Origin of the sequence: Pseudomonas sp. Z1-12 (assembly GCF_051132015.1) — a bacterium.
GTDB lineage: Bacteria > Pseudomonadota > Gammaproteobacteria > Pseudomonadales > Pseudomonadaceae > Aquipseudomonas > Aquipseudomonas zanjanensis.
In genome coordinates this window covers 5,850,539-5,906,031 of record NZ_CP071647.1, presented here as the reverse complement: position 1 = coordinate 5,906,031, position 55,493 = coordinate 5,850,539, and the positions used below count along the sequence as shown (strand labels likewise).

General features: G+C 62.8%; 54 protein-coding genes and 1 pseudogene (2 of these 55 running past the window's edge). 26 read left to right on the top strand and 29 right to left on the bottom strand.

Going from position 1 to position 55,493, the window contains the following annotated elements; translation table 11 throughout:
- The 5 genes from lnt to miaB all read right to left on the bottom strand — a co-directional run.
- On the bottom strand, positions 1-136 hold the start of the coding sequence (lnt, locus tag J3P85_RS25805; RefSeq protein WP_434704019.1) for an apolipoprotein N-acyltransferase. 1,388 nt of this gene lie to the left of the window's left edge; 136 of the gene's 1,524 nt are visible here — the first part of the coding sequence; it begins with the start codon at positions 134-136; the stop codon falls past the left edge of the window.
- 27 nt (positions 137-163) lie between these two features.
- A complete protein-coding gene (locus J3P85_RS25800) occupies positions 164-1,003 on the bottom strand; it encodes an HlyC/CorC family transporter (protein WP_186706560.1) in 840 nt (279 codons plus the stop codon).
- Positions 1,004-1,043: 40 nt separating this feature from the next.
- Positions 1,044-1,502, bottom strand: coding sequence for an rRNA maturation RNase YbeY (gene ybeY / locus J3P85_RS25795; protein WP_434704018.1), 459 nt, complete (start codon positions 1,500-1,502; stop codon positions 1,044-1,046).
- Positions 1,495-2,505, bottom strand: a complete 1,011-nt coding sequence (locus J3P85_RS25790; RefSeq protein WP_186706558.1) for a PhoH family protein — start codon at positions 2,503-2,505, stop codon at positions 1,495-1,497. Before J3P85_RS25790 ends, ybeY begins: the two co-directional genes overlap by 8 nt.
- Positions 2,506-2,720: 215 nt before the next feature.
- Positions 2,721-4,049, bottom strand: a complete 1,329-nt coding sequence (gene miaB, locus J3P85_RS25785) for a tRNA (N6-isopentenyl adenosine(37)-C2)-methylthiotransferase MiaB (RefSeq protein ID WP_186706557.1) — start codon at positions 4,047-4,049, stop codon at positions 2,721-2,723.
- Between the two features lie 133 nt (positions 4,050-4,182).
- Between miaB and J3P85_RS25780 the strand changes: the two genes are divergently transcribed.
- Positions 4,183-4,512, top strand: a complete 330-nt coding sequence (locus J3P85_RS25780; protein WP_003185742.1) for a DUF1820 family protein — start codon at positions 4,183-4,185, stop codon at positions 4,510-4,512.
- A gap of 141 nt (positions 4,513-4,653) precedes the next feature.
- Here the strand turns inward: J3P85_RS25780 and J3P85_RS25775 are convergent, their stop codons facing one another.
- The 4 genes from J3P85_RS25775 to J3P85_RS25760 form a co-directional block, all read right to left on the bottom strand.
- Positions 4,654-5,208, bottom strand: coding sequence for a tetratricopeptide repeat protein (locus J3P85_RS25775; RefSeq protein ID WP_411385709.1), 555 nt, complete (start codon positions 5,206-5,208; stop codon positions 4,654-4,656).
- A gap of 217 nt (positions 5,209-5,425) precedes the next feature.
- Complete coding sequence (hemL, locus tag J3P85_RS25770; RefSeq protein ID WP_186706555.1) at positions 5,426-6,709, bottom strand: glutamate-1-semialdehyde 2,1-aminomutase; 1,284 nt, start codon at positions 6,707-6,709, stop codon at positions 5,426-5,428.
- 28 nt (positions 6,710-6,737) lie between these two features.
- Positions 6,738-7,364: a thiamine phosphate synthase gene (gene thiE / locus J3P85_RS25765; protein WP_434704017.1), complete on the bottom strand. Its 627-nt coding sequence runs from the start codon at positions 7,362-7,364 to the stop codon at positions 6,738-6,740.
- Between the two features lie 17 nt (positions 7,365-7,381).
- On the bottom strand, positions 7,382-8,179 hold the full coding sequence (locus J3P85_RS25760; RefSeq protein ID WP_024616125.1) for a hydroxymethylpyrimidine/phosphomethylpyrimidine kinase: 798 nt from the start codon (positions 8,177-8,179) through the stop codon (positions 7,382-7,384).
- Between the two features lie 421 nt (positions 8,180-8,600).
- Here J3P85_RS25760 and J3P85_RS25755 point away from each other — a divergent pair, with 421 nt between their 5' ends.
- The 4 genes from J3P85_RS25755 to J3P85_RS25740 all read left to right on the top strand — a co-directional run bounded on the left by J3P85_RS25755 (position 8,601) and on the right by J3P85_RS25740 (position 15,277).
- Positions 8,601-10,985, top strand: coding sequence for a hybrid sensor histidine kinase/response regulator (locus J3P85_RS25755; protein ID WP_434704016.1), 2,385 nt, complete (start codon positions 8,601-8,603; stop codon positions 10,983-10,985).
- A gap of 70 nt (positions 10,986-11,055) precedes the next feature.
- The gene (locus tag J3P85_RS25750; RefSeq protein ID WP_434704015.1) at positions 11,056-12,705 is read left to right on the top strand and encodes an acyl-CoA dehydrogenase family protein; all 1,650 of its coding nucleotides are present in this window, start codon (positions 11,056-11,058) and stop codon (positions 12,703-12,705) included.
- Positions 12,706-13,058: 353 nt separating this feature from the next.
- A complete protein-coding gene (amn, locus tag J3P85_RS25745; RefSeq protein WP_186706611.1) occupies positions 13,059-14,558 on the top strand; it encodes an AMP nucleosidase in 1,500 nt (499 codons plus the stop codon).
- Positions 14,559-14,710: 152 nt separating this feature from the next.
- On the top strand, positions 14,711-15,277 hold the full coding sequence (locus J3P85_RS25740) for a pseudouridine synthase (protein ID WP_434706425.1): 567 nt from the start codon (positions 14,711-14,713) through the stop codon (positions 15,275-15,277).
- On the opposite strand, the gene J3P85_RS25735 is transcribed toward J3P85_RS25740, so the two are convergent.
- Positions 15,272-15,481 (bottom strand): DUF2788 domain-containing protein, encoded by a 210-nt coding sequence (locus J3P85_RS25735; RefSeq protein WP_003228500.1) that lies wholly within the window; start codon positions 15,479-15,481, stop codon positions 15,272-15,274. The two genes, J3P85_RS25740 and J3P85_RS25735, sit on opposite strands and share 6 nt — an antisense overlap.
- 292 nt (positions 15,482-15,773) lie before the next feature.
- A complete protein-coding gene (locus tag J3P85_RS25730; RefSeq protein ID WP_003185723.1) occupies positions 15,774-16,253 on the bottom strand; it encodes an Lrp/AsnC family transcriptional regulator in 480 nt (159 codons plus the stop codon).
- Positions 16,254-16,667: 414 nt separating this feature from the next.
- Here J3P85_RS25730 and J3P85_RS25725 point away from each other — a divergent pair, with 414 nt between their 5' ends.
- Positions 16,668-17,663 (top strand): DUF6515 family protein, encoded by a 996-nt coding sequence (locus tag J3P85_RS25725; protein ID WP_434704014.1) that lies wholly within the window; start codon positions 16,668-16,670, stop codon positions 17,661-17,663.
- Between the two features lie 138 nt (positions 17,664-17,801).
- On the opposite strand, the gene J3P85_RS25720 is transcribed toward J3P85_RS25725, so the two are convergent.
- Positions 17,802-18,695, bottom strand: coding sequence for a cation diffusion facilitator family transporter (locus J3P85_RS25720; RefSeq protein ID WP_434704013.1), 894 nt, complete (start codon positions 18,693-18,695; stop codon positions 17,802-17,804).
- A gap of 28 nt (positions 18,696-18,723) precedes the next feature.
- The gene (locus tag J3P85_RS25715) at positions 18,724-19,143 is read right to left on the bottom strand and encodes a hypothetical protein (RefSeq protein WP_053125612.1); all 420 of its coding nucleotides are present in this window, start codon (positions 19,141-19,143) and stop codon (positions 18,724-18,726) included.
- Between the two features lie 95 nt (positions 19,144-19,238).
- On the opposite strand from J3P85_RS25715, the gene hrpB reads away from it, so the two are divergent.
- Positions 19,239-21,755 carry an ATP-dependent helicase HrpB gene (hrpB, locus tag J3P85_RS25710; protein ID WP_434704012.1) on the top strand — a complete coding sequence of 839 codons (2,517 nt, stop codon included), beginning with the start codon at positions 19,239-19,241 and terminating at the stop codon, positions 21,753-21,755.
- A gap of 137 nt (positions 21,756-21,892) precedes the next feature.
- Here the strand turns inward: hrpB and J3P85_RS25705 are convergent, their stop codons facing one another.
- Both J3P85_RS25705 and J3P85_RS25700 read right to left on the bottom strand, forming a co-directional pair.
- Positions 21,893-22,972, bottom strand: a complete 1,080-nt coding sequence (locus J3P85_RS25705) for an endonuclease/exonuclease/phosphatase family protein (protein ID WP_434704011.1) — start codon at positions 22,970-22,972, stop codon at positions 21,893-21,895.
- Positions 22,969-23,628, bottom strand: a complete 660-nt coding sequence (locus J3P85_RS25700; RefSeq protein WP_434704010.1) for a YciC family protein — start codon at positions 23,626-23,628, stop codon at positions 22,969-22,971. The genes J3P85_RS25705 and J3P85_RS25700 overlap by 4 nt, the downstream gene beginning before the upstream one ends.
- 176 nt (positions 23,629-23,804) lie before the next feature.
- Between J3P85_RS25700 and J3P85_RS25695 the strand changes: the two genes are divergently transcribed.
- The 3 genes from J3P85_RS25695 to J3P85_RS25685 all read left to right on the top strand — a co-directional run bounded on the left by J3P85_RS25695 (position 23,805) and on the right by J3P85_RS25685 (position 25,795).
- Positions 23,805-24,554: a DUF2076 domain-containing protein gene (locus J3P85_RS25695; protein ID WP_434704009.1), complete on the top strand. Its 750-nt coding sequence runs from the start codon at positions 23,805-23,807 to the stop codon at positions 24,552-24,554.
- A gap of 128 nt (positions 24,555-24,682) precedes the next feature.
- Positions 24,683-25,162 carry an NYN domain-containing protein gene (locus J3P85_RS25690; protein ID WP_053125603.1) on the top strand — a complete coding sequence of 160 codons (480 nt, stop codon included), beginning with the start codon at positions 24,683-24,685 and terminating at the stop codon, positions 25,160-25,162.
- 21 nt (positions 25,163-25,183) lie between these two features.
- Complete coding sequence (locus tag J3P85_RS25685) at positions 25,184-25,795, top strand: 3'-5' exonuclease (RefSeq protein ID WP_250963293.1); 612 nt, start codon at positions 25,184-25,186, stop codon at positions 25,793-25,795.
- Positions 25,796-25,918: 123 nt separating this feature from the next.
- Here J3P85_RS25685 and J3P85_RS25680 read toward each other — a convergent pair whose 3' ends face one another.
- Entirely contained in the window at positions 25,919-26,371 is a 453-nt protein-coding gene (locus J3P85_RS25680) for an Lrp/AsnC family transcriptional regulator (RefSeq protein ID WP_053125600.1), read from the bottom strand.
- Positions 26,372-26,532: 161 nt separating this feature from the next.
- Here J3P85_RS25680 and yedA point away from each other — a divergent pair, with 161 nt between their 5' ends.
- The gene (gene yedA, locus J3P85_RS25675) at positions 26,533-27,435 is read left to right on the top strand and encodes a drug/metabolite exporter YedA (RefSeq protein ID WP_411385700.1); all 903 of its coding nucleotides are present in this window, start codon (positions 26,533-26,535) and stop codon (positions 27,433-27,435) included.
- A gap of 58 nt (positions 27,436-27,493) precedes the next feature.
- Entirely contained in the window at positions 27,494-28,831 is a 1,338-nt protein-coding gene (locus J3P85_RS25670) for a DEAD/DEAH box helicase (RefSeq protein WP_434574181.1), read from the top strand.
- A 112-nt stretch (positions 28,832-28,943) separates the two neighbouring features.
- Here the strand turns inward: J3P85_RS25670 and J3P85_RS25665 are convergent, their stop codons facing one another.
- Entirely contained in the window at positions 28,944-30,185 is a 1,242-nt protein-coding gene (locus J3P85_RS25665; RefSeq protein ID WP_434704007.1) for a TIGR03862 family flavoprotein, read from the bottom strand.
- A 279-nt stretch (positions 30,186-30,464) separates the two neighbouring features.
- Positions 30,465-31,385 carry a histone deacetylase family protein gene (locus J3P85_RS25660; RefSeq protein WP_434704005.1) on the bottom strand — a complete coding sequence of 307 codons (921 nt, stop codon included), beginning with the start codon at positions 31,383-31,385 and terminating at the stop codon, positions 30,465-30,467.
- Between the two features lie 73 nt (positions 31,386-31,458).
- Between J3P85_RS25660 and J3P85_RS25655 the strand changes: the two genes are divergently transcribed.
- The 3 genes from J3P85_RS25655 (at position 31,459) to J3P85_RS25645 (ending at position 33,591) form a co-directional block, all read left to right on the top strand.
- Complete coding sequence (locus tag J3P85_RS25655) at positions 31,459-32,028, top strand: GNAT family N-acetyltransferase (protein WP_207967007.1); 570 nt, start codon at positions 31,459-31,461, stop codon at positions 32,026-32,028.
- Positions 32,029-32,131: 103 nt separating this feature from the next.
- On the top strand, positions 32,132-33,001 hold the full coding sequence (tesB, locus tag J3P85_RS25650; protein WP_039594097.1) for an acyl-CoA thioesterase II: 870 nt from the start codon (positions 32,132-32,134) through the stop codon (positions 32,999-33,001).
- Entirely contained in the window at positions 32,998-33,591 is a 594-nt protein-coding gene (locus J3P85_RS25645) for an HAD family hydrolase (protein ID WP_434704002.1), read from the top strand. The genes tesB and J3P85_RS25645 overlap by 4 nt, the downstream gene beginning before the upstream one ends.
- A gap of 125 nt (positions 33,592-33,716) precedes the next feature.
- Here the strand turns inward: J3P85_RS25645 and J3P85_RS25640 are convergent, their stop codons facing one another.
- Both J3P85_RS25640 and ypfJ read right to left on the bottom strand, forming a co-directional pair.
- A complete protein-coding gene (locus tag J3P85_RS25640) occupies positions 33,717-34,664 on the bottom strand; it encodes an alpha/beta hydrolase (protein WP_434704000.1) in 948 nt (315 codons plus the stop codon).
- Entirely contained in the window at positions 34,665-35,549 is an 885-nt protein-coding gene (gene ypfJ / locus J3P85_RS25635) for a KPN_02809 family neutral zinc metallopeptidase (RefSeq protein ID WP_411385696.1), read from the bottom strand.
- Positions 35,550-35,801: 252 nt separating this feature from the next.
- Here ypfJ and J3P85_RS25630 point away from each other — a divergent pair, with 252 nt between their 5' ends.
- Entirely contained in the window at positions 35,802-36,680 is an 879-nt protein-coding gene (locus J3P85_RS25630) for a DMT family transporter (RefSeq protein WP_186730609.1), read from the top strand.
- Positions 36,681-36,877: 197 nt separating this feature from the next.
- Here J3P85_RS25630 and J3P85_RS25625 read toward each other — a convergent pair whose 3' ends face one another.
- Together J3P85_RS25625 and J3P85_RS25620 are read right to left on the bottom strand one after the other, a co-directional pair.
- Positions 36,878-38,215, bottom strand: a complete 1,338-nt coding sequence (locus tag J3P85_RS25625) for an MFS transporter (protein WP_186706534.1) — start codon at positions 38,213-38,215, stop codon at positions 36,878-36,880.
- Positions 38,212-38,340: a hypothetical protein gene (locus J3P85_RS25620; RefSeq protein ID WP_434703997.1), complete on the bottom strand. Its 129-nt coding sequence runs from the start codon at positions 38,338-38,340 to the stop codon at positions 38,212-38,214. The genes J3P85_RS25625 and J3P85_RS25620 overlap by 4 nt, the downstream gene beginning before the upstream one ends.
- Positions 38,341-38,484: 144 nt before the next feature.
- Here J3P85_RS25620 and quiC point away from each other — a divergent pair, with 144 nt between their 5' ends.
- The gene (quiC, locus tag J3P85_RS25615) at positions 38,485-40,386 is read left to right on the top strand and encodes a 3-dehydroshikimate dehydratase QuiC (protein WP_434703995.1); all 1,902 of its coding nucleotides are present in this window, start codon (positions 38,485-38,487) and stop codon (positions 40,384-40,386) included.
- A 102-nt stretch (positions 40,387-40,488) separates the two neighbouring features.
- The gene (locus J3P85_RS25610) at positions 40,489-41,166 is read left to right on the top strand and encodes a TetR/AcrR family transcriptional regulator (RefSeq protein ID WP_186706532.1); all 678 of its coding nucleotides are present in this window, start codon (positions 40,489-40,491) and stop codon (positions 41,164-41,166) included.
- A gap of 149 nt (positions 41,167-41,315) precedes the next feature.
- On the opposite strand, the gene J3P85_RS25605 is transcribed toward J3P85_RS25610, so the two are convergent.
- The 4 genes from J3P85_RS25605 to J3P85_RS25590 all read right to left on the bottom strand — a co-directional run bounded on the left by J3P85_RS25605 (position 41,316) and on the right by J3P85_RS25590 (position 45,230).
- Positions 41,316-42,167, bottom strand: coding sequence for a shikimate dehydrogenase (locus J3P85_RS25605; protein WP_434703993.1), 852 nt, complete (start codon positions 42,165-42,167; stop codon positions 41,316-41,318).
- A gap of 5 nt (positions 42,168-42,172) precedes the next feature.
- On the bottom strand, positions 42,173-42,613 hold the full coding sequence (aroQ, locus tag J3P85_RS25600; protein WP_186706530.1) for a type II 3-dehydroquinate dehydratase: 441 nt from the start codon (positions 42,611-42,613) through the stop codon (positions 42,173-42,175).
- A 245-nt stretch (positions 42,614-42,858) separates the two neighbouring features.
- Positions 42,859-43,938, bottom strand: a complete 1,080-nt coding sequence (trmA, locus tag J3P85_RS25595) for a tRNA (uridine(54)-C5)-methyltransferase TrmA (protein ID WP_186706529.1) — start codon at positions 43,936-43,938, stop codon at positions 42,859-42,861.
- On the bottom strand, positions 43,935-45,230 hold the full coding sequence (locus J3P85_RS25590) for an NCS2 family permease (RefSeq protein ID WP_186706528.1): 1,296 nt from the start codon (positions 45,228-45,230) through the stop codon (positions 43,935-43,937). The genes trmA and J3P85_RS25590 overlap by 4 nt, the downstream gene beginning before the upstream one ends.
- Positions 45,231-45,434: 204 nt before the next feature.
- On the opposite strand from J3P85_RS25590, the gene J3P85_RS25585 reads away from it, so the two are divergent.
- On the top strand, positions 45,435-45,890 hold the full coding sequence (locus J3P85_RS25585; protein WP_434703990.1) for a DUF4879 domain-containing protein: 456 nt from the start codon (positions 45,435-45,437) through the stop codon (positions 45,888-45,890).
- Between the two features lie 162 nt (positions 45,891-46,052).
- Complete coding sequence (locus J3P85_RS25580; protein WP_434703988.1) at positions 46,053-46,619, top strand: DJ-1 family glyoxalase III; 567 nt, start codon at positions 46,053-46,055, stop codon at positions 46,617-46,619.
- 6 nt (positions 46,620-46,625) lie between these two features.
- Here J3P85_RS25580 and J3P85_RS25575 read toward each other — a convergent pair whose 3' ends face one another.
- Together J3P85_RS25575 and J3P85_RS25570 are read right to left on the bottom strand one after the other, a co-directional pair.
- The gene (locus tag J3P85_RS25575) at positions 46,626-46,913 is read right to left on the bottom strand and encodes a HigA family addiction module antitoxin (RefSeq protein WP_186730615.1); all 288 of its coding nucleotides are present in this window, start codon (positions 46,911-46,913) and stop codon (positions 46,626-46,628) included.
- A gap of 15 nt (positions 46,914-46,928) precedes the next feature.
- Positions 46,929-47,207 (bottom strand): type II toxin-antitoxin system RelE/ParE family toxin, encoded by a 279-nt coding sequence (locus J3P85_RS25570; RefSeq protein ID WP_411385688.1) that lies wholly within the window; start codon positions 47,205-47,207, stop codon positions 46,929-46,931.
- Between the two features lie 192 nt (positions 47,208-47,399).
- Between J3P85_RS25570 and J3P85_RS25565 the strand changes: the two genes are divergently transcribed.
- From J3P85_RS25565 to J3P85_RS25555, 3 genes and pseudogenes are all read left to right on the top strand, one after another.
- Positions 47,400-47,927: a (2Fe-2S)-binding protein gene (locus J3P85_RS25565; protein ID WP_186706524.1), complete on the top strand. Its 528-nt coding sequence runs from the start codon at positions 47,400-47,402 to the stop codon at positions 47,925-47,927.
- Complete coding sequence (locus tag J3P85_RS25560; protein ID WP_434703985.1) at positions 47,924-48,925, top strand: FAD binding domain-containing protein; 1,002 nt, start codon at positions 47,924-47,926, stop codon at positions 48,923-48,925. The genes J3P85_RS25565 and J3P85_RS25560 overlap by 4 nt, the downstream gene beginning before the upstream one ends.
- Positions 48,925-51,125 (top strand): annotated as a pseudogene (locus J3P85_RS25555) (xanthine dehydrogenase family protein molybdopterin-binding subunit). The gene J3P85_RS25560 and the pseudogene J3P85_RS25555 overlap by 1 nt, the downstream one beginning before the upstream one ends.
- Here the strand turns inward: J3P85_RS25555 and J3P85_RS25550 are convergent.
- Entirely contained in the window at positions 51,122-52,360 is a 1,239-nt protein-coding gene (locus J3P85_RS25550) for an MFS transporter (RefSeq protein ID WP_186706521.1), read from the bottom strand. The pseudogene J3P85_RS25555 and the gene J3P85_RS25550 overlap by 4 nt on opposite strands.
- 519 nt (positions 52,361-52,879) lie before the next feature.
- Here J3P85_RS25550 and J3P85_RS25545 point away from each other — a divergent pair.
- The 3 genes in view from J3P85_RS25545 to J3P85_RS25535 are tightly spaced (at most 10 nt apart) and all read left to right on the top strand, a layout consistent with a single transcriptional unit that may run on beyond the window.
- The gene (locus J3P85_RS25545) at positions 52,880-54,319 is read left to right on the top strand and encodes a cytochrome ubiquinol oxidase subunit I (protein WP_434703982.1); all 1,440 of its coding nucleotides are present in this window, start codon (positions 52,880-52,882) and stop codon (positions 54,317-54,319) included.
- A gap of 3 nt (positions 54,320-54,322) precedes the next feature.
- Positions 54,323-55,330, top strand: a complete 1,008-nt coding sequence (cydB, locus tag J3P85_RS25540) for a cytochrome d ubiquinol oxidase subunit II (RefSeq protein ID WP_434703980.1) — start codon at positions 54,323-54,325, stop codon at positions 55,328-55,330.
- Between the two features lie 10 nt (positions 55,331-55,340).
- Positions 55,341-55,493: the 5' portion of a DUF2474 domain-containing protein gene (locus J3P85_RS25535; protein ID WP_003205785.1), read on the top strand. It continues 12 nt past the right edge of the window; only the first 153 of its 165 coding nucleotides appear in the window; its start codon is at positions 55,341-55,343; its stop codon lies off the right edge, out of view.

Here is a 55,493-nt window from a genome sequence, read left to right as displayed (position 1 = left end):
GCCCGGCGTAGAACAAACCGACCGCCAGCAATGCCAGCGGCCAGATATCGAACGGCGCCAGGGCCAGGGTGGTGATCGCACCGGCCGCCACGGCCAGCAAGTTACCGGGCCAGCCGGGGCGGGTTGTCCAGCGCATGTGTGTCCTTAGCGGGTCTCGCAGGGGTTATCGGCCAATGGGTGACAGGCGCAGCAAGTGAATCCGACGGCTGTCGGCATTCAGGATACGGAAGCGCCAGGAGCCGATTTCCGTGGTTTCGTTGCGCTTGGGCAGGTGCCCGAAAGCACTCATCACCAGGCCGCCGACGGTGTCGAACTCATCGTCGGAGAACTGGCTGTCGAAGAATTCGTTGAAGTTCTCGATCGGCGTCAGGGCCTTGATCAGGAAGTCGCCGCTGGGCAGTGGCTTGATGTAGCTGTCTTCCTCGACGTCGTGCTCGTCCTCGATGTCGCCGACGATCTGCTCGAGCACGTCTTCGATGGTGACCAGGCCGGCCACGCCGCCGTATTCGTCGATGACGATGGCCATGTGGTTGTGGTTGGCGCGGAATTCACGCAGCAGCACGTTCAGGCGCTTGGACTCGGGCACGAAGGTGGCCGGGCGCAGCAGGTCCTTGATGTTGAAGCTGTCGCCGTTCTCCTGGAGGATCAGCGGCAGCAAGTCCTTGGCCAGCAGCACGCCCATGACATCGTCATGGCTCTCGCCGACGACCGGGTAGCGCGAGTGAGCGGAGTCGACCACGGCGGGCAGGAATTCACGCGGGGTCTGGGTCGCCTTGATGCTGACCATCTGCGAGCGCGGGACCATGATGTCCCGCACTTGCAGGTCAGCGACCTGGATGGCGCCTTCGACGATGGCCAGCGCTTCGCTGTCCAGCAGTTTGTTCTGGTGTGCATCGCGCAGCAGCTCCAGCAGCTCCTGGCGGTTTTTCGGCTCATGGGCAAAAGCCTGGGTGAGCTTGCCCAGCCATGACTTCTGCCCGTTGGTCGATCGATCTTCGCTCATAGCGATTACTCTGAATCCTTTGTCGTTACAGGTTGATGTATCAGTGTTCGTCGCCGGCGTAGGGGTCGGGATGACCCAGCTCTGCAAGCAACGTTCGTTCCAGCGCTTCCATTTCTTCGGCTTCGTCATCTTCTATATGGTCGTAACCCAATAGATGCAAGCAGCCGTGAATCACCAGATGGGCCCAATGGGCCCCGGACGTCTTGTCTTGTTCCGCCGCTTCACGTTCCACCACCGGGACGCAGATCACCAGATCGCCCAGCAGCGGGATGTCGAGCAGTTCGTCGGGAACATCGGCGGGGAACGACAGCACGTTGGTGGCGTAGTCTTTCTGTCGCCAGGTGTGGTTCAGTTCACGGCCTTCGGCTTCGTCCACCAGGCGGATCGTCAGCTCGGAATCGGCGCTGCGCTGGCGCAGGGCCAGTTCGCACCATTGGCGGAACTTGGCTTCGCTGGGGGCGGCGTGTTCACAGGCCACTTGCAGGTCGAGTTCAAGCATTGCGGCCATTGCCTTTGCTTTCGGCCAACTCTTCCTCGGCGCGATGCTCGAAACGCTCGTAGGCTTCGACAATGCGCTGCACCAGCGGGTGGCGCACGACGTCCTTGGGCATGAAATGCGTGAAGCTGATGCCCGGCACGTCCTTGAGCACCTGGATCACGTGGTTCAGGCCGGACTTGGTGCCCCGGGGCAGGTCGACCTGGGTGATGTCCCCGGTGATGACGGCGGTGGAGCCGAAGCCGATCCGGGTCAGGAACATTTTCATCTGCTCGACCGTGGTGTTCTGGCTTTCGTCGAGGATGATGAAGCTGTTGTTCAGGGTCCGGCCGCGCATGTAGGCCAGCGGCGCGACCTCGATGACCTGGCGCTCGATCAGCTTGGCGACGTATTCGAAGCCGAGCATTTCATACAGCGCGTCATAGAGCGGGCGCAGGTACGGGTCGATCTTCTGGGCCAGGTCGCCGGGCAGGAAGCCGAGTTTTTCACCCGCTTCGACCGCCGGTCGCACCAGCAGGATGCGCCGCACCTGTTCGCGTTCCAGCGCATCGACGGCGCAGGCCACGGCCAGGTAGGTCTTGCCGGTACCGGCCGGGCCGATGCCGAAGTTGATGTCGTTGCCGAGGATTTCCTTCACGTAGCGCTGCTGATTCAAGCCGCGCGGGCGAATCATGCCTTTTTTCGTGCGCAGGGCCACGGCAGGTTCCGACGGGGCAGGGTTGTCGAGTTCTTCGACAGCCGATTCCTGGAGGAACAGGTGGACCGTATCCGGCGACAGCTCGCTCCCCTTGGTTTCCCGGTAGAGGCGGCGCAGCAGGTTTTCCGCGGAGGTGGTGTGCTTGGGTTCGCCGATCAGTTCGAACTGGTTTCCGCGGTTGCGGATCTCGATGGCCAGGCGCTGTTCGATCAAGCGCAGATGCTCGTCGAATTGCCCGCACAGATTGGCGAAGCGGCGAGCCTCAAAGGGCTCGAGAATAAAGCGATGTGGTTCGATGGGTGCGTTCAAGGTCGTTTTTAGCCGCCCAGGGGCAATTAAGGTGAAATCAAGGATAACGCCAGTAGGCTGGGTGCGAAAGCTCTTAAACAGGCGAATCTGATGACAGGGTTTGGCACGGCCACTGTGGGAGCGAGCTTGCTCGCGATGGGGGTCTCACATTCAACCTGGGAATTGACTGTGATACCGCTATCGCGAGCAAGCTCGCTCCCACAGGAAGTGCGCGGTCACTGAATGAGCGAACCACGCAGCGAGTGCGGTTGCGCGGCGTCGATGTGCACGTCGGCGAACTGGCCGATCAGGGCCGGGGTGTCGCAGCGGAAGTTGACGATGCGGTTGTTTTCGGTGCGTCCTTGCAGCTCGCCCGGGTCTTTTTTCGAATAATCGGTCACCAGAATCCGCTGGACGGAGCCGACCATTTGTCGGCTGATCTCGAAACCTTGCTGGTTGAGGCGGTGTTGCAAGGCGTTGAGCCGTTCTTTTTTCAGTTCTTCCGGGGTTTCGTCCGCCAAGTCGGCCGCCGGGGTGCCAGGGCGTTGGCTGTAGACGAAGGAATAGGAAAAGTCGAAGCCCACGTCTTCGATCAGCTTCATGGTTTGCTGGAAATCCTTCTCGGTTTCGCCGGGGAAGCCGACGATAAAGTCCGAGCTGATGCAGATACCTGGCACGGCGGCGCGCAACTTGCGCAGTTTGGATTTGTACTCCAGCGCCGTGTGGTTGCGCTTCATGGCCGCGAGGATCCGGTCGGAACCCGATTGCACCGGCAGGTGCAGGTGCTTGACCAGTTCGGGAACCTCGGCGTGGGCCTGGATCAGGCTGTCGGAGAACTCCAGCGGGTGGGAGGTGGTGTAGCGGATGCGATCGATGCCGTCCACCGCCGCCACGACGCGGATCAGTTCGGCGAGGTCCGCCAGGCGCCCGTCATGGGTCAGGCCGCGATAGCCGTTGACGTTCTGCCCCAGCAGGGTCACTTCGCGCACGCCGTTTTCCGCCAGGTGGATGATCTCGGCGATCACGTCGTCGAACGGCCGGCTGACTTCTTCGCCGCGGGTATAAGGCACCACGCAGAACGTGCAGTACTTGCTGCAACCTTCCATCACCGACACGTAGGCACTGGGGCCGTCGATGCGCGGTTCGGGCAGGTGGTCGAATTTTTCGATTTCCGGGAACGAGACGTCCACTTGCGGCAGCTTGGTGCTGCGGGCGGCGTCGATCATCTCCGGCAGGCGGTGCAGGGTCTGCGGGCCGAAGACCACGTCCACGTAGGGCGCGCGATCACGAATGGCCGCGCCTTCCTGGCTGGCCACGCAACCGCCCACGGCGATGACCATCTCCGGGTTGGCCAGCTTCAGTTCACGCCAGCGGCCGAGCTGGGAATACACCCGGTCCTGGGCACGTTCGCGGATAGAGCAGGTGTTGAGCAGGATCACGTCCGCGTCTTCGGCGCGAGCGGTGACTTCCAGGGCCTGGTGTTCGCCCAGCAGATCGACCATGCGCGAGCTGTCGTACTCGTTCATCTGGCAACCGTGGGTTTCGATGTAAAGCTTCTTGGCCATGGACGGGGTCATCACGTGATTCAAAGAACCGCGCATTATAGAGAACAAGTCCCTGGGTTCCCACCGCTGTGCGAACAGTGGCTATGCTATAGTTCGCGCCCTCATTTTTACCCGCCGATGTGTTTCGCCAGCCATGACCAAACGTGAAGCTCCAATCTACAAGGTGATTTTCCTCAACCAGGGCCAGGTGTTCGAAATGTACGCCAAGCAGATCTATCAAAGTGATCTGTGGGGCTTCCTGGAAGTGGAAGAGTTCGTCTTTGGCGAGCGCACGCAAGTGGTCGTCGACCCGAGCGAGGAAAAGCTCAAGGCGCAGTTCGAAGGCGTGGTGCGCAGCTTCGTGCCGATGCACTCGATCGTGCGCATCGACGAAGTCGAACGCCTGGGCACCCCGAAAATCAGCGAAGCCCGCGGCGCGGTCGGCAATGTGATGCCGTTTCCGATGCCGATGCCTGAGAAGTAAGCCTCAAGACCGGGTTGCCGCTCATCGCGAGCAAGCTCGCTCCCACAATGGGTTCTCTGTGAACACAAGACTTGTGTACGCCAGCGATCCAGTGTGGGAGCGAGCTTGCTCGCGATGAGGCCATCAAGGCCTGCGCAATAATCAGGGCAACGGCGAAAAAGGCGTACGCCCATCGGCGTTCTGCAATTCCATCAGGTATTTGCGAAAGATCTGGCCCAGCACCTGGGTCGCCACTTCCAATTCATCGCGAGGCATCTGCTCGGCGACTTCGTCGGCGGTGTCCAGGGCTTCTTCGGCGCCGTTGACCGCGGCCATCTTCAGCACGATGTAGGCCTGGACGTTGTTGGCCGGCACGCCTTCGCCATGGAAGAACATGCCGCCGAGCTTGAATTGCGCCTGGGCATGGCCTTGCAGCGAGGCTTTTTCGAAGTAGTTGAGGGCTTGCTTGAGGTCGCGGGGTGCCGACTTGCCTTCATAGTAGAACTCGCCCAACTCGTATTGCGCTTGTGCATCACCCGCGTCCGCCGCTTTTTGACAGGCGTCGAGTGCCGGTGCGAGATCTTGTGGCTGGGTGTTGAGCGTGCAACGGCCCAGCGCCGGGATCAACAACGAGTTGCCGCCTGCCTGTGCATTCGCCAGCAGCGGCTGAAGGAGCAACAGGCAGCCCAAGGCAAGGGTGCGGCCGGTGCGGTTCATGGGAATCGACTTACCTCTGAGGGGCGCGCGGACCCTCCGGGGGATCCAATAAGCGCGCATTATGAAATAAGCGGGGCCATCCTTACAAAGTCTTTACTCGTTTTTCTGCTGCGAGGGAATGCTAATAGCAGCTTCGGGCATAAATACGTAGGAAAAGGGCGGGGGGTTGTCAGCAATCACTGACGCCGGCTTCAGCCAGCGTCAGTTATCCACAGGCTTACTTCAGTGCCGCGAAGGCCCGTTCGGCCGCGTCGAGGGTAATCTTCAGCTCGGTCTCGCCATGGGCGATGGAGGTGAAGCCGGCTTCGAACGCACTCGGGGCCAGGTACACGCCGCCGTCGAGCATCAGGTGGAAGAAACGCTTGAACCGATCGGCATCGCTGGCCATGACGTCTTCGAAGGTGACGATGTCATCGGCGCCGCTGAAATACAGGCCGAACATGCCGCCGGCCTGGGTGGTCACGAAGGGGATGCCGGCCGCATCGGCGCGGATCTGCAAGCCGTCGAGCAGGCGGGTGGTGTAGTCGGTCAGTTCGGCGTGGAAGCCCGGGCGGCTGATCAGGCGTAGCGTGGTCAGGCCGGCGGCCATGGCCAACGGGTTGCCCGACAGCGTACCCGCCTGGTAGACCGGGCCCAGCGGCGCGATGCATTCCATGATCTTGCGCTTGCCGCCGAAGCAGCCCACCGGCATGCCGCCGCCGATGATCTTGCCGAAGGTGCTAAGGTCCGGCGTGACGCCGTAATGGGCCTGGGCGCCGCCGAGGGCCACGCGAAAGCCAGTCATCACTTCGTCGAAGATCAACACCACGCCATGCTGGTCGCACAGGCTGCGCAAGCCTTCGAGGAAACCCGGCGCCGGTGGTACGCAGTTCATGTTGCCGGCCACCGGCTCGACGATGATGCACGCCACTTCCTGGCCGACTTCGCCGAGCATCTTCTCGACTTCTTCGAGGTCGTTGAACGGCAGGGTCAGGGTGTGCTTGGCGAAGGCTGCGGGTACGCCGGCCGAACTCGGCACGCCTTGGGTCAGTGCGCCGGAGCCGGCCTTGACCAGCAGGCTGTCGGAATGGCCGTGGTAGCAACCTTCGAACTTGATGATGCTGTCGCGACCGGTGTAGCCCCGCGCCAGGCGGATTGCGCTCATGGTCGCCTCGGTGCCGGAGCTGACCATGCGCACCATTTCCATCGACGGCACGATCGAGCAGACCAGGTCGGCCATCTCGGTTTCCATCGCGGTCGGGGCGCCGTAGGACAGGCCGTGGACCAATTGCTTGCGCACCGCATCCAGCACGTCCGGATGGCTGTGGCCGAGGATCATCGGGCCCCAGGAGCCGACGTAGTCGACATAGCGCTTGTCGTCTTCGTCAGTGACGTACGCGCCTTCGGCGTGCTTGAAGAACAGCGGGGTGCCGCCGACGCTCTTGAACGCACGAACAGGCGAGTTCACGCCGCCGGGGATGTGTTTCTGGGCGTTGGCAAACAGGGTTTCGGAACGGGACATGGTTGGGCTCTCGAAAACGAAAAATGGACTATTTGATCTGCAGCAGCGCGTTGAAGGCGCGGGCACGGCGCGTCACTTCAGTGGTGCTGTCGGCGCCGAACAGGCCGTGGACCACCGTCAGCAGGTCGACCCCGTGGGCCACCAGCGGGGCGGCGTTCTCCAGGGTGATGCCGCCAATGGCGCAGACCGGGATATGCAGTTTGATGTGCGCCTGTTCGAGCAGTTCAAGGTTTGCGCTGGGGGCGCCGGGCTTGGTGTTGGAGTTGAAGAAGCGCCCGAACGCGACATAGGTGGCGCCTTCGCTGGCGGCCTGTTCGGCCAGTGCCAGGCTGGCGTGGCAGGTGGCGCCGACGATTGCCTTGTGCCCGAGCAATGCCCGTACCGGCGCCAACGGGCCGTCGGTCTGCCCCAGGTGCACGCCGACGCCCAGGCGTGCGGCGAGCTCGGCGTCGTCGTTGATGATCAACTGGGTCTTGTAGCGTTCGCACAGGTTACGCAGGGCTTCGGCTTCCCGCAGGCGGCGGGCCTCGTCGCTGCTTTTGTCGCGGTATTGCAGCAGGGTCACGCCACCTTCCAGCGCCGCTTCTACATAAGCGAGGAACTTGCCGGCCAGCAATTGGCTATCGGTGATGGCGTAAAGGCCACGTAATTTCATTCCACAGGCCTCCGGTGCTACGAGCAGAAATCCAGCGGCAGGCGACGCGGGACGAACTGGCCTTTGCCCAGTTGTTCGGCATCGCGCAAGGTGCGCCAGGTGTAGTCCAGCGCTGTCTTGACGGCGCTGGCGAGCTGTTCGCCCTGGGCCAGCCGACCGGCGAGGGCGCTGGCCAGGGTGCAGCCGGAACCGTGATAGCTGCCAGGCAAGCGCTGGCAGGTAAAGGTTTCGCGGCGGCCATCGCGGCTGTACAGGCGATTATGGACTTCATGTTCGTCGCCATGACCACCGGTGATCAACAGGTGTTTGACGAAGGGCAGCAGTTTTTCCGCGCACTCGTCGGCGCTGCCTTCGGGCAGTTCGGCGAGGATGCGTGCTTCAGGCAGGTTGGGGGTGGCGATGATCGCCAGGGGCAACAGGCGTTCGCGCATGGCGTAGCCGACCTCATCCTTGCCCAGGCGCCCACCACCGCCGGCGCGCAGCACCGGGTCGCAGACCATCGGCAGATGCGGGTGCGCCTGGAGCAGTTCGACCACCGTGTCGACCATTTCCAGTGAGCCGAGCATTCCCAGCTTGACTGCTGCCACTTGGGCATCGTTGAGCACGGCATTGGCTTGCGCCAGCACCCACTCACGGTCGAGCACACGGAAATCGCTGACGTTGACGGTGTCTTGCACGGTCAATGCGGTAACGGCCGGGGCGGCGTGACAACCCTGGGCGAGCAGGGCTTCGATATCTGCCTGCAAGCCGGCGCCACCACTGGGATCATGGCCGGAGAGACAGAGGACAACGGGGCGAGAGCTGTAGATATTCATGGTGCGCGAGCTTACCACCAAACCTGTTTTATCGGTGCCCGGACGCTAAGGGTTTTGTACTGAGCTGTTTGCTGGTGAATGCTTTTGTGGCGAGGGAGCTTGCTCCCGCTGGACCGGGCTGGCGCTCCAGTGCGCAGCGCTCCCAAAAACCGGGGCCGCTTCGCAGCCCAGCGGGAGCAAGCTCCCTCGCCACATTGATCCGTCAGTTATCGACCTGACCAATGCAACAGCTCTATCTCAATGCTTTGCTCTGAAACGCCCGTTCTAGAGCCCTCTGTCGGAAAAATTTCAATGGTGCAAATTGGCCATCAGCGGCTATGCTAGAGATGGATCCAACACATAACAGGTAATGCCGGTTTTACGTCTACTCAGGGAATGGGGGGCTTCCTGACTCAACCGGACAGGCCACGCTGGGGCTTAAATGCGCTATTTGCTGATGTTGCTGCTGTGCTTGCCCTCGCTGGCAAGCGCCCTCGAATTCGATGAATTCACCCAAAGCCTGCCCTTGGGCCATGCCCTGCAAGTATTCGAAGACGCGGCCGGCACGGCCACTATTGACGATATCCTGGCCCAGCCCGCGGCGGGTGCTTTCAAGCCCCACGATAAAACCACGCTGAACGCCGGTTACTCACGGTCAGCCTTCTGGCTGAAAATCGACCTGCATTATCGCCCCGCCAATCCGGACGCCCAGCGCACCTGGCTGCTGGAGCTGGCGTACCCGCCGCTGGACCACCTCGATCTGTACCTGCCCGACGCGGCGGGAGCCTATCGCCTGGTTCGCCAGACCGGTGACGCGTTGCCATTCGCCAATCGCGAAATCCGCCAGAACAATTACTTGTTCAGCCTGGCGTTCAAGCCCGAGCAGCGGCAGACCGTCTACCTGCGCCTGCAAAGCCAGGGTTCGATCCAGGCGCCGTTGACGCTGTGGTCGAGCACCGCGTACCTCGAGCAACAGCCGGTGCGCCTGTATGTGCTGGGCATCATCTATGGCGTGCTGCTGGGGATGCTGGTGTACAACCTGTTCATCTACCTGAGCGTGCGCGATACCAGCTACCTCTATTACATCTTCTATATCGCCTCGTTCGGCCTGTACCAGTTGTCGGTCAACGGCGCCGCCGTCGAGTACTTCTGGCCGGACAACCCCTGGTGGGCCAACGCAGCGACACCGTTCTTCATCGGTTGCGCGGGGCTGTTCGGCAGCCAGTTCGCCCGCAGCTTCCTGCAAACCGCCCAGCATGGCCGCTGGATGGATCGCTTGCTGCTCGCATTGATCGCCTACAGCGCCGTGGTGGTCGGCCTGTCGCTGATGACCAGCTATGCCCTGGCGCTGCGCCTGGCCACGGCGTTGGCGCTGGTGTTCACGGTGGGAATCTTCGCCGCCGGGCTGTTCGCCTGGTGGCGTGGCCTGCGGGTGGCGCGTTATTTCATCATTGCCTGGTCGGCGTTTCTGCTGGGAGGCATCATCAATACCTTGATGGTGCTGGGCTACCTGCCGAACGTCTTCCTGACCATGTACGCCAGCCAGATCGGCTCGGCCATCGAAGTGGCGCTGTTGTCCCTGGCCCTGGCCGATCGCATCAATGCCATGCGCGAACAGCAGGCCCAGACCCTGTTGGACGCCGGGCAGAAGCTCGAAGTGCTCAACCAGCAACTGGCCCACGGCAATAAGCTCAAGGATGAATTCCTCGCCACCTTGACCCACGAACTGCGCACGCCGATGAATGGCGTGATCGGCTCCCTGGAGTTGATGGAAACCGTCGAGATGGACGAGGAACTGACCCAATACCAACAGACCGCCGCCGGTTCGGCGCGGGACATGATGCGCATGGTCAACGGCATGCTCACCCTCACCGAGTTGCAGGCCGGCAAGCTCAAGGTCTATCCGGCGCCGTTCAGCCTGCGCGGGGTGGTCGATGCGCTGCAGTTGCAGTTTGGCGCCAATGCCGCGGCCAAGGGCCTGGATTTCAAGGTCGACGTAGCCCCGGGCCTGGCGGACCGCTTGCTCGGCGACAGCGGCAAACTGGCTCAAAGCCTGGAATGCCTGTTGGACAATGCCATCAAGTTCACCCGGGTGGGCGGCCTGGCCCTGCGCGTCAGCGGCCGGCCGACGGAGTTTGGTCGGGTGGTGTTGTCCTTTGCCGTCATCGATACCGGAATCGGTTTTACCGACCTGGGGGAAGCGACCTTGTACCAGCGCTTCTTCCAGCTCGACGGCTCGATGACCCGGGAATACGGCGGTCTCGGCGTGGGCCTGGCGATCTGTCGGCAATTGGTGGAACTGCTGGGCGGACGCCTGACCCACACGTCCGAGCCCGGTCGCGGCAGCCGTTTCCAGTTGGACGTGGAATTTGACGTCGCCCTGCCGGCGGCGGTCCCGACGCCGTTTTCCTTCGGGGGCCGCCAGGACTCGCGCCAGCCTCAGGATTGCACGGTGCTGCTGGCGGATGACAACAACATCGATCAGTTGGTCATGCGCGGCATGTTGCTCAAGCTGGGTTATCGGGTGCGCACCGCCGACAGCGGTCGCGCCGCGCTGGAGCTGCTGCACGGCGAGCGCTTCGATGCGGTACTGCTCGATTGCCAATTGCCGCCATTGGACGGTGTGTCGGTTTGCTGCCAGATCCGCGCTTTGTCCGGCTGTGAAGAGCTACCTGTGCTGGTGGTCAGCCCGAACCTGGGCCAGGCGTGCTGCCCGTCGGGCGCGTTGATCGATTACCTGAGCAAACCGGTGAAATTCGAGGCATTGCAGGCGACGCTCCAGCGTCGGGTACTGTGCCCAAGGCAGGGCGAAAGCGCCGATATTTAGGCGTATATGACACTTTGTTCGGCCTGGAGGCGGTGCTTAACTGAATCCCTGCCGATCGAGGAGCCCTGTCATGAACCTGCATCAGTTCGCTGAAACCCACGACGTCACCAATCAGCCGCCGTCCCTGGATGGCGCCAACCTGTACCGCATCGATCTGCCGCTGCAACAGTGGTCGCAGCGCTTTGGCGCCGGTTGGGCGCAGGCACGGATCGATGCCTATGGGGCGCTGGCCGGCGGGCCGTTGATGGAAGCAGGCTTCCTCGCCAACCAGAACAAGCCGGTGTTCTCCAGCCATGACCGTTATGGCCATCGCATCGACCTGGTGGAATTCCATCCCGCTTATCACCAGTTGATGCGCACCGCCATTGAACATGGCCTGCCCAGTTTGCCCTGGGCCCAGCCACAGCCCGGTGCGCATGTCGCCCGCGCCTCGATGACCTACCTGCACAGCCAGGCCGAAGCCGGCACCGGTTGCCCGCTGACCATGACGTTTGCCAGCGTGCCGGCGCTGCGCTTGCAGCCGGACCTGGCCGAGCGTTGGATGCCGAAGGTGCTGACCACCGAGTACGACCCGCGCAACGTCGGCATGGCCCACAAGGCCGGGGTGACCCTGGGCATGGCGATGACCGAAAAACAGGGCGGCACCGATGTGCGCGCCAACACCACCAAGGCCTATCCGGTGGGCGCCAGCGGCCCGGGCCAGGCCTATGAACTGGTGGGCCACAAATGGTTCTGTTCGGCGCCCATGTGCGATGCCTTCCTCACCTTGGCCCAGACCGACAAGGGCCTGACCTGTTTCCTGCTGCCGCGCCATCGCCCCGACGACACGCGCAATCAGTTCTACATCCAGCGCTTGAAGAACAAACTGGGTAACTGTTCCAACGCCTCCAGCGAAGTCGAGTTCCGTGGCGCCCTGGCCTGGATGGTCGGTGAGGAGGGCCGAGGTGTGCCGACGATTATCGAGATGGTCGCCATGACCCGCTTCGATTGCATGGTCGGTTCCAGCGCGCTGATGCGCCAGGCGTTGACCCAGGCCAGTCATCACTGCGCGCACCGCAAGGTCGGTGGCAAGCTGTTGAGCGAACAGCCGCTGATGCAGAACGTCCTGGCGGACCTGGCGCTGGAAAGCGAGTCCGCCCTGGCCCTGAGCCTGCGCATGGGTCGGGCGCTGGACCACTTGAACGACGAGCACGAAGCCAAGTTCGCCCGGCTGGTGACGGCGGTGGGCAAGTACTGGATCTGCAAGCGCGCCCCCGCGATGATCAACGAAGCCGCCGAATGCATGGGCGGCGCCGGCTACGTCGAAGACAGCATCCTGCCGCGCCTGTACCGGGAGGCACCGGTCAACTCGACGTGGGAGGGTTCCGGCAATGTGCAGTGCCTCGATGTGTTGCGCGCCTTGTCCAAGGAACCCGGTGTATTGGAGGTCTTGTTCAATGAGTTGGGCGACGGCCACGGCGACAAGCGCCTGGCCCGCCATATCGACCAATTGCACGTCGCGTTCAAGGACACCGACGACATCCAGTACCGCGCCCGACAATTGACCGAAGACATCGCCGTGGGCCTGCAAGCCAAGCTGTTGCTCGAAGCGGGCAATAGCGAGGTCAGCGATGCGTTCATCGCCAGCCGCCTGGGTTCGACCGGCCGGGTGTACGGTGCCTTGCCGAGGGGCTTGAATGTCGAGGCCATCGTCGCCCGCTCGACCCCGCACGGCTTCTAGAAACATCCCATCGAATCCTGTGGGAGCGAGCTTGCTCGCGATGGCGTCGGCCCATTCAGCATGTGTGGTGGCTGATACACCGCTATCGCGAGCAAGCTCGCTCCCACAGTGGCCCTGAGCTGTACGCAACATCTGAGTACACCACCGAATCCTGTGGGAGCGAGCTGTACGCAACATCTGAGTACACCACCGAACCTTGTGGGAGCGAGCTTGCTCGCGATGGCGTCGGCCCATTCAGCATCTGTAGTGACGGATACACTGCTTTCGCGAGCAGGCTCGCTCCCACAGTGGCCCTGAGTCGTACGCAACATCTAAGTACGCCACTGTTCCCGTCGGGCGACGATGCAGGCAAGATGAAGACCTGCAAGTCAGAACACAGGAAGCTGATCGTGACCGAAGCGTTTATTGTCGTTCAAACCGCCGAACAAGCCGTGGATCGTCTGGCGGCCCTGCACGAGCGTGCGACCACCGCGCTGAACCAGGCGCTGATGCGGTATCTCAAGGACCGCGTCGAGCCGGATGCCGAGCAGCGTGCATTGTTTCGTTATCCCGCCCTGCGCCTGACCTATCACTGCCACGGTGAAGTCCCGCAAACCACGCGTGCCTATGCCAAGGTCCAGTTGCCCGGCACCTACAGCGTCACCGTCACTCATCCCGCCGCGTTCCGTAAATACCTGCTGGAACAGCTGGTCCCGCTGATGCACGACTTCACCGTCACCGTGGAAGTGGGGGTCAGCGAGCAGAACATTCCGTACCCGTACGTGGTGGAGCAAGGCGATGAGTTGGCCGGCTCCGGCGTGACCGCCGCCGTGCTGGCGCGGGTATTCCCCAGCACCGACCTGTCGGCCGCCACCGATGGCATCGCCGACGGCCTCTATGATTGGGAAAACACCGACCCGCTGCCCCTGGCGCTGTTCGACGCCGCGCGGGTGGACTTTTCCCTGCGTCGGCTGGTGCATTACACCGGCAGCGACTGGCGCCATGTGCAGCCGTGGATCCTGCTGACCAACTACCACCGCTACGTCGACCAGTTCATCGTCCATGGCCTGGAGCAGCTGCGCAGCGACCCGCGTTTCGTGCGCATGGTCCTGCCGGGTAACGTGATCATCGACAAGAACATGGAGCACAGCGAAGCATCGGCCATCGCTGCCGGCGTGGTCTGGCACCGCTACCAGATGCCGGCCTATCACTTGCAGGCCAGCGACGGCCATGGCGTGACGCTGGTAAACATCGGTGTCGGCCCGTCCAACGCCAAGAACATCACCGACCACCTGGCCGTCCTGCGCCCGCATTGCTGGCTGATGATCGGCCATTGCGGCGGGCTGCGGCAGTCCCAGACCATTGGCGACTACGTGCTGGCCCACGCCTACATGCGCCGCGACGGGATCCTCGACCGGGTGGTGCCGCCGAATATTCCGATTCCAGCCCTGGCCGAAGTGCAGATGGCGCTTCAACAGGCCGCGGCGAACATCACTGGCGAGAAGGGCGACGAGCTGAAAAAACGCCTGCGCACCGGCACCGTGCTGACCTACGACGACCGCAACTGGGAACTGCGCTGGGCCCAGGAACGGCCGCTGATCAACCTGTCCCGCGCCGTGGCGGTGGACATGGAAAGCGGCACCATCGCTGCCCAGGGTTATCGCCTGCGGGTGCCCTATGGCACGTTGCTGTGCGTCTCGGACAAACCGTTGCACAGCGAGATCAAGCTGCCGGGCTCGGCCAACGCATTCTATGAGCGAGCGGTCAACCAGCACCTGAAGATCGGCATCGCGGCGTTGGACCTGCTGCGCACCGAACTCAACTCGTTGCACTCGCGCAAGCTGCGCAGCTTCGACGAGCCGCCGTTCCGCTGATGCCCCGTTGAAGGGGGATGGTGGTTATTTAACGGTCGGGCCACTAGCATGGTCGGCCCTGACCGTTAGATGTTGTATTTGCCATGCCCCGTCCTCCACGCCCTGCTTCCCGTCGCCCTGGCGCGAAGCCTGCAATCGCCGCACCGCGCCGTGTGGCCAAGGCTCCGCCGGCCGAACCGAAGCTGATCCTGTTCAACAAACCCTTCGATGTGCTGACGCAATTCAGCGACGGTGAGGGCCGGGCGACGCTCAAGGATTTTATCGACGTACCGGGCATCTACCCGGCTGGACGCCTGGATCGCGACAGCGAAGGCTTGCTGTTGCTGACTAACGATGGGCAGTTGCAGGCGCGTATTGCCGACCCCAAGCACAAATTGGCCAAGACCTATTGGGTGCAGGTCGAGGGTGAGCCGAGCGCTGAACAGTTGCAGCGTTTGCGTGATGGCGTGGAGTTGAACGACGGCATGACGTTGCCGGCCGAGGCGCGCCCATTGGACGAACCGCAATTGTGGCCACGCAACCCGCCGGTGCGTTTTCGTAAAAGCGTGCCGACGAGTTGGCTGGAGCTGGTGATCCGCGAAGGGCGCAATCGCCAAGTGCGGCGCATGACTGCCGCAGTAGGCTTGCCGACACTGCGCCTGGTGCGGGTCAGGATTGGCGACTGGACAATCGAAGGGCTCGACCAGGGCCAGTGGAAAGAGGTCCCGGCGCGCTTATAACGCGCCGGATTCGATCAGGCCGATCACCACGCTCTTGATGATGAACGCCGCCACGCCGAGGCCCAGCACGAAAAACAGGATGAACGAGCCAAAACGCCCGGCCTTGGACTTCTTCGCCAGGTCCCAGACGATGAAGCCCATGAAAATGATCAGGATGCTGACCAGGCCGGTCATCATCCACTCTTCGAAGACAGCAGGATCCATCAGGACACTCCGGCGTGGGCGGGATTGAAAAGGCGCGGCGAGTATAAGGCATGGGGGGCGGGTGGAGGATTGGCCTGCGGCGGTGTGTCGCAGCTATTCATCGCCTGGGCTGACGCTATAGCCCCCTGTGGGAGCGAGCTTGCTCGCGATGGCGGTAGCACATCCAACATCAATGCAAGCTGAACCACCGCTATCTCGAGCAAGCTCGCTCCCACAGGGATTTGCAGTAGACGCGTTTTCTGTGTGCACCCCGGAATCCAGGCGGGAGCAAGCTCCCTCGCCACAAAAGCGGTCAGCTACGCAGATGGGTCAACGGCAGTTCAGTGCTGTTAAGCACCTGGTTCAGCACAAAACTCGAACGCACGCTGGTAACGCCATCGATCCGGGTCAGGTGCCCCAGCAGCAGTTTCTGGTAATGATCCATGTCCGGCACGACGACCTTGAGTTGGTAGTCGGCGTCCATGCCGGTGACCAGGCTGCACTCCAGCACTTGTGGCAGGTTGCGGATGGCGGCTTCGAAGTTCTCGAAACGCTCGGGAGTGTGGCGGTCCATGCCGATCAGCACATAAGCCGTCAGGCTCAGGCCCAGCAGCTTGCGGTCGAGCAGGGCGACCTGGCGGGTGATGTAGCCGTCATCCTCCAATTGCTTGACCCGCCGTGAGCAGGGGGAGGGCGACAGGCCGATGCGTTCGGCCAGTTCCTGGTTGGAGATGCGCGCGTCACGTTGCAATTCCGCCAGAATGCTCAGGTCGTAACGGTCGAGTTTGCTCATCGGTCGGGCCTTTATCTTGATAATTGCGGAGGATTATCTATCCGGGGTTAAAAATTGCGCAAGTGATGTTTATTTCCGCAATCTTCGCAATCATCCGTCGGCACCCCAGGCTTATGCTTACCACCAAGATCACTGCTCGGACAAACAGTCCAGTGCAGCCCGCCCAATCAGGCCGGCTGCGGCCGCAGTACCCACCGGTACTGGCAGGCCCCCGAGCTGCATACCGTCCAGAAGACGGCGTGAGGTGAGCCGACGTCATAAGCGTCGCGCACGGACGAAATTCTCAAGGGGAGGCCGACGGGCCTCCCTTTTTTAATGCCTGCGAAATAAACCCCGTGGCTGATAATCTGTCGCAGAACCGGCCTGGGCTTTCTCAGTCTTATCATCAGGCCTTGAACCGTTGTGAGGAATTTCATGAAGTCGCGCATCTGGCGTTTGGCAGGTGTTGGTCTGTTGTGGGCAAGTGTCAGTGCGCAGGGAATGGCCGACGATCAGCAAAACCGAGGTGGTCCGGACGGTCGTGGCGGCAACGGCCAGGGTTACCCAGGCCAGCCACGGCCGCAGAGCAACGAGATCATTCGGGGCGACAACAGTCGTCAGTTCGAGGTCAAGCCGCAGAACCCAGGCGGACAGCACTACGATCGTCCACCCCAGGACCCTAACGTTCACGGGCGTCCGCCGCAGCCGCAGCCGCAACCCGGCAATAATCTGCCGATCCAGGGCCGGCCCGACAGCGTGACCCAGACCCGTGAACCGCAACCGGGCTATTACCGCGATATCCCACGGCGCAATGATGGTTATCCGAACGCAGGTCCGCGACCCGACCATGACGGCCGTCCCGATCAGCCTTGGCCCGGTCGACCGGGTGGGCATGGCAACGGTTGGGGCCCTGGGCCGCAATACCGTCCGGGTTATGTGATCGACCGTTTCCCGGATCGCAATTACCGTGTGCCCTATCGCGGCCAGGATTATTTCTACTCGGGCGGCTACTGGTATCGTCCGCAAGGGCCGCGTTATGTCGTGGTCGCGCCACCGCGGGGCATCCGTACCCGTTATTTGCCCGATTACGCCAGGGAAGTGTGGATCGGCAGCTCGCTGTTCTTCCTCGCTGCCGGCGCTTATTACATCTATGAATCCAACACCCAGGATTACGTCGTGGTCGATGCGCCGGCCGCCAACCCGCAGCCGCAACCCCAGGGCAATAGTTTCGATGTGGTGGCCTATCCCGCCAACGGCCAGCCGCCCGAACAGGTCAATCAGGATGGCTACGACTGTTATCGCTGGGCGGTGCAGCAGAGTGGTTTCGACCCGCGCAACTACACCTACCCACCGGCACCGGAAGTGGTGCAGACCTATCGCCAGGCCCAAGGCAGTTGCTTGAGCAGTCGAGGGTATCAGGTGATGTACTGAGTTCTGTTGGGAGGCAAGATGCCGCTCTTGTGGCGAGGGAGCTTGCTCCCGCTCGGTTGCGCAACGACCGCAAAATCTTGGGGCCGCTTCGCAGCCCAGCGGGAGCAAGCTCCCTCGCCACGAGTTCTGTGTTCGGTATCAGGCGCTGGCGCGCGTCACCACTTCCGACGGATCGGCATGCACCAGTACTTCGGCCTTGGGATAAGCGCGGTGGATCGCATCGGCGGCCTGGTCGCTGATGCCGTGGGCAACTGACAGGGTCAGTTCCCCCGGCAGCTCCAGGTGCAGCTGCACGAACCAGTGGTTGCCGGAGACCCGCGTACGCAGGTCATGGGCGCCGAGCACGCCGGGCACCGCGCAGGCCAGTTCCAGCATGCGTTGGCTGACGTCGGGCGGCAGTTCTTCATCCATCAGCACGGCGAAGCTTTCCCGGGCGATCTGGATGGCGCTCCACAGGATGTAAGCCGCGATCCCCAGGCCGAACCAGGCGTCGAGTTGATACCAGCCCAACCCGGCCAACACCAGCGCCACCAGGATGCTGCCGTTGAGCAACAGGTCCGAGCGATAGTGCAGCGAGTCGGCGCGCACGGCGTTGGAGCCGGTGGCGCGGATGACCCGATGCTGCAACGCCAACAGCGCCAAGGTCAGCACCAGGGAAAACACGATCACACCGACGCTGAGCCAGGGCGCGTCCACCGGCACCGGCTCCTTCAGGCGTTCGAAGGCCTGCAAGGCGATCAATACCGCGCTGCCGCCGATAAACAGCGCCTGGGCCATGCCCGCCAGGGATTCGGCCTTGCCGTGACCGTAGCGATGGTCATCGTCGGCGGGGCGCAAGGCGTAATGCACCGCCAGCAGATTGAGCAGCGAGGTGACGCCGTCCAGTGCCGAGTCGGTCAGGCCGGCGAGCATGCTCACCGAACCGCTGAGCCACCAGGCGAAGGCCTTGGCGACAATCAATGTCAGTGCCACGGCCACCGACGCCCGGGTGGCCAGGCGCAACAGGCGAGCGTGTTCGGTGCTGGTGGTCATGGCGCGGTCGTTCCTTCCGTCGCGTCGGTCATGCGGCCGGTTTGAGACCGAGGGCAGCCAGTTGTTGTGCGCTGCCCTTGTGTTGGATCAGGCGCGGATCGTCCAACGGAAAGCTGCGGCCCAGTTCGCGTTCCAGGATCGCCTGCAGTTTTTGGTTATTGACGGTGCCATCGGGGTTGATGGCCGGCTTGAGTTTCTCGGGCTCGATCTGGACGCTGCGGCCCGGTTCGAAATAAATGGCCCCGGTGGCAAAGTCCACGGCGAACGCGATCAGGCCGGGGATGATGTAGAACAGCAGGCCGACGGCATCGAGGGCGGCGATGGCCGGGTCGATCTTGCCGTCGATCTGGCCGCGACGGTCCGGGTAGAAGATCGAGCCGCAGGCGCTGATCTGGGTCAGCAGGGTGGCGACCAGGACGCCACCGATCACGCGAAAGGGAATACGCATAGCAATCTCCTGAACAGGTAGAGGCGTTGCTGGTTGGAGTCCAGACCACGCTAAACAGTTCGCCGTTATACTCGGCCCTCTGTTTTGGAGCCAGCATGATTTCTTTGCCGATTGATGAAGTTTTACCCGCCCTGCGCCAAGCCTTGGCCTCGCGCCACGAAGCCGTGCTCGAAGCGCCGCCCGGCGCCGGTAAAACCACCCGTGTTCCCCTGGCCTTGCTGAACGAGCCGTGGCTGGCCGGACAGACCATCCTGATGCTCGAACCCCGGCGCCTGGCGGCACGGGCGGCGGCCGAACGGCTGGCCAGCGAACTGGGGGAAAAGGTCGGCGAGACGGTCGGCTACCGGATTCGCCTCGAGAGCAAGGTCGGGCCCAAGACCCGCATCGAAGTGGTCACCGAAGGCATCCTCACCCGCCGCTTGCAGGACGACCCGGCGCTGGAAGGCGTGGGGCTGGTGATTTTCGATGAATTCCATGAACGCAGCCTCGACGCCGACCTGGCCCTGGCCCTGAGCCTCAACGGTCGGGAGTTGTTTCGCGACGAGCAGCCGCTGAAGATCCTGTTGATGTCCGCCACCCTGGAAGGCGAGCGCCTGGCCGGGTTGCTGGGCGACGCGCCGATCCTGCGCAGCGAAGGCCGCATGTTTCCGGTGACGGTGCGCTGGGGCCGGCCGTTCCAGCCCGGCGAGTTCATCGAGCCGCGGCTGGTGCAGACCGTGCTGGAAGCCCTGCACGATGAAACCGGCAGCGTCCTGGTGTTCTTGCCCGGGCAGGCGGAGATCCGCCGGGTTCATCAGCAACTGGCCGAGGCATTGGGTGAGGGCGGCACTGTGTTGCTCTGTCCGTTGCACGGCGAACTGGACCTCGCCGCCCAACGCGCCGCCATCGACCCGGCGCCCCCCGGCCAGCGCAAAGTGGTGTTGGCCACCAACATCGCTGAGACCAGCTTGACCATCAACGGCGTGCGGGTGGTGATCGACGCCGGACTGGCCCGGGTGCCGCGTTTTGATCCGGGCAGCGGCATGACCCGTCTCGACACCCAGCGCATTTCCCGGGCCAGCGCCACCCAGCGGGCCGGTCGTGCTGGGCGCCTGGAACCGGGTGTGTGTTACCGGTTGTGGTCCGAAGACCAGCATGAACAATTGGCCGCTTACGGCAGCGCGGAGATTCTGTCGGCGGACCTGGCCGGGTTGGCCCTGCAACTGGGGCGTTGGGGCGTGACGCCGCCGCAACTGGTCTGGCTCGACGTTCCGCCTGCCGCTGCGTATGCCCAGGCCCAAGACCTGCTGCAACGCCTGGGCGCGCTGGAGGGCGAGCAACTGACCCGTCACGGCCAGGCCATGGCCGAACTGCCGGCCCACCCGCGTATCGCCCATCTGCTGTTGCGCGGCCAGGCGCTGGGGCTGGCGGACATGGCCTGCAATGTCGCCGCACTGTTGGGCGAGCGCGACATTCTCCGTGGTGCCGGCGCGGACCTGCACAGTCGCCTGGCCTTGCTGTCCGGCGAAGAACGCGCCGCGCGGGGCGCCCAGGGTGGGGTGCAACGGGCCCGGCAATTGGCTCGGCAGTATCGCGGCTACCTGCGGGGCAAGGCCGAAGAAGCCGTGGCCGATCCCGATCATCCGCGCTGGCTCGGCGCCTTGCTGGCGTTGGCCTACCCGGACCGTGTCGCCCAGCAGCGCCGGCCCGGCGGCGCGGAATATCGTTTGGCCAATGGTCGTGCGGCGCTGTTTGCCGAGGCCGACAGCCTGATGAAACAGCCGTGGTTGGTGATCGCCGATTTGGGCAGTCGCCAGGGCCAGCGCGAAGAGCGAATCTATCTGGCGACGAATTTCGACCCGGCGCTGTTCGATTCGGTGCTGGCCGAGCAAGTGCGCACCGTGGACCAACTGGATTGGGACGAGCGCGAAGGCGTGCTGCGGGCCGAGCGCCAGCGCAAGGTCGGCGAACTGGTGCTCAGCCGCGAACCGCTGACCGGCCTGGATGAGTCGGCCCGTAGCCAGGCCTTGGTGAACCTGGTGCGGCGCAAGGGCCTGGAATTATTGCCCTGGACCCCGGAACTGCGGCAATGGCAGGCGCGGGTGGCGCTGCTGCGGCGCCTGGACCTGGACGCCAAGGGCGAGAGCGAGTGGCCAGACGTCAGCGACAGCGCCTTGCTGGACAGCCTCGAGCATTGGTTGATGCCGTATCTGGGCCGCGTCTCGCGCCTCAGCCATTTCGCCAACCTGGACCTGTCGAGCTTCGTTCACAACCTGTTGCCCTGGCCCCTGCCGCAACGCTTGGATGAACTGGCGCCGCACCATTTGAGCGTGCCCTCGGGTTCGTCGATCCGCCTGGATTACAGCGAGCATCCACCGATCCTCGCGGTGCGCCTGCAGGAACTCTTCGGCCTGGCCGACACCCCGCGCATTGCCGGCGGCCGGCAGGTGGTCAAGTTGCACCTGCTGTCGCCAGCGCGGCGGCCGGTGCAGGTGACCCAGGATTTGGCGAACTTCTGGCGCAGCACCTATGCCGAGGTGAAGAAGGACCTCAAGGGGCGTTATCCCAAGCATTATTGGCCAGATGATCCCTTGGTGGCGGAGGCGACGGCGCGGGTCAAGCCGCGTAAGTGAGCTGATTCAAGATCCAACACAGATCCACTGTGGGAGCGAGCTTGCTCGCGATGGCGCAGTGTCAGTCAACATTGGTGTTGCTGATCCACCGCTATCGCGAGCAAGCTCGCTCCCACAGGTGTTCGGCGGTGAGTCCGCTAAGGCGCGGCCGGTAACAGGAACCGCGCAATCACCGGCAAGTGATCGGAGATGCGCAAGGTATCGTCCTGCCTTACCTGGGCCTGGACCCGTTTGATGCGCGGGCTGTAGAACAGGTAGTCGACGGTGCGGTCGGGGCCGTTGAGGCCGGGGTCGTTCGGGTAGTGGGTCAGCCAATGTTCGCGGTCGATGCCGCTGGCTTCGTTGTTGGTGGGGATCATCGGGTATTTGTCCCACAGCAGGTGCAGCGGGCTGTCGGCGGAGTAGGGCGTGCGTTGCTCGGACGGCAGGCGCCGGTACTGGCCCAGGGGCAGCAGGTTGAAGTCGCCGCCGATCAGCCAGGGCGTGCCCGCGGATTCGAATTTATCCACTGCCTTGGTGACGGCGGCGATTTGCTTGGGCAGGGTGTCGTCCGGCTCGGAGGCCCGTTCCAGATGGGTGTTGAGCACCGCCAGTTGGCCGCCGTCGCTCAGCGCCAGATAACTCACCAACAAAGCGTTTTTTGGCTGGAACTGACGGCTGATGAAGTTGGCGTCGGCCACCGGCAGTTGCACCCGTTCGGCATGGTCGATGCGGTAGCGACTCAGGGTCGCCAGTTGCCGGCCGACACTGCCGAAGATGCGCGGGTTGGGGATGAAGTCGGCCTTCCAGTCGAAGGCGCTGGTGCCGCACGGATAGAGGTCGGCCAGGCGTTCCTGTAGCAGCTTGAGCTGGTCCTGGTAATCGCTGGCCTTGGCGCCCTTGTCCAGTTCCTGGAGCAACACGATGTCCGGTTGTTCGTCGCGAATGACCCGGGCCACTTCGTCGAGGCTGAAGGCCATGTCCTCCAAGGTCGGGCTTTCATCGTCGCCCTGGGCCAGGTCGTGCCAGAACACGTAGCGCTTGCCGGCGAGGAACTGGACGTTCCAGGTCATCACCTTCAAGGCCTGGCCGGGCACCAGCGCTGCTGCGTTGGCAGTGCAGCTGACGGGCAGTGCTTCCCGGGCCTGGGGGCGCCAGGTCAGGCCATAGGTTGCAAAGGCACCGATGCCGACAATCAACAGCAGGCCCAGCAAGGCGTGGCGCAGTAGACGGGTCATGGCTTGGGTTTTTCTGCAATCAGCATGAACATTCGGAACAACACCACGGTGGTGAACAATTGCAGGAAACTGTGGAGGCTGTCGATCAACAAGCTGATCAACGGATTCTGCGGCGGCGGATACACCGAGACGCTGGCGCCCTTGAGCAACCACAGCGGGACCATGACGGCCAGGATGCAGAGCAGGATTCGCCAGAAATGGCCTCGGCTCAGGCGTGCGCTTTCCTTCATGGCGGCCAGTGGCGCCAAGCCTTTCAACACCAACAGGTATTCACCGAAGGCCAGGACGACCATCAGCCACAGCCCTGGCAGGAAGTACAAGGAGATGCCGATCAGGATCAGCAACGTGTTGAGAGCGGTCAGCAAGGCAAAGCGCGGCCACTGGAGCAGGGCGGCGGCAAGCAGGTCTCGCGTGCGTGGCGCTTCACCACGGCTGCGGGCATCGAGAAACAGAATCAGCGCCGCGGTGTACAGCGGATAGACCAATAACCCAACGATGACGCTGTAGCCGGAAAAACCGTCGGCCCCCAGGGCGTTGTCCACCCCTTGTTGCAGCACGGCCTCAAGTATCACCAGCGGCAAGCACAACTGGGCGATCCGGCCCAGATGGCGCTTGAAAAAATACAAGGAGTCACGCAGTACTTCTAACGGATTCATGGGTCGGTATCGCAGTTCAAAAAAAGCGGTCCGACACTTTACCCATCAGGTGACCGCAGAAACAAACGTAAACATCAGGTAAAGACCATTGAAAGCTTTTCGACGCGCCCCATTACTGATGGGCACCGGTCTTCGGGATCGGAATGGTTTCTACCCGGCAATCGAATGAGGTCGCCATGAACAGCGAAGAACAAACCCTGATCGATGGACTGTTTTCACGGCTGCAACAGGCCGAAAAGGATTCAGCCCCGCGCGATGCCCAGGCCGAGGCGCGGATCAAGGAGCACCTGGCGAGCCAGCCAGCGGCGGGCTATTTCATGGCCCAGGCGATCCTGGTGCAGGAGGCCGCGATCAAGCGCCTCGATGAGCAGAACAGGCAGCTCTCCCAACAGGTCGAGCAGTTGCAGGCCGAGCTGCAACAGGCTCGCAAGCAAGCGCCGGCGTCCAGCGGTGGCGGTGGTTTCCTCTCGAGTATTTTCGGCGGTAGCCCGCGGGATTCGCGCCCGGCGAGCGCACCGCCCTCCAGCGGTGGTGGTTGGCGCGAACCGGCACCGTCGTCCTTCAATGCCCCGGCGCAGCAGGGTTTCGGCGCGCCGCCCGGCAATTATGGCGCGCCGCAGCAGCAGGCCCCGGCAGCGGGCAGCTTCCTCGGCGGCGCGCTGAAAACCGCGGCGGGCGTGGCCGGTGGCGTGATGCTGGCCCAGGGCATCAGCAGCCTGTTCCACAGCAACCAGCAACCGCAGGAAATCGTCGAGATCCTCAAGGAAGAACCGGCGCAACCGGTCAACGACACCACTGACAGCGGTTGGGGCGATGACCAGCGTATGGCCGATAACGACGCCTACGGTAACGACCCGGGCGGCTTCAGCGACGCGGACTACACCGACGATTCATCTTCCTTCGGCGACGACGACTCCTTCGTCTGAGCTGCCATTCGTCCGGGGCGCCCTGGCGCCTCGGGCCGATTATTCGCGGAACAATCCCTCTGGCTGGCATACTGGGCGACTTTTCGGCCCTGGTGGTCTGCCTGCGTGTGCATCCAAGAGGAAACGCGGTGAAAAAAATTGCAGTGTTCGCCGATGTCCAGAACCTCTACTACACCGTGCGCCAGGCTTATGGTTGCCATTTCAACTATGCCGCGCTGTGGGCCGATGTCAGCAAACAGGGGCAGATCGTCGAGGCCTACGCCTATGCGATCGATCGCGGTGACAGCAAGCAGCAGCAGTTCCAGCAGATCCTGCGCAACCTGGGTTTCATCGTGAAGCTCAAGCCCTACATCCAGCGCAGCGACGGCTCGGCCAAGGGCGACTGGGACGTGGGCATCACGCTGGACATCATGGACGCCGCCGACCACGTCGATGAAGTGGTGCTGGCCTCCGGCGATGGCGATTTCGACATGCTGCTCGAACGCATCATCAACAAGCACGGCATCCAGGCCGTGGCCTATGGCGTGCCGGGGTTGACCGCCAACTCGCTGATCCGCGCCGCCAGTCGCTATGTGCCCATCGAAGGCGCGTTGTTGCTCAAGAATTGATTTTCACGGAGTTAAAAAGGTTTGGAACGCATCGCAGTCATCGACTTTGAAACCACCGGCATCACCCCGAGCAGCAGTTGCCGGGCCACTGAAATCGCGGTGGTGATGCTCGAACAAGGCCGGATCGTCGACCGCTACCAGAGCCTGATGAATGCCGGTGTACGCGTCCCAGCCTTCATCGAACAACTGACCGGCATCAGCAACGCCATGTTGCGCAGCGCACCGTCGGCGGAAAAGGTCATGAACGAGGTCAACGAGTTTGTCGGCACCACGCCGCTGCTGGCCCACAACGCTGCGTTCGACCAGAAGTTCTGGGATTTCGAGCTGGGACGCATCAAGCGCACCCGCTTGCAGAATTTTGCCTGCTCACTGTTGCTGGCCCGGCGCTTGATGCCGGCGGCGCCGAACCACAAGCTCGGCACACTCAACACGTTCGCCGGCTTGCCCCACACCGGCCAGGCTCACCGGGCCATGGCCGACGCCGAAATGGCTGCCAACCTCACCGCGCACCTGGCTGCGGAACTGCGGCAGAAGCACGGGCTGCGGGAGCTGTCCCATGATCTGCTGTGCAGTTTGCAGAAGGTGCCGGCGGCGAAGATCAACGAGCATCTCAAGCGGCATCGCGGGTTCTAAGCACACCACAAAACAAAAACTGTGGGAGCGAGCTTGCTCGCGATAGCGGTGTGTCAGTCAATAGAGAGGCTGACTGATCCGACGCTATCGCGAGCAAGCTCGCTCCCACAGTTTCGATCAGCGTTACTTGCCGTTACCTTCCAACTGCCCCAACGGCACGCGCTTTTCAATGGCGCTGGACAGCACGATCGAGGTCTTGCTGAAGCCGAACTTGGCGATGCGGTTGATCAATTCTTCCAGCTCGGGCATCGAGCCGACTGCCGCTTGCATGATCACGCACGGATCCCCGGTGACCCGATGGCATTCGGTCAGTTGTGGGATCTTGCACAGTTCGTCGTAGGTCTTCTGGTTGCCGTGCTGGTTCATGCGCAGTTCGATGACGCATTGCACTGGCAGGCCGATCTTGGCCATGTCGACCTTGGCTTGATAGCCGGTGATGACGCCGCTGGTTTCCAGTTTGCTGACCCGCTCGGCCACGGCCGGGGCTGACAGGTTCACTTTGCGGGCCAGTTCAGCGTAGGACGCACGACCGTTTTCCAACAAGGCGCTGAGTAGCATGCGGTCGTATTTATCCACAGGTAGGCTTCCAAATGACGTGACTTTCGAAAGCGCGATTTATAGCGCCGAACGCCGTGTTTTGAAAAGTGTATGGCTTGGATAAACAGGTTTTGTAACTTAAATTCCGTCTGTCGCCTTTCTAGAATAACGTCTCTCATTGTCCTGACTTCGAGTTGAACATGCCTGGCACACGCCGTTTTCCCCTGCCCTTGATCGCTGCCTTCTTCGCCTTGTACGTCATCTGGGGTTCGACCTACCTGGTGATTCGTATCGGCGTGGAGCATTGGCCGCCGTTGCTGCTGGCCGGGATTCGTTTTGTGCTGGCCGGTTCGCTGATGTACGGCTTCCTGCGCTGGCGTGGGGCGCCGGCACCGACCTGGGCGCAGTGGAAGGCCGGGGCGATCATTGGCGTGCTGCTGCTCAGTTTTGGCAATGGCGCGGTGAGTGTCGCCGAGCACACGGGCGTGGCGTCCGGGGTCGCGGCATTGGCGGTGGCGACGGTGCCTTTGTTTACCCTGTTGTGCGGCTATTTCTGGGGCGCGCGTAATACGCGTCTGGAATGGGCGGGCATTGTGCTGGGGTTGATCGGCATCGCCATGCTCAACCTCGGTTCCAACCTGCAGTCCAGCCCGTTGGGCGCGACCTTGCTGGTGTTCGCGGCGGCGTCCTGGGCCTTTGGCTCGGTGCTGAGCAAACATTTGCCGTTACCGGCCGGGGCGATGGCCAGTGCCGTGGAAATGCTGGTGGGCGGTGTGGTCCTGTTGATCGGCAGCTTCGCCAGCGGCGAACACCTGGACAGCATGCCGCCGCTGGAAGGTTGGTTGGCCTTGTTCTACCTGATCGGCTTCGGTTCGATCATCGCCTTCAACGCCTACATGTACCTGCTCAAGCATGTGCGCCCGGCGGCGGCCACCAGTTATGCCTACGTCAACCCGGCCGTGGCGGTGCTGTTGGGCATCGTGTTTGCCGGTGAAACCATCGGCATCGAGGAGGCCCTGGCGATGTTGGTGATCATCAGTGCCGTGGTGTTGATCGGCTTGCCGCAGTGGCGCAAGCCCAAGCCTGCGCCGGCCGCCGCCTGATTTAGGGTAAACTGCCGCGCATTGCACACCTTGCGCTGATTTTTCCTACGGTACTTCCATGACTTTCGCCACCCTTGGCCTGATCGAACCCTTGTTGCGCGCCCTCGAGACGCTCGGCTACCAGACCCCGACCCCGGTTCAGGCCCAAGCCATGCCGGCGGTGCTCGCCGGTCGCGACCTGATGGCCGCGGCCCAGACCGGTACTGGCAAGACCGCCGGTTTTGCGGTGCCGCTGTTGCAGTTGCTGACCACTGAAGGGCCGAAGGTCGCGGCCAACTCGGTGCGGGCGCTGATCCTGGTGCCGACCCGTGAACTGGCTGAGCAGGTCCATGAAAGCGTGCGGCAGTACGCGCAGAACCTGCCGCTGAGCACCTACGCGGTCTACGGCGGCGTCAGCATCAACCCGCAGATGATGAAGTTGCGCAAGGGTGTCGACCTGCTGGTTGCCACGCCGGGTCGCTTGCTCGATCTGTTCCGCCAGAACGCGCTGAAGTTCAACCAGTTGCAGACCCTGGTGCTGGACGAAGCCGACCGCATGCTCGACCTGGGCTTCTCCGAGGAACTGGCGAATATCTACAAGGCGCTGCCGAAGAAACGCCAGACTCTGTTGTTCTCGGCGACCTTTTCCGATGCGATCCGCCTGTTGGCCGGGCAGATGCTCAACGATCCGCTGAGCATCGAAGTGAGCCCGCGCAACGTCGCCGCCAACACCGTCAAGCAATGGGTGGTGACGGTGGACAAGAAGCGCAAGGCGGAGTTGTTCGTGCACCTGATGCGCAAGAACAAGTGGAAGCAGGTGCTGGTCTTCGCCAAGACCCGCAACGGCGTCGATGCGCTGGTGGAAAAACTCCAGGGCCTGGGCGTCAACGCCGACGGCATCCACGGTGACAAACCCCAGGCCACCCGCCAGCGGGCGCTCGACCGCTTCAAGGCCAGCGAAGTGCAGATTCTGGTCGCCACTGACGTCGCTGCTCGTGGCTTGGACATCGAGGATTTGCCGTTGGTGGTGAACTTCGACCTGCCGATCGTCGCCGAAGATTACATCCACCGTATCGGCCGTACCGGTCGGGCGGGCGCCACCGGGCAGGCGATTTCCCTGGTCTGCGCTGACGAGGTGAATCTGCTGTCGGCCATCGAGATGCTGACCCGCCAGACGCTGGCTCGGCAGATGGAACAGGACTTCGAACCCGAGCATCGGGTGCCGGATACCGATGCCAGCGGCCAGGTGATCAAGAAGCCGAAAAAACCGAAGAAACCGAAAACCTCCGGGGGCGGCGGCAAGCGCAACCTGGGCAAGTGGGTGGACAGTGGCGACGCTGCGCCTGTGGAACCTTCGGTCAAGCCTGTGCGAAAAGTGCCGGTGTTCAATACTGGGCCGCGTAAGCGTAAGCCTTGATGATTTGCTGCGCCTGATAGACCGCTATCGCGAGCAAGCTCGCTCCCACAGTTGATAGGTGTACGCCGTCAATGTGGGAGCGAGCTTGCTCGCGATGGCCGCGCCTCGGTCTTCAATCCAGGCGCTGTAACCACTCCACCATCCCCAACCCCGCCGCCCGGCCGCTGGCAAAGCACGCCGTGAGCAGGTAGCCGCCGGTCGGCGCTTCCCAGTCGAGCATTTCCCCGGCGCAGAACACGCCGGGCAGGTGCTTGAGCATCAGGCGTTCATCCAAGGCCTCGAAGGTCACGCCACCGGCGCTGCTGATGGCTTCGTCCAGGGGACGAGGCTTCACCAGGGTGACCGGCAGGGCCTTGATCGCCTGGGCCAGCCGCGCCGGGTCAGTGAAACACTCGGCCGGCGTGAGCTCGCGCAACAGTGCCGCCTTGATGCCATCGATCCCCAACTGGCTGTGCAAGTGCTTGGCCATCGAGCGTGAGCCGCGCGGTTTGTTCAAGGCCTGGAGGATTTTATCCACAGGCCGGCCCGGCAACAGGTCCAGATGAACGGTCGCATGGCCATGCTGGTTGATGGCTTCACGAATGGGCGCCGACAGGGCATAGACCAGGCTACCTTCGAGGCCGGTGACGGTGATCACGCATTCGCCGAGGCGTGGCACATCGTCATTCAGGCCCATGGCGATGTTCTTCAGCGGGGCGCCGGCGAATTTGCTGATCATCAAGTCGCTCCAGGCCTCGACCTCGAACCCGCAGTTGCTCGGTTGCAACGGCGCCAGGGCCACGCCGCGTTGTTCCAGCGGTAGCATCCAGGCGCCATCGGAGCCCAGGCGCGCCCAACTGCCGCCGCCCAACGCCAGCAAGGTGGCCTGGGGGCGCAAGGTTTTTTCGCCTTCCGGCGAGGCGATGCGCAAGCTGCCGTCGGGGTTCCAGCCGAGCCAGCGGTGACGGGTGTGAATCGCCACACCGGCATCACGCAGGCGCTTGAGCCAGGCGCGCAATAGCGGCGCGGCTTTCATGTCGGTGGGAAATATCCGCCCGGAGCTGCCGACAAAGGTGTCGATGCCCAGCCCGTGAATCCAGGTGCACAACTCGTCCGCCCCGAATGTTCGCAGCAGTGGCGCGAGGTTGGGCGCGCGTTCGGCGTAGCGGGACAGGAAGGCCGGGAACGCTTCGGAGTGGGTGATGTTCATGCCGCCCACGCCGGCCAGCAGGAATTTGCGGCCCACCGATGGCATGCCGTCGTACAGATCGACCTGCAAGCCGGCCTGGCTCAATACCTCGGCCGCCATCAGGCCGGCGGGGCCGCCGCCGATGATGGCGATGTTTGAGGGGGAGGGCTTGGCGGTCGAGGTCATGATGTGAACTGTGGGGGCTGGGCTAGGCGGGGCATTCTATCAGCACAAATCCCTGTGGGAGCGAGCTTGCTCGCGATGGCGGTGTGTCAGTGGCATTGATGTAACGGGTCCACCGCTATCGCGAGCAAGCTCGCTCCCACAGAGGAATGCAGGTGTTCTTGAGAACTCTGATCAAAAAACAGCCAAGCTTCTGTACGCTACAGGCGGCATAGCCTGTAGGCCGTTTCGCTCAGGTTATCCACAAGCCGCTCCACAGGCATTGTGGGTAAAGCCCAGGTTTCAGTGACAACCTGATGACGTCCAGACCCTTTGTGCGCTGTGGTGCAGGATTCCGTGGCGGCGGGCCAGGGCCTGGCGATCCTTGCTGTAGCCACCGCCGATCACCCCGACCACCGGGATGTCGCGTCCCAGGCAATGGCGCATGACGCTCTCGTCCCGGGCGGCGAGGCCTTCGTCCGTCAGCTTCAGGTAACCGAGGGCGTCATCCTTGTGCACGTCGACGCCGGCGTCATACAACACCAGGTCCGGTTGATAGAGCGGCAGCAGGTAGTTGAGCGCATCGTCCACCACGTTCAGGTAAGCGGCGTCGCCCATGCCCATCGGCAGCGGGATGTCCCAGTCGCTTTGCGCCTTGCGTGCGGGAAAATTCTTTTCGCAGTGCAAGGAAACTGTCACGGCGTCCGGGGTGTCATGGAGTATTCGAGCGGTGCCGTCGCCCTGATGCACATCGCAATCGAAGATCAGCACCCGCGACACCCGGCCGCTGGCCAGGAAATAACGGCTGATCACCGCCAGATCGTTGAAAATGCAGAACCCGGCCGGGTGGTCGTAGTGGGCGTGGTGGGTACCGCCGGCCAAGTGACAGGCCAAGCCGTGTTCGAGGGCTTGCTCGGCGGCCAGGAGCGAACCGCCGACGGCGCGCACCGTTCGGCGGGCCAGGGCCTCGCTCCAGGGCAGGCCCAGTCGCCGTTGGTCTTCGCGGGACAGCTCGCCGCCCATGTAGCGCTCGATATACGCGCGGTCGTGAGCCAGGGCGAGAATGTCCGGCGGACACAGTGAGGGGCGCAACAGGTCCGCATCGCGGGTCAGGCCGCTCTCCACCAGGTGGTCGCGCAACAGGCGAAACTTGTCCATGGGGAAGCGGTGTTCCGCCGGGAATTCGGGGCTGTAGTCTTCGTGATAGATCAGCGGTAGCGGCATGGTGTTTTCAGTGGTGATTGAGCCACGAATCCTACCAGCGATGTAGACTCTGAGGGCATGGAGGGGAGTGAAGATGGAGCCGATACTGGAACTGGAAAGCGCACGGCTGATATTGCGGCAGTGGCGCGACGATGATTTGCCGGCGTTTGCGGCCATGTCTGCCGATCCGCAAGTGATGCGTTATTTTCCGGCACCCTTGAGTCGCCTGGAAAGCGCTGCGTTGATTGGCCGTGTGCGCGGGCATTTTGCCGAGCATGGTTTTGGTTTGTGGGCGTTGGAGCGCAAGGACACCGGGGCTTTCATTGGCTTTACCGGGCTGGGCGTGGTCGGGTTCGACGCGCCTTTCACGCCAGCGGTGGAGATCGGCTGGCGCCTGGCGCGCGAGCATTGGGGGCTCGGTTATGCCAGCGAAGCGGCGTGGACCGCGCTGCGCTGTGCCTTCGACCGCCTGGGGTTGGATGAAGTGGTGGCGTTTACCGCTGTGGATAACCTGCCGTCGCAGAAGGTCATGCAGGCTATCGGCATGCAGCATGATCCTGCCGATGATTTTGAACACCCAAAACTCGCGGTCGATCATCCATTGCGTCACCATGTGCTTTATCGCATCAATCGTGAGCAATGGTTGCAGACCCTTCACGGTTAGCCGACATGGACGTTTACAATGCCCGCCAGAATGGCCTGGGCCAACAATCGATCCATCGCCGCGGCGTAGACTGCGGCAATTGCGCTGTGTGAGGAAAGTCTGAATGAGCCACGTGTTGGAAGATCTGGTCGACCTGCTGACCCTGGAACCGATCGAAGAGAACCTGTTTCGCGGTCGCAGCCAGGACCTGGGGTTTCGCCAGCTGTTCGGCGGCCAGGTACTGGGCCAGTCGTTGTCGGCGGCCAGCCAGACCGTGGAAGAGGCGCGCCATGTGCATTCGATGCACGGTTATTTCCTGCGTCCAGGCGATGCCGCGCTGCCGGTGGTCTACCAGGTGGACCGGGTGCGTGACGGTGGCAGTTTCAGCACCCGCCGGGTGACGGCGATCCAGAAGGGCAACCCGATCTTCACCTGCAGCGCCTCGTTCCAGTATGACGAGCAGGGTTTCGAGCACCAGAGCACCATGCCGCAAGTCGTCGGCCCGGAGAACCTGCCGTCCGAGCTGGAGCTGACCCAGCAGCGCGCGCACCTGTTGCCCGAGCACATGCGTGAAAAACTGCTGTGCCCCAAGCCGATCGAAGTCCGCCCGGTCACCGAAAAAGACCCGTACAACCCACAACCGGCCGACCCGGTGAAATACGTGTGGTTCCGTGCCGATGGCGCCTTGGCGGACATCCCGGCCCTGCACAAATACCTGTTGGCCTACGCGTCGGACTTCGGCCTGCTGACCACCTCGATGCTGCCCCACGGCAAATCGGTGTGGCAGAAGGACATGCAGGTCGCCAGCCTCGATCACGCGTTGTGGTTCCACGCTGACCTGCGCGCCGATGACTGGTTGCTCTACGCCATGGACAGCCCGTGGGCCGGCAATTCCCGTGGTTTCTCCCGTGGCAGCGTGTTCAATCGCGCTGGGCAACTGGTGGCGTCGGTCACCCAGGAAGGCCTGATTCGCCACCGCAAGGACTGGGCATGAGCCTGGCCGAGGTTCGTCACTGGGTGTTCGACATGGATGGCACGCTGACCATCGCCGTGCATGATTTCGCGGCGATCCGCGTGGCCCTGGCGATTCCGGCCGAAGATGACATTCTCACTCACCTGGCAGGGTTGCCCGCTGAGGAGGCCGCGGCCAAGCATGCCTGGTTGCTGGAACACGAGCGGGACCTGGCGCTGGGCTCCAAGCCTGCGCCGGGGGCGGTCGAATTGGTGCGTGAGCTGGCCGGGCGCGGCTATCGCCTGGGGGTCCTGACCCGCAACGCCCGTGAGCTGGCCCACGTGACCCTGGAGGCCATTGGCCTGGCGGACTGTTTCGCGGTGGACGATGTGCTGGGCCGCGACGAAGCACCGCCCAAGCCGCATCCCGGTGGCCTGTTGAAACTGGCCGAGGCCTGGAACGTGGCGCCGGACACGATGGTGATGGTGGGCGACTACCGCTTCGACCTGGATTGCGGACGTGCGGCGGGGGCGCGGACGGTGCTGGTGAATTTGCCGGACAATCCATGGCCGGAGCTGACGGATTGGCATGCGCGGGATTGCCTTGAGTTGCGGCGGATGTTGTCGGCTTGAGATTGATATTGGCTGGCTAGCCGCCATCGCGAGCAAGCTCGCTCCTACAGTAGATGTGTGACGAACACAGAAAACCTGTGGGAGCGAGCTTGCTCGCGATGAGGCCCTATCAGTCGCCACAAGGCTCACTGCCCAAACAACACCCTCAACCCCTCCGGCGAATTGAACATCCCATCCCCATCATGCCCGACCCCGGGCACTTCGATCAGCCGCTGGTTCAGCCCCTCGGGATGGCGCCGGGTCAGGTAGTCGAAAAAGAAATGCCCACGCAGTAATCGATACGCGCCTTGGGTCTGTGCTTCACAACCCTTGTCCAACGCCGGATGCTCCGGATCGATGTCCTGCTGCCCGAGCAGATAAACGATATCGCGCTTGACGTAGTGTTCCTCCAGCTGGGCGGGCGTTCGCCCGGCGGCATAGGCGGGCAGGTCCTGCAGGCCGTATTTCCAGCGGTTGAAGCCCGGGCAACTGGCGGCGTCGAAGGCCATGGGCCGTTGCGTATCGAAGTAGGCATAGGACGACGGGTTGGCGATGACGAAACGCGGGTTGATCCGGTATTGACCTTGGGCGAGCAGGGCATAGCGCTGCACGACCTGGGCGCCGCCGGAATGACCGGCGATGACGATTTCCTTTACTTCGGGAAATTGCTGCCGGTCACTGACCCGCGCGACGATGTCGTCGAGGACTTGGAAGGAGCTGACCGGGTTGGGCCCCGTGGACAGGCCTGCGGCCATCCAATCATTGCCCTGCCAGCGCAGTAGATCATTGGGCAACGTGTGGCGAGCCACGTCCTGCTCGTTGAGGAATTGCGGGGCGATGACCAGCGTCGTGCCCTGTTGCCCGGCCTGCCCGGCAGCTTTTTCGGCGCTGTGCAGGTAGGTGTCGGCGTTGCGCAGCCGACCATGAAGAATGATCAGCACGCGTTGAATGGACGCCGGGGGCGGGCTGACGGCGACGGCCATGGCACCGCCCTTGAGTTGCAGGCGCCCCTGGGCGACCACGTTGACGCCGTGTTCATCGGCCTGGGCTGCGGCGCAGCACAGCACCAGCCCGATCAACGCCCACCCCTTCATCTACAGGGTTTTCGCCGCGAACGTGTCGCACTGACTGACCTGGCCCTGGGCGAAGCCGGTCTTGAACCAACGCACCCGCTGCGCCGACGTACCGTGGGTGAAGGAGTCCGGCACCACGCGGCCCTGGCCTTGCTGCTGCAAGCGGTCGTCACCGATGGCATTGGCGGCGGTCAAGGCCTCTTCGATGTCTCCCGGTTCCAGCCAGTTCAGGCGTTTCTGCGCATGGTTGGCCCAGACCCCGGCCAGGCAATCGGCCTGCAACTCCTGGCGCACCAACAAGCCGCCGTCGCCTTCCATCTGCCGGCCTTGCTGGCGTGCTTCCTGGATTTTCGCCGACACGCCGAGCAGCGTCTGCACATGGTGGCCGACTTCGTGGGCAATGACGTAGGCCTGGGCGAAGTCGCCGGCGGCGGCAAAGCGTTGGGACATTTCCTTGAAGAAACTCATGTCCAGGTAGACCTGCCGGTCCGCCGGGCAATAGAACGGCCCGGTCGCCGAGGAGGCCAGGCCGCAGGCCGAATTGACCCGACCGCTGAACAGCACCAGTTTGGGTTGCTGGTATTGGCGTCCCGCCTGCTGGAAGACTTGGCCCCAGGTGTCTTCGGTATCGCCGAGGATCGAGCGCACGAACTCGGCCTGTTCGTCGTTGGCCGGTGGCGCCTGGCGGGTTTGTGACGTGGCGGGCGCGGACTGGTCCATCTGCCCGGCCAGTTGCCCGAGAATCTGCATCGGGTCCTGGCCGGTGATCCAGCCGATGCCGACGATCAGGAGAATGGCCGTCAGGCTCAATCCCTTGCCGCCGCCAAAACGCATTCCGCCACCGCCCCCACCATCACCACGGGCGTCCACCACGTTGTCACTGCGGCGACCTTTTTTCCATAACATGTGGGATATCCTCTAAATGACGCTGCGAGAAATGACTGCTGTGGCGGTGAGTCTAGCTTTTAGGCGCCCAAGGTGCGCGCCGCGCTTGTGCTGTCAGGCAACGGACACGGGTTTTGGTTCATCGAAGTGCCGATCCTGCCTGGCGCCGGAATTTTCATTACACTGCCGATTCAGAACTTATCGGCATGCTCGCTGGCCCAACAACTGCATCGTGCGTCACGGCCCTTACATCAAGCAACGCAGGTTTCCCTCATGACCGTCAGCACACCGCTCTCCGGCGTCAATCAGGCTTTCAAGGGCATCGTGCTAATCCTGGCCGCAACGTTCCTGTTCTCCAGTCATGACGCGTTGTCCAAATACCTGTCCGGTTTTTATCCGATCGTCATGGTGGTCTGGGCGCGTTACGTGGTGCATACGTTGTTGATGGCGGGTATTTTCCTGCCGCGCTCGGGGCTGCGGGTGCTGCGTACCAAGCGCCCGTTGTGGCAGTTGGCCCGGGCGTTGTGCCTGCTGGGCACCAGTCTGTTTTTCACCACTGCGTTGATGTTCATACCTCTGGCGGAGGCGACGGCGGTCAACTTCCTGGCGCCCGTACTGGTGACCGCGCTGTCGGTGCCATTGCTGGGCGAACGGGTGACGCGCGGTCAATGGATCGCGGTGATCTTCGGTTTCATCGGGGTGTTGATCATCGTCCATCCCGGCGGCGATCTGTTCACCCCGGCGGTGCTGTTACCGTTCTGTTCGGCACTGTTTTTCTGCTTCTACCAACTGCTCACGCGCAAGCTCAGCGAGATCGACAGCCCGACCACCAGCAATTTCTTCGCCGGCCTGTGCAACACGTTGGTGATGAGCGCGCTGGTGCCGTTCTTCTGGCAGGTGCCGAGCCTGATGCACGGGGCGATGATGTTGGCGCTGGGGGCCTGCGGGATGACGGCGCACCTGATGCTGACCCAGGCTTTCCGCTTTGCCGCCCCGGCGCTGCTCGCGCCGTTCGGGTATTGCCAGATCGTGTTTGCCGGCCTGCTGGGTTGGTTGTTGTTCAACCACACGCCGACGCTGACCACCGTGGTGGGCATCGTCTTGATCTGCTTGAGTGGGTTGGCGGCGGCGTGGCAACAGCGGCGGGCGTAACCGCTGACAAACCCTTTTGTGGCTAGCACAGCACTCTCTGGGCTAGCACAGCCCCCAGTGGCGAGGGAGCTTGCTCCCGCTGGGCCGGTCCGACGCTTCGGGCGAAGCGGCCCTCGCTTTTTTGCGATTGCTGCGCAATCGAGCGGGAGCAAGCTCCCTCGCCACAGGTGAATCGCTACCCGTTAGCGTGTGGACAGTCAGTTTTCCAGGGTAGGCACCTTGCGCGGCGCCATGAAGTACAGCCAGGTCAGGGCAATGAAGTACATCGCCGGAATCAAGGTGAACAGCACCGTGTAATTGTTATTGGTGATCGTGAGAATGTGGCCCACCAGTTGGGTCATGAACATCCCGCCGATGGCCGCGCACATGCCGCCGAAGCCGAACACCGTGCTCATCATGTGCTTGGGCGTGTAGTCCATCACCAGGCTCCAGATGTTGGCGGTCCAGGCCTGGTGCGCGCCGATGGCCAGGGAAATGGCGAACACCGCCATCCACAGGCTGCTGGAACCCGCGGCCATGATCACGCCGATGATGCAGCAGGCGAACAGCAGCATGGACACCAGGCGCGCCTTGATCGGGTCGAGGCCGCGGCCGATCAGGAACGACGACAGGATCCCGCCGCCGACGCTGCCGAAGTCGGCGGTGAGGTAGATGATGATCAGCGGGATGCCCATCTGGGTCACGTTGATGCCCAGGTTGTATTGCTGGTTCAGGAACGGCGGCAACCAGTAGAGGTAGAACCAGAACACCGGCGCGGTGATCGAGTAGGCCAGGGCGAACGCCCACGTGCCGCGCATGCGCAGGATGCGCGAGAACGGTACGCGGACCGGGTCCGGTTCGTCCTGGGCCTGGATGTAGTCCAGCTCCGACTGTTTGACGGTGGGATGGTCTTCAGGGTTGAAGTACTTCAGGCCCCAGAACAGCAGCCAGATCCCGCCCAGCGCGGCCATGCACAGGAACGCCGCCTGCCAGCCCCATACGTGCAGGACCAGTGGCAGCAGCATCGGCGTGAACATCGCACCGACGTTGGTTCCGGCGTTGAAAATACCGGTGGCGACAGCCCGTTCGCCCGCCGGGAACCACAGCCGGGTGGTCTTCACGCAGGCCGGGTAGTTGGCGGCTTCGGTAAGGCCGAGAATGAAACGGCAAACCATGAAGCCCACTGCCGACGTGGCCAGGCCGTGGGCGCCGGTCGCCAGGCTCCACAGCAGCACGGCGCAGAAGAACACGCGCTTGACGCCGATCCGGTCGATCAGCCGCCCCTGCAACACGAAGCCAATGGCATACCCGACCTGGAACCAGAAGTTGATGTTGGCGTAATCCATCGCCGTCCAGCTCATTTCCTTGGCCAGGATCGGCTGCATGACGCCCAGGGCGGCACGGTCGATGTAGTTCAGGGTGGTGGCGAAAAACACCAGGGCGAGCATGCCCCAACGGGTCTTGCCCACGGCCATGGCGCCGCGGATCTTGTCACCGACGCTGCCGGTGGAGGCACCCAGGCCAGGGGCCAGGCGGGAACTTTGAGAGGGAATCATAGCGTGTACCCGTTTTTGAAATTCTTATGGTTGGTCTGGGTCTGTCCATCGAGATCGGCGGTCAGGGCCTGCGTCAATGTGGAAGCGATGGTGCGCAGTGAGCAAAAAATCGTCAATTCAGCCATGGGCATTGTGTTCGATAATCGCCCAAAAAACTAACCGGATGGTACATATTGAATTGCTGAAAGAAACCGGCAGCTCAATAATCGGCTGACTCTTTAAAAAGCGGCGCACCTTTGTAGCCGATGCCTGTCCCGGGAGCCGAAGTCATGCAGCGTTCCATTGCCACCGTGTCCTTGAGCGGTACTTTGCCGGAGAAACTCGACGCCATTGCCGCCGCCGGTTTTGATGGGGTGGAAATTTTCGAGAACGACCTTCTTTATTACGATGGCAGCCCTCGGGAAATCAGGCAGATGTGCGCTGACCTGGGCATCGCCATCACGTTGTTCCAACCGTTTCGTGATTTTGAAGGCTGCCGCCGCGATCGTCTGCCGCGCAATCTGGAACGGGCCGAACGCAAGTTCGACCTGATGCAGGAGCTGGGCACCGACCTGGTGTTGGTGTGCAGCAATGCCTCGGCCGACAGCGTCGGCGATGAACAGATCCTGATCGATGACTTGCGCCTGCTGGCCGAACGGGCCGGTGCCCGCGGCTTGCGCATCGGTTACGAGGCGCTGGCCTGGGGCCGCCATGTGAATACTTATCAACAGGTCTGGAACATCGTGCGCCAGGCCGATCACCCCAATCTCGGCGTGTTGCTCGACAGCTTCCATACCTTGTCCCTCAAGGGCGACCCGAGCGCCATCGCCGAAATTCCGGGCGAGAAGATTTTCTTTGTGCAAATGGCCGACGCACCGATCCTGGCCATGGACGTCCTGGAGTGGAGCCGGCATTTCCGTTGTTTCCCGGGGCAGGGCGAATTCGACTTGCCGGGTTTCCTGGCGCCGATCATCAAGAGTGGTTATACGGGGCCGCTGTCACTGGAGATCTTCAACGACGGTTTCCGCGCCGCGCCGCCACGGGCCAATGCCGCCGACGGCCTGCGTTCGCTGCTGTACCTGGAAGAAAAGACCCGCCAGCGCCTGGCCGAAGAAGCGAGCGCCGTTGGCAATGCCGACATCCTGTTCGCCACACCACCGGCCAGCGAATACGACGGCATCGAATTCCTCGAGTTCGCCGTGGACGATAACCTCGGCGCCAAGCTCTCCCACTGGTTGGAACGGTTGGGGTTCGTCAAGGCGGGCCAGCATCGCTCGAAGAATGTCAGCCTGCTGCGCCAGGGCGACATCAACCTGATCCTCAACAGTGAACCGTATTCCTTCGCCCACAGCTTTTTCGAAGCCCACGGGCCATCGTTGTGCGCCACCGCCGTGCGGGTGAAAAACAGCGCCAGTGCCCTGGAGCGGGCGGTTGCCTACAAGGGTCAGCCCTATCGCGGACTGGTGGGGCCCAATGAGCTGGAGCTGGCGGCGGTGCGTGCACCGGACGGCAGCCTGATCTACCTGGTGGACCAGGACGCCGACGTCTATGGCACCGATTTCAACCTGCAACCGGGGGCGGTCATCGGGGCCGGGCTCAAGCGCATCGACCACATGGCGATGGCGCTGCCGGCCGACAGCCTCGACAGTTGGGTGCTGTTCTACAAGAGCCTGCTGGATTTCGAGGCCGACGACGAAGTGGTCTTGCCCGACCCCTATGGCCTGGTAAAAAGCCGTGCGCTGCGCAGCCGCTGCAGTTCGATCCGCTTGCCGCTGAACATTTCCGAGAACCGCAACACCGCGATCTCACATGCGCTGTCGAGTTATCGCGGCTCCGGCGTGCATCACATCGCCTTCGACTGCGACGACATCTTCGCCCAGGTCAGTCGGGCCAAGGAGGCGGGCGTACCGTTGCTCGACATCCCGCTCAACTACTACGACGACCTGGCGGCGCGTTTCGATTTCGATGACGAGTTCCTCAGCGAACTGGCTTACTTCAACGTGCTGTACGACCGTGACGCCCAGGGTGGCGAGCTGTTCCACGTCTACACCGAGCCGTTCGAGGGGCGTTTTTTCTTTGAGATCATCCAGCGCAAGAACGGTTACGCCGGTTATGGCGCCGCCAACGTCGCGGTGCGCCTGGCGGCCATGGCCAAGTCCCGCAGCGGTGGCTTGCGGCACGCCAAGTTGTAGGGAAATCGTAAACGTGGCGGTAATGGGCGGTGCCGTGGCTTCCTTCAGCGTACGGTGCGGCCCATAATCGCCAGCCTGTGCAGTGATGGCCGTGAGCCCGCAATGACTATGAATCCAGAGCTTTCCGCAGCGCTCGACGAACCTGTCGCCCCGCCGCGCAAGAGTCGCAAGAACAACCCGGAGAAGACCCGGGAAAACATTCTTCAGGAAGCCATCGTCGAATTCGTCCAGCAAGGCCTGGCGGGTGCCCGGGTCGACGCCATCGCCGAGCGCATCCACACCTCCAAGCGCATGATCTATTACTACTTCGGCAGCAAGGAGCAGTTGTACGTCGAGGTGCTGGAAAAACTCTACGGCGATATCCGCACCACCGAGAGCCGCCTGCACCTGGCGGAACTGGCCCCGGTGGACGCGATCCGGCGCCTGGTGGAATTCACCTTCGACCACCACGATCGCAATGTGGATTTCGTGCGCATCGTCTGTATCGAGAACATTCACAACGCCGAGTACGTGAAGCAGTCAGGCGCGATCAAGGCGATGACCAATACCATCCTCGATTCCCTGGGGGTGATCCTGCGGCGCGGCGCCGAAGAGGGTGTCTTCCGTGCCGGCCTCGAGCCGCTGGACGTGCATCTGCTGATCAGCTCGTTCTGTTTCTACCGGGTGTCCAACCGCCAGACGTTCGGTGAGATCTTTCAGATCGACCTGTCGGATGAAGCGGTGAAGCAGCGGCATCGGCAGATGGTGTGTGAATCGGTGTTGCGGTACTTGCAGGCCTGACACCGAACCTGATGTGTGTGCGGGCTTATGTGGGAGCGAGCTTGCTCGCGATAGCGGTCGATCAGCCAACATCAATTGCGACTGACACACCGCCATCGCGAGCAAGCTCGCTCCCACAGGTCATTCCCACAGGGGATTTGTCGCGAGCTCTAGTGATTCATGCTCTGGAAATGCGCCAGCATCCGCTGCGCGTCCGGCGCCACGCCACTGAACAGTTCGAACGCCTTCACCGCCTGGAACACCGCCATGTTGCCGCCATCCAGCGTGCGGCAGCCGATGGCGCGGGCGTTGCGCAGCAGCTCGGTTTCCAATGGGAAGTAAACGATTTCCGCGACCCACAAAGCGCCCCGCAACAACTCGACCGGCACCGGCATGCCCGGCAGTTTCGCCATGCCCATGGGCGTGGTGTTCACCAGACCGTCGGCCTCGGCCATGGCCGTTGGCAGGTCATGCCCGGCGCGCGCGCGGCCGGTGCCGAAGTGTTGATTCAAGTTATCGGCCAGTGCCTCGGCACGGCTGACTTCGACGTCAAAGATGCTCAGGGTTTCCACGCCCTCTAGCAACAGCGCATGGGCCACCGCCGCGCCGGCGCCACCGGCACCCATCTGGACCACGCGCTTGCGCGCCACTTCCCCCAGGCCACGACGAAAACCTTCGGCGAACCCCAGGCAGTCGGTGTTGTGGCCGATGCGCTTGCCGTCCTTGAGCACCACCGTATTGACCGCGCCGATGCCACGGGCCTCGGGCGACAGCTCGTCCAGCAGCGGGATGATCGCCTGCTTGCAGGGGAAGGTGATGTTCAGGCCGGTGAAGTCCATGCGTTCGGCGGCCACCAGCAAATCGGCCAGGGCACCGCTGTCGAGCTTCAACGCGTCGAGGTCGATCAGTCGATAGAGATAACGCATGCCTTGGGCATCGCCTTCGCGCTCATGCAGCGCCGGCGTGCGGGACGCCTGGATACCCGCGCCGATCAGGCCGGCCAGCACAGTGATATTCGACATGCCCATCAACCCTTCAACCGCTGACTGAAATGTTCAAGGGCCAGGCGATAACCATGGCTGCCAAACCCGCACATCACGCCAATGGCGACGGATGAGACAAAGGAGTGGTGGCGGAAGGTTTCACGGGCATGAACGTTGGACAGGTGGACTTCGATGACCGGCACTTCGCTGGCCACCAGGGCGTCGCGGATCGCCACGGAAGTGTGGGTCCAGGCCGCCGGGTTGATGACGATACCGGCGCACCGGCCCCGGGCACCGTGAATCCAGTCCAGCAATTCGCTTTCCTGGTTGGTCTGGCGGAACTCTACCGCCAGGCCGAATTCGTCGGCGGCGCGCCCGCACAGTGCAGAGATATCGGCCAGGGTTTCATGGCCGTAGGTGGCCGGCTCGCGGGTGCCGAGCAGGTTCAGGTTCGGGCCGTTGAGCACCAGAACGATCGGAGGCATCGCAGTTTCTCCACATTTTTATTGTTGGTGTCGGCGGGGTTTCAGCCGGTGGAGATAAATTGTACTAGATGGTTAATTTGGTCAAATAAAGCAGCGGTCGTTGGGCAATAAGTGTTCGATGATCGGACATTGCCGGCCGAAAAGTGAGGGAGAGCGATTGTGGCGAGGGGATTTATTTGTGGGGGCAAGCCTTGCTCCCACAAAGCCTTGCCCATTCCAGCCCAGAGGGGAGCTCGGCCCAGCGATCAGCGCCGAGTCAACAACACCCCGGATTCCATGTGATGGGTCCAAGGAAATTGATCGAACAACGCGCAGCGCGTGATGCGGTGGGTGTCGTTCAGCTGTGCGATGTTCGCGGCGAGGGTCTCCGGGTTGCAGGAGATGTAGAGGATATTGTCGAACCGCCGAGTCAACTCGCAGGTGTCCGGGTCCATGCCGGCACGCGGCGGGTCGACGAATACGCTGCCGAATTCGTAGCTTTTCAGGTCGATGCCCTGCAGGCGACGGAACGGTCGGACTTCGTTCAAGGCTTCGGTCAGTTCTTCGGCGGACAGGCGCACCAGGGTGACGTTATCCACAGCGTTTTCGCTGAGGTTGCTCAGCGCGGCGTTCACAGACGTCTTGCTGATTTCGGTGGCCAGGACTTTGCGCACGCGTGTGGCCAGGGGCAGGGTGAAGTTGCCGTTGCCGCAGTACAACTCCAGCAGATCGTCGCTGCGATCGCCCAGCGCTTCATAGGCCCAGTTGAGCATCTTCTGATTCACCGTGCCGTTGGGCTGGGTGAAGGCGCCCTCGGGTTGGCGATAGCTGAAGGTGCGGCCGCCCACTTCAAGTTTCTCCACCACGTAATCGTGGCCGATCACTTCCCGCTTGCCCTTGGAGCGACCAATGATGCTGACGCCCAGGTCGGCCGCCAATTTTGACGCGGCAGCGTGCCAGTGCTCGTCCAGCGGGCGGTGATAACACAGGGTGATCATCGCATCGCCCGCGAGGGTGGTCAGGAATTCCACTTGGAACAGCTTATGGCTCAGGGGCGCACTGGCTTGCCAGGCGGCCTTGAGCTGCGGCATCAATTGGTTGATGCGCAGGCTGGCAATGGGAAACTCCTCGATGAGGATCGGTGTGCGCTTGTCGTCCTGGGAGAACATTGCGTAATGCCGTTCGCCGGCCTCGCGCCAGAGGCGGAATTCGGCCCGCAGGCGAAAGTTTTTCAGGGGCGAATCGAACACCGCAGGTTCCGGTGCATCGAACGGCGCCAACAGGTCACGCAAGCGGGTGACCTTGTCCTGTAACTGGGCGGCGTAGGCCTGGGAATCAAAAGTCATGCGTTGAACCAACCCAACTTGATCACGAACAGGATCGACAGAATAACCAGCGCCGGGTTCAGCTCACGGCCACGGCCAGACACCAGTTTGATGGCGGTCCAGGCGATGAAACCGAAAGCGATGCCGTTGGCGATGGAATAGGTGAATGGCATCGCCAGGGCGGTCACCACCACGGGCGCGGCGACGGTGATGTCATCCCAGTCGATTTCCGCCAGGCCCGAGGTCATCAACACGGCGACGAACAACAGGGCAGGTGCGGTGGCGAAGGCCGGGACGCTGGCGGCCAGTGGCGAGAAGAACAGCGCCAGCAGGAACAGGATCGCCACCACGATGGCGGTCAAACCGGTGCGGCCGCCGGCGCTGACGCCCGCCGCCGATTCAATGTAGCTGGTGGTGGTGGAGGTGCCCAGCAGCGAACCGGCCATGGCGGCGGTGCTGTCGGCGATCAGCGCGCGGCCCATCTTCGGCATGTGGCCGTCCTTGCCCATGAGTCCGGCGCGCTTGGCCACGCCAATCAGGGTGCCGGAGTTGTCGAACAGGTCGACAAACAGGAAGGCGAAGATCACGCTCACCAGGCCGATGTCCAGGGCGCCCTTGATGTCCAGTTGCAGGAAGGTCGGGGCCAGGGATGGCGGCGCGGAGATGACGCCGTTGAACGGGGTGAAGCCCATCAGGATCGAAACGATGGTGACCGCCAGGATGCCGATCAGCACCGCGCCGCGTACTTTCAAGGCTTCGAGGGCGACGATCAGGACAAAACCGAGGGTCGCGAGGATCGGCGCCGGTTGCTTCAAGTCGCCGAGGCCCACCATGGTCGCCGGGTTTTTCACCACGATGCCGGCATTGTTCAGGGCGATCAGTGCCAGGAACAGGCCGATACCGGCGGCAATGGCCGAGCGCAGCGGCAGCGGGATGCTGTTGATGATCCACTCGCGGATGCGGAAGATCGACAGCAGGAAAAACAGCACGGCGGAGACGAACACCGCGCCCAGGGCCACTTGCCAGGTGTGGCCCATGTGCAGGACCACGGTGTAGGTGAAGAAGGCGTTCAGGCCCATGCCCGGCGCGAGTGCGATCGGGTAGTTGGCGATCAGGCCCATGACCGTGGAGCCAATGGCCGCCGCCAGGCACGTGGCGACGAACACCGCGCCTTTGTCCATGCCGGTTTCGCCGAGGATGCTCGGGTTGACGAACAGAATGTAGGCCATGGCCAGGAAGGTCGTGACGCCCGCCAGGATCTCGGTCCGCACGTTGGTGTTGTGTGCCTTGAGTTGAAACAGCCTTTCCAGCATGTCTGCTCCCCGTGGCGCGCCCGGCGCCGTGAATGTATCGACCTCAACAGCAAAGCACAGGTCGCCAGCGGCGCCCGGGAATTTTCTGCGGGTCGGAAAAAGCCGCGCATCATACCAGCAGCGTAGCGTTGTGGCTGCGATCGTCGTCGATGTTTTGCCAACGCGCCAAGTGGGCCATACTGCCCGCGGTTCCGGGAGGTCTCTATGCTTCACATGAATAAAAAGCGGCTGGTGGCCGTGGGCTGCGCGCTGGGCCTGTGGTTGCCCGGCCAGGCCGTCAATGCCGCGTCGGCACCGCCCTTGAGTGAGGTCAAGGTGCTCAAGGTCGAGTCGCCGGCCTGTGGTTTCGAGGACATCGTCCCCGGGCAGGCGCAGACGCGTTGCGATCACAGCGGGCCGAACATCAAGGTCTACGTGCTGGAAGTCGGCTATGGCCATCAGCCCCATGTCACCCTGGACGGCTTTGAAGTCGACGGCACCCGTTCGCCGGTATGTGCCTACGGCAATGGCAATCTCAACGACTGCTCGGTGCGGACCAAAGTCGTCGGCTATGTGTACATTTTCGACCTGAAGGGCAAGCAAGAGGGCACCTTCAGCTTCAGCAACCAGTCGATCAACGCCCCGGGCAACCGGATGTCGACCCAGTTGTACATCAAATAGCCCGGCTCCCGCGTGGGAACTGCATAAACGCTGTGTAGGAGCTGCCGAGCGAAGCGAGGCTGCGATCTTTCCCCAGGCGCTTGAGTCTCCAGCGCCTGTAAAAAGATCGCAGCCTTCGGCAGCTCCTACACTACAGGCAATCACCCAGTGGAGAGAGCGCCCATGATTCCTGGAACCAAGATCCCCCGAGCCCTGATTGCCGTCGCCGAGGGCGTCGACGACTTGCAGACGGTCACCTTGATCGATGTGCTGCGGCGCGCGCAGATCGAAACTGTGGTGGCGAGCATCGAAGGACGGCGCATGCTCACCTGCGCCCGCGGAACGCGCCTGACGGCCGATGGCATGCTGGTGGACGTGCTCGTGCAGGATTTCGACCTGGTCGTCCTGCCGGGCGGCATCATCGGCGCTCAGCACTTGGCGGCCCATCAGCCGCTGCAACAACTGATCAAGGACCAGGTCGCCGCCGGGCGTTTCTTTGCCGCCATCGCCGAAGCCCCGGCCCTGGCGCTACAGGCCTTCGGCGTCCTGCGCCAGCGCCGCATGACCTGCCTGCCAGCGGTAAGCCAGCAACTGTCCGGTTGCAGCTTCGTGGACCAGCCCGTGGTGGTGGACGGCAACTGCATCACCGCCCAAGGCTCGGCCGCCGCCCTGGCGTTTGCCTTGATGCTGGTGGAACAACTCAGTGGCAAGGGCGTGAGGAGCGTGGTGGCGGCGGAGTTGCTGGCCTGACGGAGGTCAAGCGTGTTGGGGGAAAGGTTCGATCGCGGGTTGCTCGCGGCGCTCGGCTTGCCACAAGTCATAGTCGGCCTGGACGCCCAACCACACCCTGGCCTTGCCGATCCCGGCACGTTCCAGGCGCACCGCCAGATCGGGGCTGATGGGCGCATGGCCATGCAATACCCGGGAGAGATGAGGCCGGGCGAAGCCCAGGTGTCGTGCCAGTTCGGTGACCGTGATGCCCAGCTCGGGCAACACGTCCAACCGCAAGGTTTCGCCAGGGTGTGGCGGATTGTGCATGGGCATGTTCCAGCCTCCTGATCAGTGGTAGTCCAGATAATCGACCAGTTCGATATCGGACCCGATGAAACGAAAAATAACCCGCCAGTTTCCCGAAACCCCCAGCGACCAGTATCCATCCAGCCCACCCTTGAGCGGATGCAATCGCCATCCCGGGATATCCAAGTCGTTGGCGGCCTGCGCCCTGTCCATGAACTGGAGCATGCGGGCCAGGCGTTTTCCGTGGTCCGCCCGGATACCACGGGTCGACCCTGTCTCATAAAAGAGCCTGAGGCCTTTGTGCTGGAAGGATTTAATCATGGAACAGAGTGTAAGGCGATACATTACACTTGGTGCGGTACATATATACCGCACAGGCCCGCTAAATTCATGTTGCTTGCATTGCCCGCAGCATCGCAATTGCCTTGAACGCTTCGCCTCACCCTGAAGTCGTACCCCTTATGACGGCGGTTTCCCAAAACGCCGCGAGTACGATCAACCGTGAGGTGTTCCATGAGCGCGACCCTGTCCGAAGCGACGTCGGCGTCCTTCGTCCGTCATCCGATTCGTCTGACCCTCAATGGCCAGGTGCGAGAGTTGCAAGTGCTGGCCTGGACCACCTTGCTGGACCTGCTGCGTGAGCAACTGGACCTGGTGGGCAGTAAGAAAGGCTGCGACCACGGCCAGTGTGGGGCCTGCACCGTGCTGCGCGATGGCAAGCGGATCAATGCCTGCCTGACCCTGGCGGTGATGTGCGACGGTGCCGAGCTGACCACCATCGAAGGCCTGGCCAGTGATGAGGCTTTGCATCCCATGCAGCAGGCGTTCATCACCCATGACGCGTTCCAGTGCGGCTACTGCACGCCGGGGCAGATCTGTTCGGCGGTGGGGCTGGCCAACGAGGGCAGGGCGCAGACCCGCGCACAGATCAGTGAACTGATGAGCGGCAACCTGTGCCGGTGCGGGGCCTACAACAACATTCGCGATGCGATTGAAGACGCCTTGCCTCGTTGCCGTCAGGAACAAGGGGGTGACCGATGAACCCTTTCCAATACAGCAAGCCGGACACGGTGCAGGCGGCCGTCGATCTGTCGAGCCCGGTGTCCCGCTTCATCGCCGGCGGCACCAATCTGCTGGACTTGATGAAGGAGAACCTCACCCGCCCCGAACACTTGATCGACATCACCGGCTTGCCCCTGGCGGACCTCAGTGAAACCCCTTCCGGCGGGGTGATGATCGGGGCCTTGGTGAGTAATGCCGACCTGGCCTGGCATCCGTGGATCGAGCGCCGTTATCCGCTGCTGGCCCAGGCCATCCTGGCGGGCGCCTCGCCGCAACTGCGCAACATGGCCAGCACCGGCGGCAATCTGCTGCAACGCACCCGCTGCTATTACTTCTATGACGCGAGCGTGCCGTGCAACAAGCGCCGGCCCGGCAGCGGCTGCCCTGCCCGGAACGGTTTGAACCGCATCCACGCGATTTTCGGTGCCAGCGATCAATGTGTCGCCACCCATCCCTCCGACATGTGCGTGGCCTTGGCCGCCCTGGAAGCGGTGGTCCATGTCCTGGGACGGGGCGGGGCGCGGACCATCGAGTTCGCCGATTTCCATCGTCTGCCCGGCGATGCCCCGGAACGTGATAACCAGTTGGCTGACGATGAATTGGTCACCGCCATCGAGTTGCCCGCCTCCGGTTTTGCCGACCATAGCCACTACCTGAAGATCCGTGACCGTGCTTCCTACGCCTTTGCCCTGGTTTCGGTGGCGGCGGCGCTGGAACTGGACGGGCCGGTGATTCGCCAGGCACGCCTGGCCCTGGGAGGCGTGGCGCACAAACCCTGGCGCGACCGGGCGGTGGAGAGCTGGCTGACCGGGCAGACTGTCAGCCGCGAAACGTTCACCGCCGCCGCCGATGCGCTGCTGCAACACGCCGAGCCGCTGGAGCACAACGGCTTTAAGGTCAGACTGGCGCGGCGGGCGATTGTCCGCGCCTTGAGCAATGCCGCGTTGGGTAGCGCACCGCAGGGAGGACACGCCTGATGAACGCTTCGAGCAAATCCATAGGGCAGCCACTCGACCGGGTCGATGGCGTGCTCAAGGTGACGGGCCAGGCGCGTTACGCCGGCGAATACCCCGAGGACGGCCTGCTGCACGGCAGCGTCGTGTCCGGTACGGTCGCCCGTGGCCGTGTGCTGCGCATCGATGCGTCCCGAGCCTTGGCACTGCCCGGCGTAGTCGCGGTCATCGACCACACCAACCGGCCGAGAATCGCCAGCTACGACGAGCCCTACCAGGATGCCGATGCGGCGGACGGCTCGCCGTTCCGGCCGTTGTACAACGACCAGATACTCTACAGCGGCCAGCCACTGGCCCTGGTGGTTGCGGAAAATCTCGAGCTGGCGCGGTATGCCGGCTCACTGGTTGATATCGAATATGCGGCCGAGGATCACCAGACCGATCTGACAATCCTGCAAAGCGAGGCCCAACCGGCACCCGCTGAATTGCCCAAGCCTCGTGGGAATTTTCAGGGCGAGTACGCCAGTTCCGCGCTCAGCGTGGATGTGTCCTACAGCACGCCGGTGGAACACCACAACCCGATGGAGCCACACGCCTCCACCGTGCTGTACCAGCCTGACGGCAGCCTGCACATCCACGACAAGACCCAAGGCACGCAAAATTGCCAAGCCTATGTGCAAAAGGTCTTCGGCCTTGGGAAAGAGCAGGTGCGCGTGTTTGCCGCGTTTGTCGGCGGCGCCTTCGGTTCCGGACTGCGCCCGCAATATCAATTGCCGTTGGCGGTGATGGCGGCACTGGCCCTCAAACGCTCGGTGCGGGTCAGCCTGACGCGCCAGCAGATGTTCACCTTTGGCTATCGGCCACGCACGTTCCAGCGCGTGCAGCTGGGGGCGGCGGCCAACGGCCGCTTGCTGGCCGTGGCGCACACCGCCGTCGGCCAGACCTCGCGTTTCGAAGACTTCACCGAGCACGTGGTGGAGTGGAGCGGCATGCTCTATCACTGCGACAACGTGACATTGACCTATAAGTTGGTGCCGCTGGACGTCTACACGCCCCTGGACATGCGTGCGCCCGGCGCGGCCCTCGGGCTGATCGGCCTGGAGTGCGCCATGGATGAACTGGCCTGTGCCCTGGCGATCGATCCGGTGCAACTGCGGTTGATCAACTACGCCGAACGCAACGAGAACGAAGGCAAGCCCTATTCCAGCAAGGAACTGCGTGAATGTTATGCCCAAGGTGCCCGTCGTTTCGGCTGGGACAGGCGCAACCCGGAACCGCGCAGCATGCGTGAAGGCCGTCAACTGGTCGGCTGGGGCATGGCCGGTGGCGTGTGGGAGGCCATGCAGCAGAAGGCCAGTGCCCGGGCCTCGCTGGATACGAATGGCAAGCTGACCGTCAGCAGCGCCACCACGGACATCGGCACCGGAACCTACACGGTCATGACCCAGATCGCCGCCGAGGCATCAGGCGTTTCCCTTGAGAACGTCACGTTTGTCCTGGGCGATTCATCGCTGCCCACCGCGCCGTTGCAGGGCGGCTCGTTCACCGTCTCGTCGGTGGGCACCGCCGTGCAGCAGGCCTGTGAAGCGCTGAAGGAAAAACTCCTGGCCGTGGCCCGCCAGGCGTGTCCGGCCTTCAGCGGCGCGACCCTTGAGCAGGTGACGTTTGCCGATGGCCAGCTACGGCTGGGCGAAGCGAGTGTGGCATTGGCAGAGTTGGCGCAGAAAAGCGGCGAGACACCGTTGCAGGCCCAGGTCACCGCCGAACCGGACAAAAACGCCAGGCCTACGCCACGGCCACTCACTCGGCGGTGTTTGTCGAAGTGTGGGTGGACGAGGATTTGGGGACGGTGAAGGTCAATCGAGTGGTCAGTGCCATCGCCGCCGGCCGGGTCGTCAACCCGAAAACCGCCCGCAGCCAGATTCTCGGGGGCGTGGTGTGGGGCGTCGGCATGGCCCTGCACGAAGAGACCCTGACCGACCACGCCCTCGGTCGCCACATGAACCACAACCTGGCCGAGTATCACGTGCCGGTCAGTGCCGACATTGGTGACATCGAGGTGATTTTCGTCGAGGAACAGGATGATGTCGTCAATGCGCTCGGGTCCAAGGGCGTCGGTGAGATCGGCATCGTCGGGGTGGCCGCGGCGGTGGCCAATGCGATCTACCATGCCACTGGCAAGCGGGTGCGGGACTTCCCCATCACCCTCGACAAATTGCTCTAGGCCTTCGCTTCGTCCACCGGTTCGTGCATCCGGTCGCGGTTGGCCAGGGTCGGGAACAGCTTGATCCAGGTCCCGGTCACCAGCAGCGTGCCCACACCGCCCATGACCACCGCCGGCACCGTGCCGAACCAGTGGGCGGTGAGGCCGGATTCGAACTCGCCCAACTGGTTCGAAGCGCCGATGAACAGCCCGTTCACCGCGCTGACCCGGCCGCGCATTTCATCCGGGGTTTCCAGTTGCACGAACGAGGCGCGGATCACCATGCTGATCATGTCTGCCGCGCCCAGCACCACCAGCACTGCCAAGGAAAACCAGAACGAGGTGGAAAGGCCGAAGGCAATGGTGGCGACGCCGAACACGCCCACTGCGGTGAACATCACCCGGCCAACCTTGCGCTCCACGGCAAACCGCGCCAGCCACAGCGACATCAGCAAGGCCCCGACCGCCGGCGCCGAACGCAGCAGGCCCAGGCCCCAGGGGCCGGTGAGCAGGATGTCCTTGGCGAACACCGGCAGCAGCGCCGTCGCGCCGCCGAGCAGCACGGCGAACAGGTCCAGGGAGATCGCCCCGAGGATGTCCGGGCGGCTGCGAATGAAGCGAACCCCGGCCAGCAACGAATCCAGGGTCGCCTTGCCTTTGTTCAGCGGCGTCTGCCGGGCGGGCAGGTTGAGCATCAGGCAGCAGGCAATGAGGTAAAGCACCACGGTGGGCCCATAGACCCAGACGCTACCGAAGGCGTAGAGCAAGCCTCCCAGTGCCGGAGCGACGATGGTGGCTGATTGCTGGGCCGATTGCGCGGCGGCCACGGCGCGGGGAAACAGGCCGGCCGGCACGATGCTGGGCAGCAACGCCTGGGTGGTCGGCATTTCGAAGGAGCGGGCGGCACCCAGCAGGAAGGCAAGGATGAAGATCATTTCCCGGGTGACATGGTCGGTGGCGCTGCCGATCGCCAGCGCCAGGGCAATCATCGCCTGCAATGACTGGCAAATGGCCGCGACCTTGCGCCGATCGTAGCGGTCCGCCACATGCCCGGTGTGGAGCATGAACAGCACACGCGGGGCAAATTCCACCAGGCCCACCAGGCCCAAGTCGAGAACGTTGCCGGTCAGTTGATAGAGGTTCCAGCCGATGGCCACGGTGAGCATCTGGAAGCCGCTGGCGGTGAAGATCCGGGCCAGCCAGAAGGCGATGAAGGGACGATGGTGACGGAGCAGCAGCGGTGCTTGGCTGGGCATCTATGACGGGTCCGGTGATGAAGGCTACGAGATTATCACCGAGCTGTAACAGGAAGTTGCGGTAGCGGGAAAAATAGTTAGCCAAACATCTACTTTCACTGGCAGAAGCGGTTGTTCCCGGGAACATGCGGGCCTCTGTGGCGAGGGAGCTTGCTCCCGCTGGGCTGCGCAGCGGCCCTTGGATTTTGCGGTCGCTGCGCAACCGAGCGGGAGCAAGCTCCCTCGCCACGGGGAGCCGTGTGGGTTTGGAAAATCACAGCTTGAAGCAGGATTACGACACTGAGACAACCTGTCACGCGACAAAAGACCACGCCGTCCATCGGCAATAATGCGACTACTCTTTGAGCATTGCTTGATCCAGATCAATGTCCTTCGGGGCATTGGACTGGTGGCCATCCGGCCTGCGTCCTGCGTTGTGACGGTTAAAAAAAGAACGATTTGAAAAGCACTGCACTCCATATCCCTGGGGGTTGGTGCAAGCCCCACCCGCAGCCGGTTTTACCTGACAGAGGAAGACTTATGTTCGGTTTGGAGGCGCTCGATCTCGCCCGAATCCAATTCGCGTTCACCATCTCGTTCCACATCCTGTTCCCGGCCATCACCATCGGCCTGGCGAGTTACCTGGCGGTGCTCGAGGGCTTGTGGCTCAAGACCCGCGATGACACCTACCGTGACCTGTACCATTTCTGGTCGAAGATCTTTGCCGTCAACTTCGGCATGGGGGTGGTGTCCGGGTTGGTCATGGCCTATCAGTTCGGGACCAACTGGAGCCGCTTTTCAGACTTCGCCGGTGCGGTGACCGGGCCCCTGCTGACCTACGAGGTGCTCACGGCGTTCTTCCTCGAGGCGGGTTTCCTGGGCGTGATGCTGTTTGGCTGGAACCGCGTCGGCCGTGGCCTGCATTTCTTTTCCACGGTCATGGTGGCGATCGGCACCCTGATCTCGACCTTCTGGATCCTGTCGTCCAACAGCTGGATGCAGACCCCCCAGGGCTACGAAATCATCGACGGCCGGGTGATCCCGGTGGACTGGCTGGCGGTGGTGTTCAACCCCTCGTTTCCTTATCGCTTGTTGCACATGTCTACCGCGGCGTTTGTTGCCACGGCGTTCTTCGTCGGCTCGTCGGCGGCCTGGCATTTGCTGCGCGGCCGCGACAACCCGGCCATCCGCCGGATGCTGTCGATGGCGATGTGGATGGCGTTGCTGGTGGCGCCGATACAAGCGGTCATCGGCGACTTCCATGGCCTGAACACCCTCAAGCATCAACCGGCGAAGATCGCCGCCATCGAGGGCCACTGGGAAAACGTCGGCAATGAGCCGACCCCGCTGATCCTGTTCGGCTGGCCCGACATGCAAGCGGAAAAAACCAAATACGCCGTGGAAATTCCCTACCTGGGCAGCCTGATCCTGACGCACTCGTTGACCGAGCAGGTGCCGGCCCTCAAGGAGTTCCCGCCTGAAGATCGACCCAACTCGACCATCGTGTTCTGGTCGTTCCGGGTCATGGTCGGCCTCGGCTTGCTGATGATTTTTACCGGCCTGTGCAGCCTGTGGCTGCGCCGCAAGGATCGGATCTATCAGTCCCGGCCGTTCCTTCACCTGGTGCTGTGGATGGGGCCGTCCGGGCTGGTTGCGATCCTGGCCGGCTGGTTTACCACGGAGATTGGCCGCCAGCCTTGGGTGGTCTACGGCTTGATGCGCACGGCCGATGCTTCGTCCGGCCACAGCTTCGCCCAGATGAGCTTCACCCTGGTGCTGTTCGTCGTGGTGTATTTCGCGCTGTTCGGTGCGGGCCTGAGCTACATGATGCGCCTGGTGCGCAAAGGGCCGGTGGCCCACGAAGACGAACCGAGCGATGGCGGCCCGGGCCAGAAACGCACCCCGGCCCGGCCATTGTCGGCCGCCAACGAAGGCGACGACGATGTGGACCACAACGACCGCTCGAACAAGGGGAATTGAGTCATGGGTATTGATCTTCCGCTGATCTGGGCCATCGTCATCATCTTCGGCATCATGATGTACGTGATCATGGACGGCTTCGACCTGGGGATTGGCATCCTCTTCCCCTTCGTCAAGGGCGAGCGCGACCGCGACGTGATGATGAACACCGTGGCACCGGTCTGGGACGGTAACGAAACCTGGCTGGTGCTGGGCGGTGCCGGATTGTTCGGGGCGTTTCCGCTGGCCTATTCGGTGGTGCTTTCGGCCCTGTACCTGCCGTTGATCCTGATGCTCGTCGGCCTGATCTTCCGCGGCGTGGCTTTTGAGTTCCGTTTCAAGGCCAAGGCTGAGAAGCGCCACCTCTGGGACAAAGCGTTCATTGGCGGTTCGCTGACGGCCACCTTCTTCCAGGGCGTGGCGCTGGGGGCGTTCATCGACGGTTTCGAGGTGGTCAATCGCCAGTTCGCCGGCGGCTCCCTGGACTGGTTCACGCCGTTCACGGTGTTCTGTGGCCTGGCGTTGATCGCGGCGTACGCCTTGCTCGGCTGCACGTGGCTGATCATGAAGACCGAGGGCAAGCTGCAAGAGCAGATGCATGACCTGGCCCGGCCGCTGGCATTCGTGGTGCTGGCCGTGATCGGTATCGTCAGCATTTGGACGCCGCTGGCCCACGCCGACATTGCGGCCCGCTGGTTCACGTTGCCGAACCTGTTCTGGTTCCTGCCGGTGCCGATCCTGGTATTGGTGACCATGTACGGGTTGTTCCGCGCCGTGGCCCGCAATGCCAACTACACGCCTTTCATCCTGACCCTGGTGTTGATTTTCCTCGGCTACAGCGGCTTGGGCATCAGCCTGTGGCCGAACATCGTGCCGCCGTCAATCTCGATCTGGGACGCCTCGTCACCGCCCCAGAGCCAAGGCTTCATGCTGGTGGGCACGCTGTTCATCATTCCGTTGATCCTGGTGTACACCTTCTGGAGCTACTACGTGTTCCGCGGCAAGGTGACCCATGACGATGGCTACCATTGAGGGCGTGAGCATGGCCAAACCTGACTTGAAAGACATCGAGGCCGCCGAACGCAAGCCACTCTGGCAGCGGCTCGGCTGGCTGGCGCTGATCTGGGCTGGCAGCGTGCTGGCGTTGTTCATCGTCGCCAGTTTGATGCGGATGTTCATGAATGCCGCCGGGCTG

What these genes read in the sequence shown, in the direction of transcription:
- amn (WP_186706611.1), top strand. Translation starts at nt 13,059, where the DNA reads ATGAAGACCTGCAAGTCAGAACACAGGAAGCTGATCGTGACCGAAGCG.
- J3P85_RS25670 (WP_434574181.1), top strand. Translation starts at nt 27,494, where the DNA reads ATGACTTTCGCCACCCTTGGCCTGATCGAACCCTTGTTGCGCGCCCTC.
- J3P85_RS25610 (WP_186706532.1), top strand. Translation starts at nt 40,489, where the DNA reads ATGACTATGAATCCAGAGCTTTCCGCAGCGCTCGACGAACCTGTCGCC.
- J3P85_RS25775 (WP_411385709.1), bottom strand. Translation starts at nt 5,208, where the DNA reads ATGAACCGCACCGGCCGCACCCTTGCCTTGGGCTGCCTGTTGCTCCTT.
- ypfJ (WP_411385696.1), bottom strand. Translation starts at nt 35,549, where the DNA reads ATGTTATGGAAAAAAGGTCGCCGCAGTGACAACGTGGTGGACGCCCGT.
- ybeY (WP_434704018.1), bottom strand. Translation starts at nt 1,502, where the DNA reads ATGCTTGAACTCGACCTGCAAGTGGCCTGTGAACACGCCGCCCCCAGC.
- J3P85_RS25780 (WP_003185742.1), top strand. Translation starts at nt 4,183, where the DNA reads ATGACCAAACGTGAAGCTCCAATCTACAAGGTGATTTTCCTCAACCAG.
- J3P85_RS25585 (WP_434703990.1), top strand. Translation starts at nt 45,435, where the DNA reads ATGCTTCACATGAATAAAAAGCGGCTGGTGGCCGTGGGCTGCGCGCTG.
- J3P85_RS25705 (WP_434704011.1), bottom strand. Translation starts at nt 22,972, where the DNA reads ATGACCCGTCTACTGCGCCACGCCTTGCTGGGCCTGCTGTTGATTGTC.
- quiC (WP_434703995.1), top strand. Translation starts at nt 38,485, where the DNA reads ATGCAGCGTTCCATTGCCACCGTGTCCTTGAGCGGTACTTTGCCGGAG.
- J3P85_RS25570 (WP_411385688.1), bottom strand. Translation starts at nt 47,207, where the DNA reads ATGATTAAATCCTTCCAGCACAAAGGCCTCAGGCTCTTTTATGAGACA.
- J3P85_RS25735 (WP_003228500.1), bottom strand. Translation starts at nt 15,481, where the DNA reads ATGGATCCTGCTGTCTTCGAAGAGTGGATGATGACCGGCCTGGTCAGC.
- J3P85_RS25550 (WP_186706521.1), bottom strand. Translation starts at nt 52,360, where the DNA reads ATGCCCAGCCAAGCACCGCTGCTGCTCCGTCACCATCGTCCCTTCATC.
- aroQ (WP_186706530.1), bottom strand. Translation starts at nt 42,613, where the DNA reads ATGCCTCCGATCGTTCTGGTGCTCAACGGCCCGAACCTGAACCTGCTC.
- J3P85_RS25760 (WP_024616125.1), bottom strand. Translation starts at nt 8,179, where the DNA reads ATGAATATCTACAGCTCTCGCCCCGTTGTCCTCTGTCTCTCCGGCCAT.
- hemL (WP_186706555.1), bottom strand. Translation starts at nt 6,709, where the DNA reads ATGTCCCGTTCCGAAACCCTGTTTGCCAACGCCCAGAAACACATCCCC.
- cydB (WP_434703980.1), top strand. Translation starts at nt 54,323, where the DNA reads ATGGGTATTGATCTTCCGCTGATCTGGGCCATCGTCATCATCTTCGGC.
- J3P85_RS25715 (WP_053125612.1), bottom strand. Translation starts at nt 19,143, where the DNA reads ATGCGTATTCCCTTTCGCGTGATCGGTGGCGTCCTGGTCGCCACCCTG.
- J3P85_RS25725 (WP_434704014.1), top strand. Translation starts at nt 16,668, where the DNA reads ATGAAGTCGCGCATCTGGCGTTTGGCAGGTGTTGGTCTGTTGTGGGCA.
- J3P85_RS25645 (WP_434704002.1), top strand. Translation starts at nt 32,998, where the DNA reads ATGAGCCTGGCCGAGGTTCGTCACTGGGTGTTCGACATGGATGGCACG.
- J3P85_RS25755 (WP_434704016.1), top strand. Translation starts at nt 8,601, where the DNA reads ATGCGCTATTTGCTGATGTTGCTGCTGTGCTTGCCCTCGCTGGCAAGC.
- J3P85_RS25655 (WP_207967007.1), top strand. Translation starts at nt 31,459, where the DNA reads ATGGAGCCGATACTGGAACTGGAAAGCGCACGGCTGATATTGCGGCAG.
- J3P85_RS25605 (WP_434703993.1), bottom strand. Translation starts at nt 42,167, where the DNA reads ATGTCGAATATCACTGTGCTGGCCGGCCTGATCGGCGCGGGTATCCAG.
- J3P85_RS25575 (WP_186730615.1), bottom strand. Translation starts at nt 46,913, where the DNA reads ATGCCCATGCACAATCCGCCACACCCTGGCGAAACCTTGCGGTTGGAC.
- J3P85_RS25630 (WP_186730609.1), top strand. Translation starts at nt 35,802, where the DNA reads ATGACCGTCAGCACACCGCTCTCCGGCGTCAATCAGGCTTTCAAGGGC.
- J3P85_RS25580 (WP_434703988.1), top strand. Translation starts at nt 46,053, where the DNA reads ATGATTCCTGGAACCAAGATCCCCCGAGCCCTGATTGCCGTCGCCGAG.
- hrpB (WP_434704012.1), top strand. Translation starts at nt 19,239, where the DNA reads ATGATTTCTTTGCCGATTGATGAAGTTTTACCCGCCCTGCGCCAAGCC.
- yedA (WP_411385700.1), top strand. Translation starts at nt 26,533, where the DNA reads ATGCCTGGCACACGCCGTTTTCCCCTGCCCTTGATCGCTGCCTTCTTC.
- thiE (WP_434704017.1), bottom strand. Translation starts at nt 7,364, where the DNA reads ATGAAATTACGTGGCCTTTACGCCATCACCGATAGCCAATTGCTGGCC.
- J3P85_RS25625 (WP_186706534.1), bottom strand. Translation starts at nt 38,215, where the DNA reads ATGATTCCCTCTCAAAGTTCCCGCCTGGCCCCTGGCCTGGGTGCCTCC.
- J3P85_RS25800 (WP_186706560.1), bottom strand. Translation starts at nt 1,003, where the DNA reads ATGAGCGAAGATCGATCGACCAACGGGCAGAAGTCATGGCTGGGCAAG.
- J3P85_RS25620 (WP_434703997.1), bottom strand. Translation starts at nt 38,340, where the DNA reads ATGGCTGAATTGACGATTTTTTGCTCACTGCGCACCATCGCTTCCACA.
- J3P85_RS25545 (WP_434703982.1), top strand. Translation starts at nt 52,880, where the DNA reads ATGTTCGGTTTGGAGGCGCTCGATCTCGCCCGAATCCAATTCGCGTTC.
- J3P85_RS25590 (WP_186706528.1), bottom strand. Translation starts at nt 45,230, where the DNA reads ATGCTGGAAAGGCTGTTTCAACTCAAGGCACACAACACCAACGTGCGG.
- trmA (WP_186706529.1), bottom strand. Translation starts at nt 43,938, where the DNA reads ATGACTTTTGATTCCCAGGCCTACGCCGCCCAGTTACAGGACAAGGTC.
- J3P85_RS25565 (WP_186706524.1), top strand. Translation starts at nt 47,400, where the DNA reads ATGAGCGCGACCCTGTCCGAAGCGACGTCGGCGTCCTTCGTCCGTCAT.
- J3P85_RS25695 (WP_434704009.1), top strand. Translation starts at nt 23,805, where the DNA reads ATGAACAGCGAAGAACAAACCCTGATCGATGGACTGTTTTCACGGCTG.
- J3P85_RS25720 (WP_434704013.1), bottom strand. Translation starts at nt 18,695, where the DNA reads ATGACCACCAGCACCGAACACGCTCGCCTGTTGCGCCTGGCCACCCGG.
- tesB (WP_039594097.1), top strand. Translation starts at nt 32,132, where the DNA reads ATGAGCCACGTGTTGGAAGATCTGGTCGACCTGCTGACCCTGGAACCG.
- miaB (WP_186706557.1), bottom strand. Translation starts at nt 4,049, where the DNA reads ATGGCCAAGAAGCTTTACATCGAAACCCACGGTTGCCAGATGAACGAG.
- J3P85_RS25640 (WP_434704000.1), bottom strand. Translation starts at nt 34,664, where the DNA reads ATGAAGGGGTGGGCGTTGATCGGGCTGGTGCTGTGCTGCGCCGCAGCC.
- J3P85_RS25660 (WP_434704005.1), bottom strand. Translation starts at nt 31,385, where the DNA reads ATGCCGCTACCGCTGATCTATCACGAAGACTACAGCCCCGAATTCCCG.
- J3P85_RS25700 (WP_434704010.1), bottom strand. Translation starts at nt 23,628, where the DNA reads ATGAATCCGTTAGAAGTACTGCGTGACTCCTTGTATTTTTTCAAGCGC.
- J3P85_RS25750 (WP_434704015.1), top strand. Translation starts at nt 11,056, where the DNA reads ATGAACCTGCATCAGTTCGCTGAAACCCACGACGTCACCAATCAGCCG.
- J3P85_RS25730 (WP_003185723.1), bottom strand. Translation starts at nt 16,253, where the DNA reads ATGAGCAAACTCGACCGTTACGACCTGAGCATTCTGGCGGAATTGCAA.
- J3P85_RS25665 (WP_434704007.1), bottom strand. Translation starts at nt 30,185, where the DNA reads ATGACCTCGACCGCCAAGCCCTCCCCCTCAAACATCGCCATCATCGGC.
- J3P85_RS25560 (WP_434703985.1), top strand. Translation starts at nt 47,924, where the DNA reads ATGAACCCTTTCCAATACAGCAAGCCGGACACGGTGCAGGCGGCCGTC.